The organism is Nosocomiicoccus sp. HMSC067E10, from assembly GCF_001810835.1.
Classification (GTDB): domain Bacteria; phylum Bacillota; class Bacilli; order Staphylococcales; family Salinicoccaceae; genus Nosocomiicoccus; species Nosocomiicoccus ampullae_A.
Map to the genome: position 1 here is coordinate 52,666 of NZ_KV802776.1, position 57,671 is coordinate 110,336.

Sequence of the window (57,671 nt, forward strand, 5' to 3'; positions counted from 1 at the left end):
AACAAGAATATCAAATTGAACAAGATGAATTAAATATTGAAAGGCAAAATATTTAATCGTTTTTAAAAGGTTGGTTTTTAACACCCTTTTTAAAAATTACAAATAAATTTCTTTTGAAATTTTATAAAAAGGCTCAAAGAGAGAATTGTTTGAAGTGTTATAATTAAATTAAATAATTCCACAATCGGGCGCGATTGTGGAAGATTAAATAGTCATTTAAGTTACAACCGAAGAGTTTAACTGCTCCTCGGTTGTTTTTATTTACTCATATTTCACAAACACATCTTTAAATCCAGCTTTCATTACTTTTAATTGTTGCTTACCCACATTTTTAACACTTCAACCTTTTACTTTTCCACCCTTGACAACAGCGCCACCAACTCCACATGCACTGTATGCGGAAATAGATCTACAGGTTGTACGATTTTTAGTTCATAGCCAAAATCTCTGAGCCATGTGATGTCTTTTGCGAATGTTTCTGGGTTACATGAAACGTATACTACTCTATCTGTTTGAAGGCGTCCGATTCTACGCATTACTTTTCCACCTGCACCTGATCTTGGTGGATCGAGCATAATGACATCTGGTCTACCCCAGTTTTCTAGCACTTCGTCGATACCGCGTCTAGCGTCTTTTGCGAGGAAGTATGTATTCGCTATATCATTTTCTTCAGCGTTTTGTTTTGCTGATTCTATAGAACTCTCGACAATTTCAATTCCAGCGAGTCTTTTAACACGCGTTGCAAATGGTAATGAGAACGTTCCTACTCCGCAAAATAAGTCAATCATCGACTGATCTTTCGTCGGTTTCACGAAGTCTATCGCGAGGTCTACTAATTTTTCTGCTTGTCTTGGATTTGTTTGGAAAAACGTATCAAACCATAGACGGTAATTAAACCCGTACATTTCGTCATGAATATAATCTCTACCATGAAGAACAACTGTACGTTCTGATTGCGTCATATCTGCTAAATCCGTATTTTTTGACCACGTAATACTCTCGATATTTTCTATTTCAGATACTAACGTTTTTAATAGTTTATTAATTTCTTCTTCATATGGTTCTGGATCATCTGCAGCAAATATCGCACACATGACTTCACCTGTATGTTGAGATTCACGCACCATTAAGTAACGTAAAATTCCTTCTTTTGTATCTTTGTTGTACGTTTTAATACCACTTTGCTTCGTCCACTCTGAGACTAAATTCATCACTTTTTCAGTCTCACTACCAGCAATTAAACATGAATCAAGGTCTATAATATTTCTAAAGTTATCCATTTCATGGAGACCTAGTTCACCGTTACTACCGAACGTAAACTCCATTTTGTTACGATAACGCCACATATTTTCTGCACCGATAATTGGACGAATCACTGAAGGATCGAAACCATTGTTTTCGATGTGCATTTTAACCGCATTTTCTTTTACTTTTAGTTGCGCATTATAATCAAAATGTTGCCACTGACATCCACCACAAATATCAAAATATTTACACGGTGCGTCGATACGGTTGTCATCTTTTTTTAAAATTTCAATTGGATGCGTAAACGCACTTTTACGGTTCATAGCATTTGGTACTTCAACACGGACTACTTCTCCAGGAATAGTGAGAGGGATTGTTAAACGTAAATTCTTACCTTTACCCTCCCAATCATCTCTTCGATACTTAGTAACTCCTTGACCTTTTTTATTAAAACTTTTTATTGTCACATCATATGTACGTGACTTTGACATAATCTTCACCTTCTACATTTCTTCTTTAGTTTCTAGACTAATTAAAGTAATAGACATTACCGTCTCCATCATAATTATCTGAATTAATTGTTTACATTACCTCTTCAATTAAATTATAAATTGTACCAATAACCTGAGCAAAATCTATTCCTTTAGCATATGGGTTTTTATTCTGATATCTACTCCATCTATCCCTAATTGATTCATTATTTTTTATAAGATTTATAATTTCAATAGCTCTATCTTTGGAAATATTTGTTTTTCTATATTTAAAAGTAAGTGATACAGCTCTTTTCAAATCTTCAAAATTTATTTTTTCTATTTGTGTGCTAAAAATTGTATAAACATCATAATAGTCCTTACTCCTACTATTATTTTCAGCTCTAGTTAATATCGTATGGAGTTTTTCCGACAAAACAGACTCAATTGGATAACATTTAAGGTCATATCTATCTCCTAAGATTGTCTGATATTCCTCATCAACTGGACTAGGATAAACTGAATCTCCTGTTGCAATATCTACAGCAAAAGGAATCCTTATGTTTGATAGATGGCCAATTAATTTAAATCTATGTCCACCATATTCATCATCAGAGCGTATTCTTTCACCATGCCCGTCAATTTCAAACCAAACGTCTGATTGATTAATTTCTGAAATTATTGATATTAAAATAGATTTAATATTGTCAGAGTCGATGTTAATTCCCTTTGCTAAAAAGTCTATATCTTGAGTAGCTCTATTTTGAACTCCTAACTTATATGTCAGTAGAATACCTCCCTTAAGCATGAAATTATCTTTATACTTACTTTGTGACAAAAGTTTTAGGAATTCATCAAAGAAAAATTGATTTAGCGCTAAATTATAGTTAATCTTTAATTCCATAGCTTTATTTCTAATTTTTGCAGTTATACTATCTTTATTCATATACAATAACCTCTAAAATATTTTCAATCTGTTCGGATATTCCAAATATATTCGCATATTTTCTTAATTTCCATATATCTTTACTATCTCTCTTCAGATAAAAATTCCAAGCTTTTGAAAATATTTCAGGATCTTGATTTTTTCGATCTCTAACAATATCACAAAGTGTTCTTTCCATATCATATACCGAAACTATATTACCTATCTCCGTTTTAACCTCAGTAATTCCCACTTCGTACCATTCTTTTTTTACATGATGAGGTATAACCATATCTTTTACTCTCCAAGTATTATATCCCTGATATACCGTAACCTCGTTAGTAAAAGGTAGTCTTTCCGTCAGACCATGTAAATAAAGCGCGGTTTGATAAGAATAAATGCATACCTTATGTTGAAGTTGGAAAATATATAGTTCATCATAATTATCATAGGAAGGATGAAGATAAACACCTCTTGCTACTCTTTCAAGTTCACCATTTCGAACCATATCTGTAAGATACCAAGAATCTATACTTTTTTCTGTAGCTTCTGATGCTGTAATTATTCCATTATTTTTTTTAATAATATTATTTATTTTTTTCTTGTTCATAAAAAAACTTCCTTTTGTGCTTTATTATATATAAAACAAAGCACAAAAGGAAGTAATAAATAGAAATCATATCAATTCAAATTTAATCATTTTTCCTTGTCAGTGGCACTAGAGCCTCCACATGATACGTCTTTGAAAACATATTGTACGGTGTGACTGGTCCTATTGTATATTTTTCACTTAATATTTTTAAATCACGTCCGAGTGTTGCTGGATTACATGAGATATACACGATTCTCTCTGGTTCCACTTGTAAAACCGTATCTAAAAATGCACGGTCGCACCCTTTTCTCGGAGGATCGATAAATAATGCATCGATATGTTTTTCGTTTACAATCTCTTTAATTTTCTCTTCAGCTTTACCTAATACATACGTCGCATTTTTTATGTCGTTTAACTTTGCATTGTCTCTTGCGTCCTCGACTGCACTTTCGACGACTTCTACACCAATTACTTCATCCACTTTGTCTGCTAATAATTGACCGATCGTACCAATACCTGAATACGCATCGATGACGACGTCTGTTTTTGTTAGTGCAGCCCGTTCGATTGCTTCACTATACATCTTTTCTGTAATTTCATGATTTACTTGATAAAACGATAAGTCTTTCACTTTAAATTGTTTATTTAATAACTCATCCACTATATATGACTTACCGTATCGTACGACTGAGTTGTAACTCGTGACGAGATTTGTTCTTTCAGTGTGAATGTTTTGAATGACACTTGTAATTCTAGCGTCTTGAACGAGTTCATCGACTAATGGTTTAAATGTATATGATTTACCATTCGTAACAAACACGATTTGTATTTCACTGTCATCGTGATTAGAACGGATGATTAAGTGCCTTAAAAACCCAGTATGTTTCTCTTCATTGTAAATTGAAATGTCGTATTTTACTATCAGTTTTCTTAACACTTCGATGATCTCGTTATGACTTCTTTTTTGAATCATACAATGATCGATATCGACGACGTCTTTACCATTTTTTTGAAATTGACCGATGACCACTTTACCACGCTGTTCTCTCACTGCAAACACTGTTTTATTTCGGTAATAATATAGTTCGTCAAGTTCAACTGTATCGTTCACTTCTATATCTTTAATATGACGTCTTAACGTATTTAAAACCGCTTCTTTTTTAAAGTCTCGTTCCTCGGTTTCATTCATATGTTGAACGTGGCATCCACCACAGATGTCATAATATTTACACGGTGGATTTACACGATTTTCACTTCTCGATAAAACATCTACTACTTTCCCCTGACTAAACTTATTACCAGTCTGAGTGAGTGTATATGTAATTGTTTCATTTCTTATAGCGCCATCTATAAACGCGAGGTGATTTTCTTTTACAACACCTCTACCGTCATGTGTATATCCTGACACTTTACTTTTATATGTATTGTCCATGTGATCCCCTGTTTTCTCTTTTAAAAATAGATGAAATTAATTATAATATTTATATTAAGATTTGGGAGGGTATGTTGTGAGAGCGAGTGGTTTGATGTTATGGGTTCTATTTGCATATATTCTTTTTACTGCATTTGAACTTGGCTTACCAGCAATCATTATGACTGGTGTCTCATTTTTTATTGCGTTAAATTTTACCCTCGTAAGAAATACGCATATTGAAGCATTTAACGAAAAACATAAAACGACGTTCGATGAAGAAATCGAGTCGATTAAAAATGAACAAAAAAACGAAGAATAACCAAAGCGGTTATTCTTTTTTAATTCTTACTTTAATGGCTTGTTGTAAATTTTTAAAATGTGCAGGTAACACACCACCGAGTTCTCCGTCTAAATTTAACTGTACTTCTTCGAAACTCGAGACATATAACTCTCTTGATTTAAAGTATTTTACTTTATCGTGCTTTAAATGCTCCCCACGCATCGCAAGCGTTAAAACGTGTGCAAGCTCTGCTAAATTGACCTCTTCTAATATTAAAACCGAAAAATATCCGTCGTCTAACTCAGCATCTGGTACGAGTTGTTCAAATCCGCCAATCGAGTTTGTTAAACCGATTAAAAACAACATAACACGTCCTGTGTAAACATCATCATCGTGTTCAATTCGTATTGGGAATGATGTAATTTGCGGGATAAGTTCAATTCCTTTTACGTAATATGCAAGAGATCCGATAACTGCCTTTAAGCGACTCGGTGCTTCGTAAGACACCTCTGTAATCTTACCGCCCCCACCGATATTCATAAAGTATTTACCGTTCATTAGACCGAGGTCTATCGCAAATGGTTCACCTTCAATAATATAGTCGAGCGCTTCAAAAATATCACTCGGTATACCTAGCGCTCGTGTAAAATCATTTACTGTCCCCATTGGGATAATCCCAAACTCAGGTGGTGTATCATGCTGAAGTAGGCCGTTAATGACTTCATTTACCGTACCGTCTCCACCAACCGCAATGACTAAATCAAACTCGAGTTCACATGCACGTTTCGCAGCAACAATCGCATCACCAATACCAGTCGTTCTATGTGCACTCGCAATGTACCCTGCACGCTCTAAACGTTCGAGAATTTGAGGAAGTTGTTGCTCAAACACTTCTCGCCCTGCCGTCGGATTATATATAATACGTGCTGTTTTCATAAGCTATCACCTACGCATATTTGATCGTACTAACAATATTTGCTCATGTTAATGAAAAATATTTTTAAATATGGTATTATCTAATCTAGATAATTGTATCATATATAATATAGACATTAAAAAATTACGAGGAGATTTGATGAAAAAACTAATTATTGTCCTACTTTCACTAGTATTTTTATTTTTATTATACTTAAATTTTTTACACGAAAATAAGAGTAACGTAGATAATAATAACAATACTAGTCAAGTAGAAAATTCCAGTAACAGCGATAACCAAAAAGATAAAAACGATCACACGAACAAAGAAGATGATGGAAAAGAAGAAGCTTCTACATCAGAAAATAATGTTTCAAGTGAACCACTTATATTTAATGAAGATGTCATCCAAGAAAAGTATGATGCAAACATTCAAAACAACGAACCGTTAACGGTCGATGTTGTATTACCGACGTATTATAGCGATGCATTCATGAACGATTTAAAAGAAGCATTTAACAATACGACGATTGAATTTAATCGTATCGATATTGATGTAAATTCTGGTCAACTTGCACAGTTAAACATTAATGACAGTGCTGATGTCGTTCTATTAAGCGCACTCCAAATTCAAGACTATAACGAAGAGGTCCTTCCAAGTCACGACTTACCGAACGTATTACGTATGTATATGTCGCTACTTGAAGCAAATAAGACAGCTGTCATTTTAAGTGAACCAAACGCACATGCACATGTTAACTTACAAAATGTATTAGAAGATGATCAAACATTTATGAGAGAGAACGATTACTTCTACGTTGATAATAGTAGAATAGAGCTCGATGACATGTTTGATTACGATCAAAACGTATTAACTCGTGAAGCAGAAAAAGAAGTTGCTAAAAACATTAGAGACTTCTTCTTACAATAATAAAAGACTTTGCACCTTAATTATAGGTGCAAAGTCTTTTTTAATATTATCTCTTATTAATTTCTTCTAAAAGAATCTTATTAACCATTTGTGGGTTTGCTTGTCCACGTGATTTTTTCATAATTTGTCCAACTAAGAATCCAATCGCACGGTCTTTACCATCTTTAAAGTCAGCGATTGATTGTGGGTTCTCATTAAGAACTTCTTCAACCATTTCACCAAGTACTGCTGGGTCTGAAATTTGCTCCATACCGAGCTTTTTAGCTGTTGCTTTAGCTTCTCCACCGTTTTTAATTAGTTCAGAGAATAATTTTTTCGCTTGTTTACCTGAAATTGTGCCGTCTTCAATAAGTCCGATCATTTCAGCTAAGTTTTTCGGTGTGATTTCTGTGTCGTGAAGTTCTACTTGTTGTTTGTTTAAGTACTCGTTCACACTAGTCATGATCCAATTTGATGCAAGTTTTGGATCAGCTTTATGAGTTTCGACCATCTCGTTAAAGAAGTCTGAGTGTTCTTTTGTGAGTGTTAAAATATCTGCATCATATTCTGGTAAACCGTACTCTTCTAAGTAACGTGTTTTTAACGCGTCTGGGAGTACTGGAATACTTGCTTTAACAGATTCTCTCCATTCGTCACTAATTCTGACCGGACCTAAGTCTGGATCTCTAAAGTAACGATAGTCATCTGCAGTTTCTTTAACACGCATTAAAATAGTTTCGCCAGTTTTTTCGTCAAAACGTCTCGTTTCTTGTTTGATTTCTCCACCTGACATTAGGACTTGTTGTTGGCGTTTTTCTTCGAATTCTAAACCTTTACGTACGTGGTTAAATGAGTTTAAGTTCTTTAACTCTGTTTTCGTACCGAATTCATCTTGTCCGTATGGACGAATTGAGATGTTCGCATCCGCACGTAATGATCCTTCTTCCATTTTAACGTCAGAAACACCTGTATATTGGATGATCGATTTTAGTTTTTCTAAATATTTGTATGCCTCTTCAGGTGTACGAATATCTGGTTCAGATACGATTTCTACAAGTGCTGAACCATGACGGTTTAAGTCGACGAGTGAATGGTCGTCTTTATGGACTGATTTACCAGCATCCGCTTCTAAGTGTAGACGCGTGATACCGATTTTTTTCTTTTTACCATCCACTTCAATTTCGATATGTCCGTGCTGACCGATTGGTTCTTTATCCTGCGTAATTTGGTACGCACTCGGGTTATCTGGATAGAAGTAATGCTTTCTGTCAAATCGAGTAACAGATGGAATTTCCATATTTAAAGCAAGAGCTGCTTTCATTGCGTACTCGATTGCTGTTTTGTTAACGACTGGTAACGCACCAGGATGTGCAAGTTCCATAACAGAAAGGTTTGTATTTGGTTCTGCACCAAAGTGTGAAGGTGCACCTGAGAATACTTTTGATTTTGTATTTAACTCGACGTGTACTTCGAGTCCGATTACTGTTTCAAAATGCATTTATTTAACCTCCAATGTGAGATTTTTTAATTCATCGTGAAGATTAAATTGTTGTTCGAATTTATACGCTGCATTGTAAATCTTACTTTCTTCGTAGTGATTTCCAATGATTTGTAATCCGATTGGACGATTATCTTCAGTTAAGCCACACGGTACTGATAATGCTGGTAATCCTGTTAAGTTTGCAGGGATTGTTAAGATGTCTGTCATCCATACATTCTCGTCTGGTTTACCAAATTCATGTGCTGGTGCAGCTGTTGTTGGTGTTAATATGAGATCGAATTTCGATAAAACTTCCGCAAATTCTTCCATTACTAATCGGCGTACTTTTTGCGCTTGTTCGAAGTAATCTTCAAAATGACCTGCTTGTAACATATACGTACCTAAAATGATACGGCGTTTTACTTCGTCACCGAAACCTTCTCCACGTGTTTTCTTATATAAGTCTTCTAAGTTTTCTGCTTCAGCACGGTAACCGTAACGAATTCCGTCAAAGCGTGCTAAGTTAGAAAATGCTTCACTTGAACTTACGATTTCATAAATTGAAATGACTTTGTCTAAATGATCGATACTGACTTCTTCAACTTCAGCACCGAGTGATTTAAACGTTTCAACTGCTTTTTCAATGCTTTCACGTACTTCAGCGTTAACATCTTCTGTCATTAATTCTTTAACGACTGCGATTTTCATACCCTTAATATCGTTATCGATGTTTGTTAAGAAATCCGCTTCTTTGTCCGCAGTTGTACCGTCAAACTCATCGAGTCCACTTAAAACGTTTAAAAGTATCGCATTATCTTTTACCGTCTTTGTAATTGGGCCAATTGTGTCAAATGATGAACCGAATGCAATGCCACCAAAACGTGATACTCTTCCATACGTTGGTTTCATACCAACGACACCGTTAAAGCTTGCAGGTTGACGAATTGATCCACCAGTATCAGTTCCGAGCGCTGCTGGCACAAATCCTGCCGCAACTGCAGCTGCAGAGCCACCTGAAGATCCACCTGGAACGAGTGTTGTGCTCCAAGCATTTGTCGTCTTTTTATAATAGGACGTTTCAGTTGTTGATCCCATCGCAAACTCGTCTAAGTTAATTTTACCGAGACTAATTGTTTCTGCGTCTTTTAACTTTTTAACGACCGTCGCGTCGTTAATTGGTGTAAAGTTTTCAAGCATTTTAGATGCTGCTGTTGTCGTGATCCCTTTTGTTAAAATGTTATCTTTAATACCGACCGGTAATCCAAATAGTTCACCTGTCATTTCATCTTTTGCTTGCAATTCATCAAGATGCTTTGCTTCTTTTAATGCGTCTTCTTTCGTTAATTTGATGAATGACTGAACGCTATTATCATGCGCTTCAATATGTTTATATAATCCTTCAACGACTTCTGAAGGTGTGAGTTCTTTTTGCTTAATTTTTGATACGATTTCTTCAACCGTTAAATGATGAATGTTAGTCACCAATGTCCCTCCTAGGAAATCATTTTTGGTACTTTAAATTGTCCGTCTTCTGTTGATTCTGAGTTTAATAACGCGTCTTCAATCGACACTTGATTGTTTGGATCGTCTTCACGTACGACGTCATAAATCTCTAACGCATGTGTTGCTGGTTCAACGTCAGATAAGTCCATGTTTTTTAAATCCTCTGCACGTTGTACGATGTCTGTAATAGACTCGGCATAACGCGTTGCTTCATCTTCAGTTAATGCAACTTTCGCAACGTCTGCCATCTTTAGTACTTCTTCTTTTGATACTGTTGGCATAAATATCCTCCTTTTTAAAACACGTATTATTTTATCAAAATATACGTTTCAATTCTATTGTTTGTTATTCTGTAATATAAAGTTCCGTATTCTCTTCACCGTCAGACGTAATAATCGAATACACTTTTGACTTATCTTGAATCTTTGCTTGAACTTTTGTGCCTTTAAAATGTTTTTCGACAAGTTCATACACGAATTGGCTTAAGCCGACCATTTCACCACGTGACTCGTATTCAAATGGTATTTCAATCGATAACTCGTCGAGTTTACCGTCACGAATCACACCACGTCCGACACTTGTAGAAAATGATTTAAAGTAACTTTCGAGTTCACGGTTAAATGCGCGGTATTCGCTGTTCACGTCTTCTGGTACTGATTCATTATTTGACGGTAGTAAAACGTTCTGTTCATCGATTGTTTCAAACTTAGGAATTTCTTTTGCACCTGGTTCAACAACCGCGTAGGATACGAAGTTACCAGGTATAATATCCGTTCCTTTTGATTGGATAAAGATCGCAAATACGACTTTTTTATCGACATAATCACTGTTTTCTCGAAGTCTCTCTAAAATTTCACGCGCCATATCTTCGCCCTCTTTTTGAACGACTTCTAAATCTAAATCTTTTTGATATGTCGTACCATACTGCTCTTTTTGATATAAGTACTCACTGTTCATTGCAAGACCGAACGTAATCCCTTCGAACGTCTGATTACCTTCTTCGTCAATTTTTAAGTAGTCTTGCTCAAGTATATGAGATAAGTAAAGTGGCGCGTTCTCTGCAAGTTTTTCTGGATCTTCTTCTCCGTTGTTTGATGGGTTTAACCCTAAGTTACTAAACGCACCTGTCCTTTTAAGTGTTGCCTCATCCATCTCATCGATTTGTTCTTTCGTATATTGACGTTTTAAATACTCTCGAGTCATTTTCTCAGACATAATTTGTCCTTCGCGAAACACGTATTCATCTGTTGGAAAGAATCTTTTCGACTGCTCAAAAAGGCCTTTTTCAAATGCTTCCATGTTATACGTTGAAACCATGTTAGAACTTGTTAACCCGCGTGCTGGAGAGAGTTCGTATGGTAAGACAGATTGGTAATAATCGCTTGAAATACTCTGTGTGACACTATCTTGTACATCTTCATTTCGTACAGTTTGAACGTTATTGTTATTTTCATCGTTATTTTCTGACGCATTCTCAACGTCGACAGACGTATTCGAACATGCCGTTAATATCGCTGTACCAAACAACGTACTCATTACAAGTTTTTTCATTTGCTATTCGCCCAACCTTTCGAGTAAATCCGCTTCACTCCATACAGTAATTTCTAACTCTCTCGCACGGTCTAATTTAGACCCCGCATCACTTCCAGCGACGACGACATCTGTGTTTTTAGACACACTACCTGTCACTTTCCCGCCATTTAACTCAATTTTTTCTTTCGCTTCCTTACGTGTTAACTCTTCGAGTTTACCTGTTAACACAAACGTCATCCCGTCAAACTGTGTACTCTCTTGCTCTTCAACCTCTTCAGTCATATTTAAACCTGCTGATTTTAGTTTTTCTATAAGATGAATAAAATCTTCGTTTGACGTATACGTTACAACAGAATCTGCGATCACTTCACCGATTTCAGGAACTTCCATCAACTCGTCTTTTTCAGCAGATAAAATATTATCCATCGTTATAAATCTCTCAGCAATTAAACGTGATGCTTTTTGGCCGAGAAAACGAATACCAAGACCAAATAATAACTTTTGAAGTGGTGCTTCTTTACTCGCTTCGATTGCGTTTAAGAGGTTCTCAGCTTTTTTATCTCCCACACGGTCTAACTCTATAAGTTCCTCTTTTTTAAGTGTGTATAGATCTGCAACGTCTGAAATGAGTTTCGCATCGTATAACTGATGAACAAATTTCTCACCGAGTCCGTCGATATTCATTGCCCCTCGAGAAGCAAAGTGAATAATATCTTCTACGATTTGAGCCGGACATTTCGGGTTAATACAACGAATCGCAACTTCTTCGTCTAACTTAACCGCTTCATGACCACATGACGGGCACTGTGTCGGTGCTTTATACACTTCTTGGTTTGTACGTTCTTCGTACACGACACGCACAACTTCCGGGATAATATCTCCGGCTTTATGGATAATTACCGTGTCGTTAATACGAATATCTTTTTCCTCGATTAGCTCATGATTATGAAGTGACGCACGTGCAACAGTCGTCCCAGCGACACGAACCGGTTCTAAAATTGCCGTCGGTGTAATGACACCTGTACGACCGACTGTCAGTTCAATGTCTATAATTTTCGTTTTTGCTTCTTCAGCTGGAAACTTATACGCAATTGCCCATTTTGGCGAGCGGACAGTATAACCAATTTCTTCTTGTAGGTCTATGTTGTTCACTTTAATAACAATTCCGTCGATTTCATACGGTAACTCATTACGGTGCTCTTGCCAGTAGTTGACGTATTCAATCACCCCGTCGATATCTTCTTTCACTGCGCGTTCTTTGTTTGTTTTAAATCCTAACTTATCGAGCTGATCGAGCGCCTCACTTTGAGACGTTACCCCTAATATGTCCGCGCGTGGTGTCCCGTATAAAAATATAGATAAATTACGTTCACTCGTCAGTTTCGTATTGAGTTGACGTAAACTACCTGCTGCAGCGTTTCTCGGATTTTGGAATACTTGTTCATTATTTTCTTCGCGACGTTTATTTAACGTTTCAAATGCTTTTTTTGGCATATACGCTTCACCGCGTACTTCAAATTGTGCATTTAAATCTGTTGACAGTGGAATCGCTCGAATCGTTCTTAAGTTATCAGTAATATTTTCACCAACAGTACCGTCGCCACGTGTGGCACCTTGAGAGAATTTACCGTCTTGATATAAAAGCGATACTGCAAGACCGTCGATTTTTAATTCACACATATACTCTACTTTTCCGACTGCGCGTTCTACTCTATCGTTAAATGCACGTAAATCTGCTTCGTTAAACGCATTAGATAAAGATAACATCGGCGTCTCATGCGTGACTTTTTCAAACTTATCAAGCACCACTCCTCCGACTCTAGAAGTTGGAGACGTGTCACTTTTTAACTCAGGATATTGTTCTTCAAGATGAAGTAACTCATGGAATAATTTGTCATACGTTTCGTCTGGAACCGAAGGGTGATCTAAAACATGATATTCATAATTGTACTGCGTCAGAAGTTTTTCTAATTCTCGCATGCGTTTTTCCATTTGTTATCACTCTTTCTTTTCAATTGGTGCGAATTTCGCAAGTAAACGTTTCGGACCAACTTTTGAAAATACGATATCGAGCTCCTCACTGTCACCTGACCCGTTAATTGCTGTAATCATACCGTCACCAAACGTTTTGTGTGTCACTTTATCGCCAACGTTAAATGTTACACCACTATTATCTGTAAACACTTGGCTTTTACTACGTGGACGTTTTTTACTGCTACTACTACGTCCGTCGTAAACAGAAATGAGTGATTCACCTTCAACTAAATCTGCTGGTATTTCTGACCAGAATTGGCTTTCCATTGCGTTATTTGTGCGACCAAATATTGTACGTGACGTCGCACGTGAAATGATTAAGCGCTCCATCGCACGTGTGATCGCAACGTACATGAGTCTGCGCTCTTCTTCGAGTTCTTCTTCAGTATCCATCGATCTATATGAAGGAAATAGCCCTTCCTCAAGACCAACAATGAAAATCACTTTAAACTCGAGTCCTTTAGAGGCGTGGATTGTCATAAGTGTGACAGCATCTGTATCGTCAACACTATCTTGATCACTAACGAGTGCCATATCACTTAAAAAGTCAAAGAGCAGTTCGTCTCCAATCGTATGTGTTTCGTCAAATTCTTTCGTTACTGTTTTAAACTCTTCTAAGTTTTCTATTCGTGAATTACTTTCAAGTGTGTTTTCACGGATAAGCATATTTAAATATCCAGTGTCGTGGAGTATTTCATCGACTAAGTCTGTAATCGACATAAACTTAGACTTTTCTTTTAAGTTTTCAAGTACACTTAATAATTGTGCTAAGTTTTCAGCGTTTTTCTTTGATAGACCGATGAAATCCGCGTCTTTAATTGCGTCGTATATGCTCGAATTTAACGCGTTCGCGTGTTGCTTTAACGTGTCGATCGTCTTCGGTCCGATTCCACGCTTTGGTGTATTAATAATACGTTCCATTGCGATATCATCGTGGATATTTAAAACGACTTTCATATAACTCATTAAGTCTTTAATTTCTTTACGTTGATAGAACTTCATACCACCAACCATATTATATGGTAGGGATGATTTTACGAGTGCATCTTCGATTGCACGTGACTGTGAGTTTGCGCGGTATAATACAGCCATGTCGTTAAATCTGTATCCTTCATTTTTGAGTTTTTGAATCTGTTTAACGACACGCTGGCCTTCTTCTCGTTCGTTTTGAGAGACGATTGATGTAATTTTTTCACCTTTACCACGACTTGTCACTAAATTTTTCGGTACGCGGCTCGTATTGTTTTCGATGACGTTATTCGCTGCGTCTAATATACGCTGATGCGAGCGGTAGTTTTCTTCGAGTAAAATCGTCTTTACGTTATCGTAGTCTTTTTCGAAGTTTAAAATATTCATAATATCTGCACCGCGGAATTTGTAAATTGACTGATCGCTATCCCCAACGACGCAAATATTTTCATATTTTTGACTAAGCATATAGACGAGCTGATATTGTGCATGGTTCGTATCTTGATATTCATCGACATGAATATATTGAAATTTTGTTTGGTAATAATTTAAGATTGCTTCATCTTTTTGAAACAGTTGTATCGTCAGCATAATTAAATCGTCAAAATCTAGCGCACTGTTACGATATAAAATTTCTTGGTATGACGTATATATATCCGCATTTAGTTTTTCTCTAAAATCATATGCGTTTTCTTTCGCTTCTTTTTCAGTAATTAATGCGTTTTTAAAGTTTGAAATAGCATTTAAAAACTGGCGGGGTGGATATTGTTTTTGGTCTATATTCATCGATTTTAAAACATCTTTTACGACATTGAGCTGATCTGTCGTGTCTAAGATTGAAAAACTTCTATCGTAGCCGAGTTTATCGATATCTCGTCTTAAAATTCTAACGCACATCGCGTGGAACGTTGAAATCCACATTTTAGATGTGTCGTCGTCGATTAGTTTGTCGACACGCTCTTTCATTTCTTTCGCTGCTTTATTTGTAAATGTGATCGCTAAAATGTTATAGCTTGGCACATCTTTTTCTTCAATTAAATATGCGATACGATGCGTTAACACACGTGTTTTTCCACTTCCAGCTCCAGCCATAACGAGGACAGGGCCTTCTGTTGTCGTAATTGCTTCATATTGCGCTCGGTTCATTAAAGATAAATCCATTACTCTACCTCATTTGTCGTTTTTAATGCTTGAGTAAAGTCATCGTAAATTGAATTTCCGACGACTAACGTATTTGCGAAAGGTTTTCTTTCTTTAAACTCTTCACGATTTTTAATTCCACCACCGTAAATAAGATGGCTATAGTTAAGTTGTGAATGTATATGTTTTAAAATGTCTACATCGATGAGTGTCCCACTGCATTCGATGTATAAATACTTTGACTCATATAGCTTATCAATCATATTTACAAGGCTTGTAAGTGTTTCTTCATCGGGTAAATAGCACTCCGCCTTGTTAAACGCTTTACACTCTTCATTTAAAATTATATATGGCAATATCGAGACTTCGTCGTAATCGATAATATCGTGAAACTCATGTAACGCTTCGACGAGTAGTCCGTTATGATATTTAATGTTCGTCGTATTAAACACAACGGGGATGAAATAATGATCGAATCCACCGATGACAGATTCAGTGTTTGATATTTCAAGTGCGAGTGGAATACTATAACGTCTCACGCGTGCGAGTAAATCTAAAACGTTGTCTTCAGTGACATTATCTGTTCCTCCGACGACGATTAAATCTGTTTTACTTTCAGCTAACCGTTCTAAATGCTCATCGCTAATCTCTTTCGCTGGATCTAATTTAAATATATGTTTTACGTCGCTTAACATTCGTTTCCTCCATAAAATCAATATTATAATTATAGCATTTTTTTACTATGCATTCTAAACGTACGATAGTCATCCACGAAAAAAACCTAGACAATGTCTAGGTTTATTCTTCTAATCCGACACGTTCAAATATACGGTCTACTGATTGTAAATAATGTCTGTTATCAAACGCATCATCAATATCTTCTTGTGATAAATATTTCGTGATTTCTGCGTCGTTCTCTATTAACGGTTGTAGAGCTTGTTTACCTTCCCATGCTTCCATCGCACGTGGTTGAACGAGATCATATGCTGCTTCACGTGATAGTCCTTTATCGATTAAACCGAGCATGACACGCTGAGAGTTCACAAGTCCATATGACGCGTTAATATTTGCTTTCATATTGTCTTCAAAAACGACTAAGTTTTGAATAATATTTTTAAATCGATTTAACATATAATTTGTTAAAATCGTAACGTCCGGTAGCATAATACGCTCTGCACTTGAGTGTGAGATATCTCTTTCATGCCATAACGGTACGTTTTCAAATGCTGGCGTCATATACCCACGAATGATTCTCGCAATTCCAGTAACGTTTTCTGAGCCGATTGGGTTACGTTTATGTGGCATCGCACTCGAACCTTTTTGTCCTTTTCTAAACGCTTCTTCGACTTCACGCACTTCACTACGTTGTAAATGACGAACTTCTACTGCCATTTTTTCAACAGATGTTGCGATTAACGCAAGTGTCGAAATATAAAATGCATGGCGATCGCGCTGTAACGTTTGCGTCGATACACGTGCATAGTCTAAACCGAGATGTTTACAGACGTACTCTTCGATTTCAGGTGGGATATTTGCAAAGTTACCGACTGCTCCACTCATCTTACCGACTTCAATATCTTTTCTAGCATACTTAAAACGCTCTAAGTTACGTTTCATTTCTTCATACCATAATGCAAGCTTAATACCAAACGATGTCGGTTCAGCATGAATACCATGTGTTCTACCCATCATTAACGTGTATTTATGTGCTTGTGCTTTATCTTTTAAGACGTCTAAAAATGCATTTAAATCTTTCTCGATAATTTCGTTTGCTTGTTTGATTAAGTACCCTTGTGCCGTATCGACGACGTCTGTTGACGTGAGGCCGTAGTGGACCCACTTTTTCTCTGGACCTAACGTTTCAGAAATTTGACGTGTAAATGCGACGACGTCGTGGCGTGTTTCTGCTTCAATCTCTTTAATTCGGTCGATGTCAATTTTGGCATTTGGACGGAGTTGTTTTACTTCATCCATTGGAATTTCTCCAAGCTCTGCCCACGCTTCTGCTGCTAAAATTTCAACTTCTAACCATGCACGAAATTTGTTTTCTTCTGTCCAAATATTGGCCATTTCTTCTCTAGTATAACGAGGAATCATATTTATACGTCTCCTTTTATCGTTAGTCGATTAATTTGCCTTCAAATACTATTTCTTGGTGACTCACTTCAATCCCGTTTTCTGTTTCCTTAAAGACAGGTTTTTCTATACGTCTCACGGGCGTATAACCTTCACTTCTCATTTGTTGTAACACGGATTCAATCGTATCGTTCTCTGTAACTTCAAACTTCTTCTTTTTTAGTTGTTTTTTATTTTTCATTAGTACTGACTTCTTCTAAAATTTCTTCTACATCTTCAACGTCATATGACGCAACTTCACGATTTCGTACACCTTTTGTCCAGAATCCACCGTGAATAGATTTTGGCTCATATGACACGATAAATGCATTCGGATCAAGCTCAATAATCGTATTTATAAGTTTTTTCTCGTGGCGTCTCGGCGTTAAAATTTGCATCGTCGTACGTTCACCGTCACGTCCATAACTGTACCCGTGCGTAACACCGTAGCCAAGTTCTCTTAACTGCATCGGCAAATCTTTATCTTTTTCTGCAGTTATTGCATTGACGACTTGATATCCTAAAGCAAGCTTTTCTTCGATGCGGATACCAACGAGTATCCCTGTACCAAAACCAAACGCATACGCAAGTATGTTAATCGGCTTATCTAAGTTATCTAACACTAGACCAAGTCCGATAATATAAATGAGCGTTTCAAAAATACTCACTAACGCAGCGACGTACTTATATCCTTTTAACGTCGAAATCGTACGCATCGTTAAAAACGAGACGTAACATATGTTGATTAAAAAGATTGTAAGTACCATCAGCCATGCGTTTTCACTAATTAATTGTAACAATAATTACTCCTCCATGTATTTCGGTTTAAGGTATCGATGATACGGTTTATCTCTTTTATGTTGACTCGTCTTATACAAATGAATAATACGATTAAACGCCGCTTCAGGTACTGTTTTACCTTCTAAAAAGTCATCGATATCTTTATAACTCACTTGAAGTGCATCTTCATCGCTTAACAGTGGGCGGTCGGATTCTAAATCTGCTGTAGGAACTTTTAAATATAAATGTTCTGGACAATTTAAGTATTTTAAAATTTGTTGTCCTTGACGTTTGTTTAAACCAGTTAAAGGCATGACGTCTGCTGCACCGTCACCAAACTTCGTGTAAAATCCAGTCAGTGCTTCTGCAGCGTGATCTGACCCGAGTACTACACCTTTACGGTCTGCAGCAATCGCATATTGCGCCTTCATGCGTTCACGTGCTTTTTCATTACCGATTACGAAGTCACTAATATGAAACGATGCATCATTTAGTGCTTCTACACTCGCATCGACGGCATTTTTTATATTAATAGTAACGTCAAAATCTGGATTTATATAAGTAATAGCGTCGTCGACGTCATTCATATCGAGCTGTGTACCGTACGGTAAACGTACTCCGTAAAAATGAATCGTATGACCCTCTTCACGTAACTCTTCGACCGCCATTTGCGCGAGTTTTCCGAGTAATGTTGAGTCTTGACCACCGCTTATCCCTAAGACGAAACTTTCAATAAAGTCGTGGTGGTATTTATAGTTTTTAAGAAAATCGATGATTTCACGCACTTCTCTGTCAGGGTTGATGTTTTCTTTAACGTGTAACGCATCTATAATTTCTCGCTGAATATCATGCATTAATATCACGCTCAGCAATCGATTCGATTAATGACTTTTTATCTTCCCATAATTGTAAGCTTAAATCGACTGGATAAATTTGTGGGTTTAATAGGCGTCTATTTTCTTCCCATAATTCATCTAACGCTGCTTCACGTAATTGACTCATTTCATCAATAGATGATGACTCATATACGAGTTGTCCGTTGACAAAAATATCATGTAACTTTTTCACTGCTGTAAAGTTCTTAACGTATTTACGTTTAACTGTATGCACAGGGTCGAACATAAATAACGGTTCACTATAATCGATTTCCTCACCGACACGTGTAATATAATCACCCTCAGATTTTTTCGTCTCATTATTAATAATACGATACACTTCTTTTTTACCCGGTGTCGTTAACTTTTCGACGTTTCCTGAAATTTTCATACGGTCGACTAACTCGCCATTTTCGTCTTCAATTGCAGATAGTTTATATACTGCACCAAGCGCAGGTTGATCGTATGCAGTAATTAGTTTTGTACCAATACCGTAACTATCTACTTTAGCACCTTGCGTGAGTAACGACTGAATTGTGTATTCGTCGAGGTCATTAGATACGATGATTTTTGCATCTTTAAATCCAGCATCATCTAACATCTTTCTCGCTTTTTTAGATAAATACGCAATATCTCCAGAGTCTAAACGAATACCGATAAAGTTAATTTTGTCACCGTACTCTTTTGCGACACGAATCGCTGTTGGAACACCTGACTTTAACGTATCGAACGTATCGACTAAAAAGACACAATCTTTATGCGTATCTGCATATGCTTTAAATGCTGAATAATCATCACCAAACGTTTGAACGAGCGCATGGGCATGTGTACCTGTCGGCTTAATACCAAACTTTTTAGCCGCACGAACGTTTGATGTACCGTCAAATCCACCAATGACTGCAGCGCGTGCGCCCCAAATTGCCGCATCAAACTCTTGTGCACGTCGCGTTCCAAATTCCATCAGTTGGTCATCCGGAACGAGTTCACGAATACGGCTTGCTTTTGTTGCGATTAGTGTTTGGAAGTTAATGATATTTAAAATAGCCGTTTCGATCAGTTGACACTCTGCAAGTGGTGCGTCTACTTGGAGTATCGGCTCGTTATTAAAACAAACGTCTCCTTCTTTAAACGCACGAATTGTACCTGTGAAACGAAACTCTTTTAAGTAGTCAATGAATGCTTCATCATAACCAAGTGTTTCTAAATACTCGATATCTGTTTTTGAGAATCTAAGATTTTTTATATAGTCGATAATACGCTCAAGTCCAGCAAATACAGCGTATCCATTTTTAAACGGCATCGTTCTAAAATATGCTTCAAACACTGCACGTTTATTATGAATATCTTTATCAAAATATGTCTTTGCCATATTGATTTGATACAAATCTGTGTGTAACATATAACTGTCGTCTTTAAACATCGTTTAACCCCTTACTTGAAGATGAATTTTTATTTTTTAATATTTTTAGATTACATACATTATATATGAATTGGCGGGTGAATTAAATGAGATTTACTAGTTTCAGAGCACGCTTCATCGTTTTATCTATCATCGTTTGTATTAGCGGGTTCTCTCAAGGTATGTTGCTCCCTTTAATATCGTTTATTTTTGAGTCGCGTGGCATTAGTGCGACGTTAAGTGGCTTCCATACTGCTGGGTTATATCTCGGTGTGTTTATATCTAGTTTCTTAATAGAAGCACCGATGAGAAAATACGGATATCAAAAACTCATTGTATTCGGTGGACTATTTGTCGGTGTATCGTTGTTTTTATTCCCCATTTTAGATTCAATTATGTTTTGGTTTATATTACGCGTAATTATCGGAATTGCAGATAACGTATTACATATGTCAACACAAACGTGGCTAACGTCCACAACACCGCAACATAAAATCGGAAAAGTTATCGCTGTGTATGGTCTGTTTTTCTCATTAGGATTTATGATTGGACCAAAAGTTGCCGACTTAGTCGTTTATGGGACTCATGTTCCGTTTGTTTTATCGAGTGTGATTACAATGCTTGCATGGCCGCTAATTTTCACATTAAAAGGTGCGAGTGAAGCAAAACCAGATAGTGATAACGTACCAATTACGTTATTATCGACGTTAACGAACTTTAAAACAGTTATCGTATACGGATGGGCAGCACTGATGTTCCCGATGTTATACGGATTTTATGAGAGTTCTTTAAACTCAAACTTCCCAGTATTTGCAATGCGAAATGGCTTTGAAATTAGCCAAGTGACTTGGATTTTACCGATGTTTAACTTAGGTGCTATTTTATTCCAACTTCCAATCGGTGCACTCGGAGATCGAATGGGGCGTGGCAAACTACTCACGTGGCTAGTTTCAATCGGAAGTATCGGATTTTTACTAATGGAACTCAATAAAGAATCATTTTTCATGCTGACAGCACTATTTTTAATGACCGGAGTTGCGTGTGGATCGATGTATAGTCTTGGACTTGGCTATTTAACAGATGTCATTCCACGTACACATATCGCTGCAGGGAACTTACTTATCAGTATTATATTTTCTATCGGAAGTATACTCGGACCAGTATTTGGTGGATCGTTAATCAGCCTATCAAATGGCACGTTATACTTCTCATTCTTTACAGCTGTAATGGTTCTCGTATTAATCGGAAACTTAATTTTCCGTTATCAACTCAAAAATAGAACGAATTTCTAATTCGTGATAAAATAAAATTAATTAGACAATAAATAAGGAGTTTATTCAATGACAGTAAAAGTTTTTGGACATAAAAACCCAGATACAGACACAATCACATCTGCGATCGTAGCAGCAATTATTGAACGTGAACTCGGTAAAGAAGCGACAGCTTACCGACTTGGAGATTTAAACAAAGAAACAGAATACGCGTTAAACTATTTTAATGTGGAAACACCTGAATTATTAGATTCAGTTCAAGAAAACGACGAAGTCATGCTCGTTGACCATAACGAGTTTCAACAATCTGCAGACGGTATCGACAAAGCGACGATTTTAAGCGTCATCGATCACCACCGTGTAGCAAATTTTGAAACGAATGCTCCACTCTACTTTAGAGCAGAGCCTGTCGGTTGTACTGCGACGATTTTAAATAAGATTTGTAAAGAAAACAATGTCACAGTAACAAAAGAAATGGCTGGTTTAATGATGTCAGCAATCATTTCTGATACGTTACTATTAAAATCACCAACGACGACTACTGAAGACGAAGAAGCACTTCACGAACTCGCAACAATCGCAGACGTGAACTATGATCATTACGGTTTAGAAATGTTAAAAGCAGGTGCTTCAACGAAAGATAAAAGTGCACAAGCACTTATCACTGGAGACGCGAAAACTTTTGAAATGGGCGATAACAGCGTCAGAATCGCTCAAGTAAACGTCGTTGATTTAGATGAACTTTTCGAAAGAAAAGAAGAAATCGTCGATGAAATCAAAAAAGAAAGCGACAGAGAAAAGTACGACCTATTCATTTTAGTCGTAACAGACATCTTAGCGTCAGACTCTAGAGTCATCGCAATCGGAGAAAACAACAAAGTCATCGAGCGTGCATTTGACGTTGCACTAGATGACAACGAAGCGTTACTCACAGGTGTTGTTTCTCGTAAAAAACAAGTCGTTCCAAACATCGAAAAAGCATTCCAATCATTATATGAGTAAAAATAATATCATAACCTTCTAGTATTATAAAAATACTGGAAGGTTTTTATTTTGATTTCACTTTATATATTTAATAGTAATTTTTCAATTAGTGTTTTATAATAAAAATAATTAAAAAACGGAGATGTTGCCTATGGAACACATTCATGTTGAAGTAGATGAAATTCTGTTTTATAGATACGAAATAACAGTAGAAGAAGGAAGCTATCCTATGACGACAACTATTCATTACAAACACCATAGAAAGTTATTTGAAGCGACATTTAGAACTTATCGCGGGATGCAACATGTATCTTCAATCATACAAAAAGGAAATTCATATAAACCATCTAATGTTATAGAAGGCATTAAGTATATCGAGCCAAAAGTCCAGTGCTATGTCTATGATTCATCTGACGAAAAAGTAACCGTGTATAGTAACGTTGACCCTACTGTAAAGGAGTTGGACTAAGATAGATATTAAATTCGAATATAAATATATCGAAAATACGCTCGTTAATATGTATATGACAATTGATGGAGTAAATTATTATACGAGTTTTTCTGAAAACACTGTTTCTAAAAATAAAATTGAAATCGTATATGACTTAGCTTTTAGAGATATTCCGCAATATGAAGACGAAGAGTTTCAAAGTGTAGGTACATTTACGATTACGTTCGATATAAAAGAACACGATTTTATTATTGAATCGCACACTGAAATTGAGGAGGCGTCTGTCACGACGAATCGAAATTTAGAGAATGTATATTTTACGGCAGATGGAGACGTCGTTATATTCGTTCAAACAGAGGCGAAACCTGAGATGAAATTGAATTTATACTAAAAAATGTCTGACTCTTAATTGAGCCAGACATTTTTGTTTTAATCTTTCTTTAAAAACATCCGATTAAATATAGACGTCTTTCCAATCGGTAATTTTTCTTTTGAACATGCGTCTCTAACCAAATATTCTTTGTTGTTTAACGCATTATTAAATGTAACTTCATCGATCCAATTCGAATGTTTTTTTTCATCAAAACAATCTGGATGAATAATTTCTCTCGTTGAATTATCTATAATCACTCGCTCGGACTTGCTCGTCTTATCGACCACTGGGATAAATAAAATAATAACTGCAATTATTAATAAAACTATTGTACGTTTTTTCATCGGTTTAGAATTTATCCTCGATAAATAATATTGCTTGTTTCTGATGTTCGATTGCTTTAATTAAATGCTCAGCGAGTTTTGTCGTCGTAATTGCACCCACTCCACCTGGTACTGGCGTAATGTAACCTGCAACTTCTTTAACCTCGTCGTACGCAACATCTCCGACAAGTTTTCCTTCTTCGTTAAAGTTAATACCAACGTCGATAACGACAGCACCTGGTTTAACATGCTCTTTACGAATTAAATCTACTGCTCCAGCAGCACTCACAATAACATCTGCATTTTTACATTTGTCGACTAAGTCGTCTGTATATAAGTTACACGTCGTTACTGTTGCATCTCTATTCATCATGAGTAACGATAACGGCTTACCAACGACTGCACTTGCTCCGACTACTGTTACGTTTTTACCTTTTAAATCGAGGTTGTAGTAATCAAAGAACTCCATCACCGCTGCTGGCGTACATGGTTCTAAACGGTCATCTGCGTTCGTTAACACTTTACCTAAGTTCATAACTGTTAACCCATCGATATCTTTAAATGAACGCATTAACTGCGCAGCTCTCGTAATATTAATATGTTTTGGAAGTGGTTGTAATAAAAGAATACCGTGGATTGAAAAATCCCAGTTAATCTCTTTAAATTTATCTAAAAATTCCTGTTCAGAAATGTCTTCAGGAAAATGGAATTGTTTCGTTTCGATACCTAATTTTTGGAATTTTTTTACCGCTGCATTTTCGTAAGAAATTGAATCTTCAAGATCACCAACACGGACAAAAGCGACTGTCGGTGTAATCCCGTGATTGATAGATTCTTCAACTGCGTTTTTAATTTCTTCAGATAAATGTGCGGCTACTTTTTTGCCATCTAAAATTTCTGCCATTGTGTAACCCTCCATATTTTATGTTGAGATTATTATACCATAATGGAGTTTCGATAATAAAAAATAACCATATCAAATAGATATGGTTATTGAAAACAATTACTTATTTAGTTTCACGGTGAAGTGTAACTTTGTTTAATCTTGGGCTGTATTTTTTAAGCTCGATACGCTCAGGATTGTTTTTCTTGTTTTTCACTGTGTGGTAGTTACGGTCACCTGTTTCAGTACATTCTAAAATAACTTGTACGCGCATTATTGTCACCTCTTCAAATAAATTATCGTGTGATTTCTCTTCAACTGGCCAGTTGATCATCAACGGATGATTACGGTTTTTAATCACTTTATTAATATTACAGTAGACGCCCTAATAATTCAAGTAAATTTCACAAATTTATATTTGCTAAATCGTAGGCGTTACGATATACTAATTTAGAACAAAAACATTGGAGGGAATTATTTTGAAATTAAGAGCATTACTAATTTCATTCGTCGCTATACTTGTTCTCGCTGCTTGTAGTAATGACGCAGCTGACAACAAAGAAAGTGATAACACAGATAGCGACAACAAAAATCTTAAAGTGTATACTACAGTTTTTCCACTATATAGTATGACTAAAGAAATCGCAGGAGACACGATGGAAGTCGAATCGATTTACCCTAAAAACGTCAACATGCATAACTATGAACCGTCCCAAAAAGACATTCTAAACTATGCAAAAGGCGATCTTTTCATCTATACAAATCATGAATTAGACCCTGTAGCTAAAAAGATACATGAGACAATCGAAAACGACACTGAAGTGTTAGAAGCATTTAACAATGAAGAAGCATTCATCGAAGACGAACATCATCATGACCACGACCATGATCACGATCACGATGCAACTAAAGAAGAAGACGAACACGATCACGACCACGGACACGTTGCAACTGAAGAAGAAGATGAACATGATCACGACCACGGACACGATGCAACTAAAGAAGAAGATGAACATGATCATGACCACGACCACGATGCAACTGAAGAAGAAGATGAACATGATCACGACCACGGACACGATCATCACCACCACGGTGAGTTCGACCCACACGTTTGGTTAGATCCAGAACTAGCTACACAAATGGCAGAAAACATTAAAGACAAATTAGTTGAAATGAACCCAGACGAAAAAGAAACTTACGAGAAAAACTTTGAATCTTTAAAAGCTGACTTAGAAGAATTATCTAATTCTCTAGACGAAGCAATGAAAGATAAAAAACGTGATACAGTATATATTTCACATGAGTCTATCGGTTACTTAGCACACAAATACGACTTTAAACAAGTTGGTATTCACGGATTAAACGACGATGAACCATCACAAAAAGAACTTACTCATATGATTGAAGACATTAAAGAAACTAAAACTCCATACATTTTAAGAGAACAAAACGTTTCTTCACGTCTAACTGACATGATCGGAAAAGAGACAGATGTAGAATTCTTACCGTTCCACAACTTAGAAGCTTTAACTGATAACGATCCAGAAGACTCAACATATCAAAGTCTGATGAAAGAAAATATCGAAACACTTAAAAAAGCATTACAAGATTAAAAAAACACCCTTTGTTGACTTTTTAAAATCAACAAAGGGTATTTTTATGTGTGTAAAACGTATTATTGTTCCATTTCTAGGCGGATACGTTCTGTAAATTCTTGGATTTCTTTTACATCTTTTTTAACGACAAAGTATGCGACGACTAGTCCAATTCCAGTAAATAATGTCAGTACGAGTAATGTTTTAAATAAAAAACCGATTAATCCTTTAATTAAATCCACTTGTTATCCCTCCTGAATGATTCGAATCGCAGGTAAGTCTGCGGGTGCTAGTTCTATATTCCCGAGTTCACTACGTTTTAACCATCTTTTTTCAATATGTTCGTTTAATGTTAAATTTCCACGTACTACTTTTGAATAGTACGTCGTTAAATTAACGATTCCAAAATCATATTCATAACGCGTCGTTGTAATTTTATCGAGCACTTCGATTTCAGTATCCATTTCTTCTAACAACTCGCGTTTTAACGCTTCGATTTCATCCTCACCCGCTTCAACTTTTCCTCCTGGGAACTCCCAAAGGTTCGCGAGTGTTTTACCAGGAGGTCTTTTTGCGACGAGTATACGATCTAAATCGTCGACAATCACCGCTGCAACGACGTTAATTTCCTTTTTCATTTGACTTATCCTTTATATTGTAATGTATTTCTTCGAACCTGACTGTAAGTGGTACGAAGATAAACGTATAAACAAAAAACAGAAATAACACAATAATGATTCGTGTCGAATTTAATATCGGTAAATTCGGAACGATAAAAACGATTGAAATAATAAGTAAAGCGAGCGCAATATACTCAAATACGACAGATTTTGTCGATGGTTCTATATATTCTTTACAATTTGGACAGCGCGTTCTAGATCTCGGCTTAATCATATAGCCGAGCAACTTCTCTTTATATGTCCATTTATGATGGCAATTCGGACATACGGCCGTATGAAACTCTTTTTTTGCCACTTGAATCCCCCATTTTTTTACACTGTTTATGCTAATATAATAAGTATCATAGTTAAGGAGTGCTTATATTGAAAATCGAGTTACGCAAATCACTAAATACGATTCTTATCATTATTGCATTGGCTGTTATTTATAGATTCAGTTTGCCTTATTTACCTGGAGTTTTTAAATTCTCAGTACTCGTTTTATTCGTACTCATCGCTTTAATGTCGATTATGAGTGTGTTTAAACGAGAATACGATGAAAACCCGTTCGAACGAAAAAACAATGACGAGTAATTATTCGACTCTATCGCCTTGTTTAAGACTCTCAAAGTCTTTAAAACGAATGCGTATAGAGTCTTTATTTAATTCTTTGTCACTCATCACTTGAAAATGTAAGTGTGGCAATGTCGTCGCACCACTATTACCAACTTGCCCAACAAGTTCTCCAGTAACGACACTATCTCCAACGTCAACTTGTACACTATCCTTTTTTAAATGTGCAAGTAAACTATATTCTCCGTTTTCGTGCTCTATGATTACATAGTTTCCTGACGGCTCATCTTGATTCACGATACCAATTTGGTTATCTTTAACATCACGCTTAACATCGACGACTACTCCGTCTAGCGGTGCAAGTACATCACTTCCAAAGACGAAGTACGAATTTAAATCACCGGGATCACCGTTATGGTGATATAACTCAACCATATTCGTTAAATCATACGCATAGCGTTGATTCTCTGTTCTGTAATGATAGTTGTGAAACACGTCTGTACCACCTGCAGACACAACTGCTTCTTCTAGTGGTAGTGCATACTCATTTTTTGTCCAAACGTCATCCGTATCGTACTTTTCATTTAAGTAAAGTTCAATACCGATGATCTCGTTATCATCTGTAAACGCTGCAGTAAGACTATGTGTTTCATCATCATTGACATAAAAATATCGATTAAAATTCATCGTTAACTTATTGTGATATTTTTGATGAAGATCTCCCGCTTCACGATGAAAGATTTGTAACGATTCGACAAATCTTGATTCTTCAGTATTTTGTTTAAACGGTTCAAATGCTGTGTCATAGATTTCTTTAAACTTCTCACTATTAAAATATTCTACAAATGTATCTGGTGTTACCATGAAGTCACGTCCCTTTTTAATGATTTAATTTGTTTAACGTTTGTATTAACTCTTTAGACTGAAACTCGATAGATTGTAAATCGTTCGGTCTAAAATTATCGATATCCATAAATATCACTTGTTCGACATTTATGTCAAACGCTTTCGCAAGAGCCTCTTTTTTATTATCATTATTTAAGTCATCTGTCGCGACAAATAAATAATCGAGTTTCGCAGCACTGTAATCTTCAGTCTCGTATATTTTATAGTCATCACTTTCTAGTATACGTTTAATATACTTTGGTTGACTAAATCCTAGTACATCATATACTGCTTCAGTTCCAAAGCTTGAAAACTTCGGCCTTAAATAATACGTATCATCTTCATCGACAATTACTGCAGCATTCATATCGAGCACTTGTTGATTTAACTGACTACGAAGTGTAGACATTTTTTCTAAAAACTCATCCGCAATAAGTTTGGCTTCTTCTTCTTTATTTAACATGACACCTAAATAATAAAAATGCGTTAAATAAATTCGCTTTTTATATGGATTAAATGCGCTCGTAATATATCGCATTTCAATTGTTGGTGCGTAATCTCTATATGTCGCAGAATACTCATCCGGTGCATATGTGACGATTAAATCTGGATCTAATGACTCTACTGTTTCAAAATCACCAGGTTCAATAAAAGTCGCATCTAACTTCTCTTCTACTAACTCTGAACCTTTAAGCTGAGAGTTAACACCTACTGGCTCTACACCGAGCAGTTCAGCATTTAATGGGTCTGCTGCACGAAATAATACAGGTCGCTTAATTTCTTTATTTAGTTCTAAGTGTCCTGCTTGTTCAGTTGTAATGACACGTGTATTTTCGTCACTACTCACTTCCTGATATGTACTACAACCAGCTAATAGTATGGTTGCAGATAACGTCAATAATCTTTTTTTCATGATTTATCCCTACTAATATAATTGAATATAAAGTACTCGAGCTTTCTAAAAAAGTATGCGAGTATGATTCCGACTAACGTTCCCGTGACGTTTAAAATAACGTCGTCGATGTTCGTCGTACGTCCGATCGGTAATATATATTGAATCGTTTCAATAGATATTGAAAATAAGCATCCAAACATACTCGTCAACCATTCCTTTTTCGTCATTAAATAGACGAAAAATCCAAACGGCACAAATAATACGATATTCATAACTAAATTATTAAAAATCGCCTCATCTGTACCATAATCATACAGCTCTCTCATCGACTGAAACGGTACGACATTACTCGTATGTCCCTGTAAACTCGTCGGCATCATCGTAATTAATAGTATACCAATAACACTCATCATTATGCCGACAAACACCGTAAAATCTTTAAATTTATTATAATCATTTAACCGGTGATTGAACTTTCTATTGAAATAACTTGCAAATAAAAGCAATATGACAATACAAATGAAAAAAACCGGAATGACAGTCCAAAACGCTTTAATTAAAATCAATGTAACAAATCTCCAATTTTATTTATGGACTGACTATACCATATTATTTTGACATGAGTATATCAATTTAAAAAGAAAAGACATTGAGATAAATCTCAATGTCATTGTGTGTAAGTCATAGTTTATTTGCATATCATAGCACTTCACTCCTTTTTTGTATCATGTTTGTGATACTTTCTAACTTTCTAATTGATGTATTAAATATCCAATACATCGCTACTAATACAAAAAGCATAGAGAAGGTAGCCATTGCTATTTTAACTCCAAAATAATTTCCAATAATTCCACCAGTAAGAGCTCCTAAAGGAGCGAGTGTCGTAGAAATACCGATCATAGAACCCATAGCTACCCCTACTTTTTCTGGTGCTACAATTAATTGAACGATGGTTTGTGAAAACACATTTAATACTCCTACAATTAACCATCCAATAAAGAATAGAATCAATGAAGTAATTATATTTATTTGAGAATTACCACTGATGAATGTCATAGCGAACCATAATATTCCGATGCTCATAATTCCAATAATATAAAAATGACCTAACAAAACACTTTGTGATTTCTTTTTTCCGGCAATAATTGCACCAATTAACACCCCAAACCCCATAGTAGATAGTAAAAAACTATAGTGAATTTCATTTATAGCAAATACAGGAAGATTTGCAAAAATACCTGTTGATGCAAAGTTAATAAATATTACACCTACTAACAATGGAAATAAAGTTTCTTCTTTCCAGAGTGACAACCCATTCTTTAATTGTTTAAAATGGTTCACTAATTTAAATCGATTGCTTTTAGAACTAGTTTTTATATTTTGATTTAATTTTGAAATCAAGCTGCTTAACAATATAAACACGATCGTGTTAATTAAGAATGTCGCACTGTTGATGTAATACATAGTGAAAATTCCAAATATAGTAATTAAAAGCCCTGCAATCGCATTAAATAATGCATCACTACCCTGATACGCTGCTGTAAATAAAGAGTTTGCCTTAACCAATTCTTCTTCATTCAATAATTTAGGTAAAATCGAAACTTGCGCCGGATAAATAATTTGATTTATCAAACTTATAACAAACATAATAATAAATATATAAGACACTTTTAGAAGTTCTAGATGATTTAGTAATGGTATAAGTATTAATAATATCGCTTGAATAAATTGTGATCCAATTAAGTATCTTTTTAAGTTAATTTGATCGAGTAAAGGACTAAATAATACTTGTATAATAGCTGCTGATGAAGTAATAAATAATGCAAGACCAGTGTAAAGTGCTGATCCTGTCATCGAATAGACTAATAACATAGTTGCGATGCTATATAGACTGTCTCCAAAATTTGCTATAAGACGACCAACGAGTAAAATGTTAAAATCTTTATTTTTAATCATAACAAACTCTCCTTTAAGATTTTGAACGTTTAAATTTATTTGAATGTTAGGCTATAAAATTAACCCATGTATTGGGTTAACTTTCTAATACGATAAATTGGTGCACTCCATCATTACTACCGTACTTTTCTATCAATTGTTTAAATTCTTTAATGAACATGTCGTATTCATCTGCTTTAACTGAGAAATTCTCATGTGTTGTATCAGTAAATTGGCTAAATATATTAATATCTGGAATAAATGCTTTAGCAACTGGCAAATAAAATTTTTGAACAATCCCATTTACAACTTCCGTTTTTTCTACTTTAATAAACCCTCTCTTTTCCAACTCATTAAGATGGTAGTAGATCTTCGATCCCTTTTCATTCAATATTTTAGAAAGTTCTTGTCCTGATTTAGCCACGTTTCCAAGGGTTAGCAAAATATTAACTCTAAAAGGATCACTTAAAACTTTTAAATCCTCAATATTTTTAATACGATGTACTTCATCCATGTTTTCACCTAACATTCTATTTAATTTGAACGTTAAAATTATAATACACGACAAATTATAAATTGTCAACTCAATAATCCTTTCTTAACAAAAAAACTGTAGATCAAGTCGATATCCGACTTAATCTACAGTCTAAAATTCTGAGAATAACCTCAATCTCATTCTTTCCTCATTACTTGTTTATGGTACATTTCTTGGTATTTACCGCCGAGTTTTAGTAATTCCTCGTGATTACCCGATTCTACGATATTCCCTTTGTCTAATAATAGAATGTTGTTCGCATGTTGAATCGTTGATAATCGGTGTGCGATTATTACAGTCGTTCGATTTGAAGATACGACTTTCATTGCATTTTGTACGAGCTGCTCTGTTTCACTATCAACGTTAGACGTTGCTTCGTCTAGTATTAATAGTGTCGGTTTAAATGCTAATGCTCTCGCAAATGAAATGAGCTGACGTTCTCCAAGTGATAATGTCGAACCACTTTCAATAAGTTCTTCATGAATCCCGTTTTCAAAGCGTTCTAAAATCATTTCTCCACCGACAGAGATTAAAGCATCGATCGCTTCTTCTTCTGTAATATCTTCACTACCAAGACGAATATTATAAAGAAGTGTTCCGTTATAGATGTACGGATCTTGTAAAACGATTGCCATGTGGCTTCTCATCGATTGTTTGTTCAATGTTTTTGTGTCGACACCGTCAAACAGTATTTCTCCACTATCCGGATCATAAAACCTCATCAGTAAGTTGATAATTGAACTTTTACCGGATCCCGTATGCCCAACGAGTGCGAGCGTTTCATTTTCTTTTACTTTAAAGTTAATGTTGTTTAACACTCGGTGTCCTTTATCGTATGAGAAATTGACGTCGTTAAATTCAATATTCCCTTTAAACGTTTGAAGCTCTTGATGGTCTTCTTGTTCTTCTTCCTCATCGATTAATTCGAACACTTTATTTGTCGCGACACGCGCTTGTTCGATAATATCAAACACACCGATAATTGCATATAAAGGCATCATAATTTTCCCAGCGTAGTCGATCATTAAGTACATCGAACCGACAGACCATGCTGTGTTTTGAAATACAAACATATAACTGAATACGAAAACTAAAATCATGAGTACAACACTACGTAAAGACTCGATTAAATTCGTATTCGTCAGTGCGTTTAACCTTGAAAGTCGTACTGAACTTTTGTAGTAATCTTCGTTTAGTTTAGAAAACTCGTTAAACACTTTTTCTTCTTTGTTAAATGCTTGAATGACACTCATACCGCTAATAGATTCATTAATAGACGCGTTCATTTCACTATTTCGTTCACGTTTTGTCATGTTAAATTTGTTAGACGCTTTTCGGTATAAGTATAACCATAAAAATAGAAACGGTAATACGAGTATCATTAACAATCCTGCATACACGTTTACAAAGAACGATGCAATAACGACCCCTAAAATCGTAAATACACTCGTAATGACTTGAGTGAGAACTGACGTAAATACATTTAGTATCGTTTCTGTGTCGTTTGTGATTCTCGCAACTACTTTACCTGCTGGTAAGTTATCAAAGTAACGTACCGGTAATTTTTGAACATGTCTAAAGACTTTAAGTCGAATCGATTGGATGACTTTACTTCCTGCTTTTAACGTAATTATACGCGAGAAATACCCAATCAGTCCGTTAGTCACTTGGACTATTAAGTATATGAAAAGCATAATGACTAAGCCTTTAACAACGACATTCTCTTTTACTAAGTAATTATCTAAAATAATTTTTAATAAAAATGGCCCGAGTAAGTTTAACCCAACCGCGATTAAGTTAAGGACGATTCCAAAGAGAAGGAGTGAACGGTGACCAGCTGTAAATTCATATAATCTTTTAAGTTGGTTCAACGTTTTCACCTCCATGTTTAAAGTACTCGTGTTGTGTTTTGTACCATCCGTCCGTTTCTATTAACTCTTTATGTGTACCAGACTGAACGATTGCTCCGTCATCGATAACGATAATTTGATCTGCATGTTCCACTGCAGATAATCTATGCGTAATGATAATCGTTGTTTTATCTTTACGTGTTTTCTTTAACGCATCGATAATATGTTGTTCAGTATTTGCGTCTACTGCACTTAAAGCATCATCTAAAATGAGTATCTCAGGATTTTTAATTAAGCTTCTCGCAATCGATATACGCTGCTTTTGACCGCCAGATAATGCGATACCCTTTTCTCCGACTTTCGTTTCTAAGCCGTGCTTCATATTGTTTAAGTCATTGACTAGCGCACTATTTTGAATTGCGCGCTGCAGTTCTTCTTCTGTTGCATTTTCTTTACCAAATAAAATGTTTTCTCGAACTGTTTTACTAAATAAGAAGTTTTCTTGCGGAACATAGCCAATTAAATCTCTCAGTTCTTTTTTATTAATATTTTGAATCGGTTTTCCATCGATAATAAATTGACCATTACCTTCAGAATAGTACTTTAAGAACTGTTTAATAAACGTCGTTTTACCGCTTCCCGTTTTACCGACGATACCGAGTGTCTCTCCTTTTTTAAGTTCGAGAACAATACCTTTTAAATTCTCACGACTCGATGTCGGATATGTGAATGAGTAGTCGTCAAATGAGATGTTGTTGTTTTGAACACTTTCACCTGAGACTAACACATCATCTTCTTCGTTCAGTAAGTCTTCAATTCGGTTGAGTGATGCACGACCTCTTTCTGTAGTGTCTAACATAATTCCGAATGCGAACATCGGCCAAATCATCATATTTAAATAAATATTAAACGTTATAAACTCACCGAGTGTGATCGTTCCGTTATTGATAAAAAACGCACCGGCAATAAATGAGATGATAAATGACGTTGCAACGACTAACGTCGTAATTGGCTCAAAAAGTGCTTCTAATTTCGCAACTTTCATAATGCGATCAATATAATTAGAAGTCATTGATTTAAAACGATTATACTCCGGATTTTCTTGTACATAACTTCTCGTTACTCTAACACCTTCAACAACCTCTAATACGTTGTTGTTCATTTTTCCGAATGATTCTTGTGCTTTCATATGGTGTTCCATAATCTTTTTACCGATTTTTACTTCCGTCACAATTAGTAGTGGTAACGGAAGTAAAGCAATAATTGTTAACACCGGATTAACGACAATCATCATTGTAACTAATATTATTGTCCCATAAATTAACGTATCGATAATCGTGATAATACCGAATGTCGTTCCCATCGTCACACTGCGTAAATCATTCGTAATGCGCGCCATTAAGTCTCCCGTACTATTTCTTTCATAGAATGATGGGGACATCGCTAAATACTTACGGACTAAACGCTTACGTAAAATCGCATCAATATCATAACCAGACTGCATGATATAATACGTACTTATGTATGTCAGTATATAAATCAATAGAATCGCAGAGAAGAATATACCGATAATAACTTTCATCGATTCTAACGTCATTGACCCCGCTGTAATAAGGTCGATTGTTTTACCGATAAGTAGCGGAGGTAAAATTTCTAAAATGTTTAAAATTAATGCAGATGCTAATATAATGAGTAATTTGAGCTTATGTTTTCGAAAATACCATCTGATTTTCTTTAAAAATGTAAGCATCTTGTGTTCCTTTCTTTTTGATCTTTATATACAAAAATCGGAGGGTAATTACCCTCCGTTAAATGATTAATTATATATTACGATTTTTAAAATAATTATTCAATAATTATTATTCGCCACGTGCTGCACTATCTGTAATTAAAATAACGTTGTCGTGGTTGTGAAGAACTGATACCGGGATGTCTTCTGTAATTTCTCCACTGATGAATAAATCACGTGCATTTTTCTTATTGTCACCAGAAATTAAAAGAATGATTGTTTTTGCTTTCATAATCGTTTGAAGCCCCATCGATACCGCTTCAGTTGGAACGTCTTCAATCGATTCAAAGAATCTTGAATTATCTTCGATCGTTTCATCTGTTAACTGTACTTTATGTGTGAGTGAATTAAAATCTGTTCCTGGTTCGTTAAACGCAATATGACCATTTCTTCCGATACCGAGTACTTGAATATCGATACCTACTTCGTCAATAAGCGCTTCATAGTCTTCCACTTCTTTTTGTAAATCTTCTGCAACACCATCTAAAATATGAATGTTTTCTTGTGGGATATCTAACTTACTAAAGAAATGTTGTTCCATGAAATAATGATAACTTTGGTCGTTTGACTCATCTAATCCGACATATTCATCTAAGTTAAATGTCGTTAGTTCTGACAGATCTAAATTTGCTTCGTTAATTTTTTTTGCTAACGCATCATACATACCCTCAGGCGTTGACCCTGTCGCAAGGCCTAATGAAAATTGTTTCGATTCTTTTAATGCGTCGAAAATAATTGTTGCCGCTTCGTTACTCATGTCTTCATAAGTATTTGCTTTAATTTCTTTAAAATTTGTCATTGTGTGCCTCCAATTGAAACTCGATGTATGCAAGCTAATTGCATACGATACTTAAGTGTCTTTAAGACTTTTAAGTATTTTAATATTATATTCTTTTTTAATTTCTCTGTAAAACAATAACTATAGAAGTTCGTAAATTAAAATAAACACGAGTATAAATGATACTGCTAGTGATAAGACTCCATATATAGACAACCATAGTGGATGACGATAATGTCCAACGATATCAGAGCGTCTTGAAGCATGTAATATCCCACCGAGAATAACTGGTAATATTAATCCATTTAAAATTGTTGTAATCTGAAGTAACACAACCTCTTCGCCCTTTAGTAAAAAGATGAACCAACTCGTTAAAACGAGCATGAGTAATACGACATCGATATATTTTTTAATAATATCATTAACTGATTTAATAAATGTTCCTGTCGTATACGCGACACTCACAATAGACGTTAATGATGCACATATAAATAATATCCCTAAAGCGTAGCTACCAAGACCACCAAACACTTCTGAAAAAGCACTTTCTAATAAGTTATCTTTAAATAAAATGATGTTACTTCTAGATAACCCGAGTATTGTAAAGAATAATAGTAAGCGTGTCACTGTAACGATAATCACACTATAAACAGCAGATCGAGTGACTGCTGTTTTATACTTTTCACCGGTAATTTCTACATCAATTAAACGATGTGCACCAGCAAAACTAATATATCCACCAATCGATAGGGCAACCATCATCGCAATTGTCGTCACAATATCGTAATCAATCATCGGTAGGACCGTTTTTGCAAGTGTGACATCATACGGTACATCTGTTGCTGTAAATGCGTACGCAAGTAGAATTATTGCGATAATAAAACTTAACATCACTCCGATAAACGTTTCTAACGTAATACGATTTCTATTTAATAAATAAAATAAAATCGCAATCATAAGCCCAATGGATGCGCCGAGTTTTATATCGACATTAAATAATAAACTAATTCCAATTCCTAAACCCGAAATATTAATGATATTAAACGCGATTCCTCCAAGTAAGACAACGACAGACATAAACGTCCCAAAATTCGGGATAATTTTATTGATGACTAAATGTGCCGGCGTTTTTGCGACAGTGAGTATTCGCCATATGTTCATTTGTATGCCAAGTTCAATAATTCCAGTGATTATAATGACGAACGCAAGTCGCTCAAAAAATTGAACAGTTAAGTCTGCTGTTGATATTAAAAACAAAGGGCCAATTGAAGCACTGGCCATTAAAAATACCGCACTAAAGATTTTATTTCTCTCTAATCTTCTTTCGTTCATGACCTTCACCTCAATTCGCCCATTTAATTAGTACATTGGTTTTATTACGTCATTCAATTGTTTTGTAATAGAAAATTTACGTGCGCCGAATTTTAAAAGTGTTGAAACAGAATGTGTTTCTAACACTGATGAAATAACGACTTCTGAACGCGACTCCACTGGAACGATATTAATCATCGTTTTGATAATATAATCGTAACCAAAGATCGTAAATTCTAATCTTCTATTTTCGACATATTTATCAATCTTTCCTTTATAGTCAGTTCCATTATATGTGAGTACAAACGGAGTTCCTTCATCTCTCACATTTTCACTATTTGTCTCATAGAAAATACGTGATAGACCATTAATATTATTTTTAAACCACTGATCAGAATTTAAAAACTCAAACACTGTTTCTGGTAATAACTCTACTTCCTTATTATGAAAATATAATTGTAGTTCCATCGTTCTCTCCTTAAATTATAAAGTTACCGAGCACGTCGTTTACATCGTGGACAACGACAAACGCTGATTCATCATACTTTTTAATGACACGTTTTAAACGTCCGAGCTGGTTCTTGTTAATAACAACGTATAATACATCTTTGTTTTCTTGTGTATAGTATCCGCGACCATGCATAATTGTTACACCACGTTTAATATCATTCGCCACGTGTTCAGCGAGCAACTCTGGTTTTGTTGAAATAATCGTCACTGCTTTTTTCGGATTCATACCTTCAATGATAAAGTCCATTACTTTTGTTGCGATGTATAAAGCAATGACTGTCAGTAACACACGTTCTAATGGAACGACTGTTAAACCGATCGTCACAATGATTAAATCAAAGAATAGTAATGCATATGACACGTTAACATCTAAGTATTTGTTTGCAATACGCGCTAAAATTGTCGTTCCAGCAGTCGTCGAACCGACTCTAAATATTAAACCTATTCCCATACCGATTAAAATACCACCAAACACCATGTTTACGATGATATTCTCAAAATTGATTTGCCAATCTTCAGTTATCCATAACATGATTGACGTCATCGGTATTGTAAATATTGTATAATACATTGCTCTACGAGATAAAAACTTAAAGCCGATAGCTAATATCACAACGTTAATGAGTAAGTTCGTAAGGGCAGTAGACCAACCAAATGCATAGTAAAGTATGATTGATATACCGATAACCCCACCCTCAGCAAGGTGACCACCGATCATGAATGTGTTAATCCCAATCGCAAAGACAAAAGAGCCGACGATGATAACAAACGCATTGATTAGCGTTTGAACAGTCCAATTTTTATTAAACGAAAGTTTTCGCTTATTAAAGTTTTCAACTTTTTTTCTGTTTTTTGCTATCATTTAATCGACTCCTTTTATTTTATATAACACTTTAATTTTATAAGATTTAATACGTTAATTCAATGACAGAACAGGATTAGATTCAATCAATCAACAATAGAAAGGATGAAATGAATGAAATCAATGACTCCGTTTTTAATGTTTGAAGGTCGAGCAGAAGAAGCAATTCAGTTTTACCAATCAGTTTTTAAAGATGTAGAGGTCGTTTTCATTAATTATTTTGAAAGTGGAGAAATGAAAGGCAAAGTGATGCAAAGCTTGATTACAATAAATGGTAATCCAGTCATTTTAAACGATGCTGATGTATCCGAAGCATCAAAATTTACACCGAGTATGAGTTTCTTTATTGAGTGTGATTCTATGGACGAATTAATTACGATTTATGAAAAAATAAAATCTAAAGGATCTATATTAATGCCATTAGAGGACTATGGTTTCAGCAGACAGTTTGCATGGGTGACAGATCCATTTGGTGTATCTTGGCAATTAAACTTAATATAAAAATAAAAAACCGAAGTCTATTGACTTCGGTTTTAATCTATTTGTGTTCATAAAAATACGAATTAACCAAGTAATTTTGAGAAAATATTTGTAGATTTACGACTATTTCTTCTTTGTTTAATTGTTTTGTTGTTCAGAGCTTCTGCTTTAAACTCCTTGATACGTTGTTCAACTGGAATAATTTGAGTGCTATACAATGTTTTTTCCTCCTGTAATTTTTAATTTATTTCATGTGCTTGTTTTCTTTACTATGTACAGTATAGGCTTTATATCAACGTTTATCAAGGATTTAGCACGCTATTTTTTAAAGTTTATATATTGATAATTTTCAGTTATTTTAAATTAAACAATTAATATATGAAATATATTTTCTAAATATTTAAATTCCGAACCCATTTATACATATGAATGAATAAAAATACTAATGGTAACGGTTTACAGTCGTTTTTATAAGTTTTTAGATAATTAACACACATAAAAATTACAAATTACACTGAAATTTTGGTGTAATTTGTATTCGTTTTCCTAAATTTTGCATAAAAAATGAATGTGCTTTCACACATTCATTTCTTTTAGTTTTTATTCTTATTTTTAAATATCGCTGTACTGACGACGTGTGGAACCTCGTAAATATCTCCTTCAACGGACTTTTTTAACGTATCATTAATTTCTTTTAGTACAGACTCTTTACGGTGATCACTAAATCTTGAAAGCCATGATGACGTTCCAATACGTTTCAACCATTCTTCGTCCGTGAATTTTATTTTATAATCCTTTTTGAAAAGATTTGTTAAGTCGAATTTATGGTAATTAAAGTCACTGAACCATTCTACTGGGAAACTGTTGATCATTTGTATTGAATATTTTTTTGATCCTGCAGGTTCTAATTGGTTGTATTTTGCATTTGCACGAATGATTTTCATCGTTTCTTTCATCATTGAGTTATTTACTCTAAACCCTAAATCTGAAATTATCATCATACCGTTTGGTTTTAATAGACGTTTCACTTCTTTTACCGCTTCATTTGAATCAAAATACTGCCATGCACGTAATGCAAAAATAATGTCATAATCGTTTTCTCTTAAATGCGTGTTTTCTGCAAATCCGTCATGGAATTTAACGTTGTCACCACGCGTATAATCGATTCCCATTTTTCTAAATATTTCACTCGGCTCTAATGCGTCTACTGTCGCACCTTCGTCAGACAACATTTTAGATAAAAATCCAGGCCCTGCACCGAGGTCTAATATTTTCTTACCTTTAAATTCTATACCGAGTTGTTTTATGCCATCTAATAATTCTTTTGGTATGTCGTTACGACTTTTAAAGTATTCTTCTTCAAATGTTTTTAGTTTATAATCCATGTCCTATCCGTCCTTTTCTATCAAACTATTTAATTGTATTCTATACGTAAATAACGGTATGATAAATAAATAATTGTTTTTTAATTAATATGGAGTGAATATTTTATGTCTAAACCATTACTCGCAATTACACTCATAGCGTTGATGATTTTATTATTTTACTGGGGAGTGACGTTTGTCGTACCGAGTTTCGGTTTCCCAAGAATCGTTGCATTATCTATTATATTAGGAAGTGTGGCAGGTTTCTACATATATACTATTATTGATAATAATTATCTCGATTAAAAATATATGGAGGGGAAATTATGACACAAACGAACGAAAAGCCAGATTATCGTTTAATTATCATTTTAATTAGTGGTGCGTTTATCGCATTTTTATCAAATACATTTTTAAACGTCGCATTACCATCGATTAAAAATGACTTTGGCATTTCAACGAGTAGCGTTCAGTGGGTATCGACGTCTTATATGCTCGTTGCTGGAATCATCATTCCGATGACCGCCTATTTTATGAACCGCTTTAGCGCGAAGAAAATATTTTTAAGTTCAATGGGATTATTTTTAATCGGGACTTCACTTGCAGGATTTTCAGTGACATTTCCGATGCTCATCGCAGGACGTATGATCCAAGCGACAGGTTCTTCAATACTTATGCCACTTCTAATGAATACTTTAATTAGAAGTTACCCACCTGAAAAACGTGGAACAGCTATGGGGATGTTCAGTTTAGTCATGTTCTTCGCCCCTGCAATTGGTCCGACGCTATCAGGTGTCATCATTCAACGTTATGACTGGCATGTTTTATTTTTAATGATGATACCGATCTTAATCATACTTTTAATTTCTGGTTTTGTTTTACTACCTAACGTTTTACTAAACAAAAATGCTGTTATGGACGTTCCATCTGTTATAATGTCAACGATTGGATTCGGTGCATTATTATATGGACTTGTATCAGCTGGAGATCATAAATTACTTTCTATACAAACATTTGGTCCAATTATCATTGGTGTTGTTGTCATTTACTTTTACGTGATGCGACAAATGAAATTAGACGTTCCGATGTTAAACTTTAGAGTATATAAATATCGTATGTATTTACTCGGAACGATCATTAGTGCTGCAACGAATATGGGACTATTTGCAGGTATGATTTTAGTCCCAATCTTTTTACAAGATATACAACATCGTTCGCCACTTGAAACAGGATTGCTCATGTTACCGGGTGCGTTAATTTTAGGTTTACTCTCTCCGGTATCTGGTAAGCTATTTGATATGTACGGTCCTAAAGGAATGGCAATTATCGGTTTAACCCTTGCGACTGTAACGACAGCATTTTTAGGTCGACTTACTGTGGATACGAGTTTCTCATACATTTTAACGATTTACGTCATTCGTGCATTCGGTATGACACTCGTTAACACGCCGGTTATGACAAACGGGATGAACGACCTGCCCCGTGATTTAACACCGGACGGCTCTTCACTCAACTCTATGCAAAACCAAGTGTCTGGAGCTGTTGGTATCGCCTTACTAATTTCTGTTATGCAAGGATATATTAATTTTAATTTAAATAAACTGGACGTTGTGACACCTGAAATTGAAAATCAGGTTACAATTGAAGGTATTAACTTAGCATTTAACGTCGGTGCTGTATTTATGGGAATAGGGCTCATCACTGCGTTTTTCTTAAAACGTGTGACGAGTGAAGATATGATGAAAAACGCAACGTACGCTGCACGTCCTGTTGACGAAGGACGAAAAAAAATCCGTAAAGAAGATTAATCTTCTTTACGGATTTTTTATTTTTGGGCGATACGTTTAACAATTTCTATAATCGTTTCTGTCGCTTTTTCTAAATCATTGACTGACGTAAACTCGTATCTACCGTGCATGTTTTCAGTTCCTGTAAATATGTTTGGCGTTGGAAGTCCCATAAAGGATAGCTGAGAACCATCTGTTCCTCCGCGTACTGGTTGAATGACAGGCGTGATACCGAGTGATTTCATTGCTTCTTGAGCAATTTCTACGATATAAAACTTAGGCTCAATTTTCTCTTTCATATTATAATATTGATCTTCAAGTTCTAATCTTACGTTTTGTGGACCATACGTATCTTGATATTTCTCTACAATTTTCTTCATCGTTTCTTTGCGATTTTCAAAATTATCTCTATCAAAGTCACGAATAATATACTCTAATTCAGTTTCGTCTGTTGAACCGTTAATTGTGAGTAAATGGAAAAATCCTTCATACCCTTCACTACATTCTGGAGTATCTTCAGGGTCGAACTCTAAAGCAAATTTAGAAGCGATTGTTAAACTATTGATCATTTTATCTTTCGCAGTACCTGGGTGAATGTTTTTACCTTTAATAATTACTTTCGCACCGGCAGCGTTAAAGCTTTCGTATTGAAGTTCACCAACTGGCCCACCGTCAATTGTATATGCAAAGTCTGCATTAAATTTCTCGACGTCAAACTTATGAGGTCCACGACCTATTTCTTCATCTGGCGTAAATGCAATACGGATATCACCGTGCTCGATATCGCTATTTAAAATCGCTTCAGCGGCAGTGACGATTGCAGTAATACCTGCTTTGTCGTCTCCACCTAAAAGCGTTGTGCCGTCTGTTGTAATCAGTGTATGTCCAATATAATTGTTTAAGTTCGGGAACTCTTTTACAGTCATAACGATATCTTGTGATTTGTTTAAAATGATGTCGCCACCTTTATACTGAACGACTTGTGGGTTAACATTTGTTCCTGTAAAGTCTGTCGCTGTATCAACGTGTGCTAAAAAACCAACTGTTTCAGCATCGACATTACCAGGTATTGTTGCAAATAAATACCCATTATCGTCGAGAGTAATATCAGATAAACCAATTTCTTCTAACTCTTCTTTTAACATATGTAAAAGATCCCACTGCTTACTTGTAGAAGGCGTCGTTTTACTTGAAGCGTCGGACTGAGTGTCTACTTTTGCATATCTAATGAGTCTTTCTGTAAGTTGTTCTTTCATAGTAATCTCCCTTATCCATGTAATTTATCGAAAATTAAAATCCAGAATCACGTGTTAACTTATTTTTTTCGTTATACCTTTCAATACTTAAATCGATTAATCGGTCGAGTAATTCACTATACGGTATACCGCTTTGTTCCATTAGTTTTGGATACATTGAAATCGATGTAAATCCAGGTAACGTGTTGACTTCGTTTACAATCACTTCTCCATCTTCAGTTAAAAATACGTCTACACGTGCATATCCTAAAGAGTCTAAAGTGCGGTAAGTATTTTCTGCGACTTCTTGAATTTTTTTCGTTTCGTCCTCTGTCAGTTTAGCAGGAATGATTAGCGTCGCACCGTCATCTGTTAAGTATTTTGATTCGTAATCGTAAAAGTCAACGTTTGAAACAATTTCACCTGGAATCGATACTATTAACTCGTCATTGCCAAGGACAGACACTTCGATTTCACGACCGACAATCGCCGTTTCTATGAGTACTTTATCGTCAAATTTAAATGCGTCGTTTAAAGCATGATTAAACTCGTCTTCATTCTCTACTTTACTCACACCGACTGAAGAACCTTGGTTCGCAGGTTTTATAAACATCGGTAAACCGAGTGCTTCCTCAATTAAGTTAAAATCGACGACATCCTTTTCATAAGAATGAACGACGATTCCGTTTGCCACTTGAATATGATGGTAATCGAGTAACCTTTTTGTCACGTCTTTGTCCATAGCGACTGCGCTACCTTTCGTATCACAGCCGACATAAGCGACGTTCGCACATTCAAGTAATCCTTGAACGTTGCCATCTTCACCATATGTACCATGCAGTACTGAGAAGATTGAATCGAGTTGAATTTCGCGAGACTCCGTCTCAAATTGATTACCCGGAATCACTTTCATCGTTTCTTTTTCGTCGACTAATGTTAAGTCGATTTCTGTTAAATCTGTTGTAGTGACCCACTCGCCGGTTTTTAGTACGTGAATTAAACGTACGTTATATTTTTCTTTATCGAGCGCATCTAACACACTTTTCGCTGAACGAAGTGATACTTCATACTCCGTTGATTTTCCACCGTATATTAACCCAATATTTAATTTATTCATATGATTCGTCCTTTTTCATAAATTCGTTTTTATTTTATCATATTCATTATTTATAAATCATTCTTTTTAAGTGTCGTAATTTTATTATGTTATAATTTTGATAATCTTATTTAAGGGCTGGTGCTATATGAAGCGATTCTTTTCATATTATAAACCGTACAAGACGCTGTTTATGATTGATTTTTCATCAGCAGTGTTTGTCGGATTATTAGAGTTACTTTTCCCACTCATCGTCAGTGGTTTTATAGATAATTTACTGCCGACAGGTAACTTTAAAATTATATTACTCGCAACAGTTGGATTACTCGCTGTATACATACTCAATACGTTTTTACAGTATGTCGTGACGTATTACGGACATCTACTCGGTACAAATATTGAACGAGATATCCGTAACGACTTATATAGTCACATTCAATATTTATCGTACAGATATTTTGACAATACAAAAACAGGTAAGTTGTTAACACGTTTAACAAACGATCTCATGAATATCGGTGAGATAGCACACCACGGGCCAGAAGACTTATTTATTGCCGTGATGACACTACTCGGTGCATTTGGAATTATGTTCTGGATTAACCCTGAACTTGCTGTCATTTCATTTGTGATCGTACCGCTGATTTTAATCATCGCTATTTATTTCAACAAAAAGATGACAGTTGCGTTTAGAGAATTATTCGGACGTGTCTCTGAATTCAACCATTTAATTGAAGATAAAATCGGTGGAATTCGCCTCGTTCAAGCATTCGCTCGTGAGGAAGATGAAATTAAAGCATTTAAAGCAATTAACTCACGCTTTAGAGCGACAAAACTTAAAGCATATAAAATCATGGCGTTAAACAACTCAATTTCATATATGCTCATGCGTTTTGTGACAGTATTCATCTTAATTGCGGGTGCGTACTTCGTATTAAACGATAAAATCTCTTACGGGGATTTCGCTGCGTTTATTTTAATTTCAAATATATTATTTAAACCACTCGAAAAAATTAACGCCGTCATCGAATTATATCCAAATGGTATTGCTGGATTTAAACACTTTACTGAAACGATGGCCGTCGAATCAGAAATTAAAGAAGTTGAAAATCCAATAGCGCTTGAAAATCCTAAAGGCGAAATCGTCTACCAAAACGTCTCATTCTCATATGAGGATAAAAAAATCTTAAACGACTTATCGTTTAACGTAACTCCTGGAGAAACTGTCGCACTTGTCGGGCCAAGTGGTGCAGGTAAAACGACAATTACGAGTTTACTTCCGAGATTTTATGAAGTGTCTGACGGTGCAATTACGATAGACGGCACGAACATTAAGGAATACTCATTAAAATCACTTAGAGAAAACATCGGTATCGTTCAACAAGATGTATTTCTATTCTCAGGAACGTTAAGAGAAAACGTCGCATATGGTAAACCTGATGCGACCGATGAAGAAATATACGATGCGCTTGAAAAAGCACAGTTAAAAGATCTTGTCGATAGTTATGCTAAAGGCTTAGACACAGTCGTCGGTGAACGCGGCGTGAAATTATCTGGTGGACAAAAACAAAGAATTTCGATTGCACGTATGTTCTTAAAAAATCCACCGATTCTAATACTAGACGAAGCGACAAGTGCATTAGATACTGAAACAGAGCGAGAAATACAATCCGCGTTAAACCGACTCGCAGTCGGTCGTACGACTTTAGTTATCGCTCATCGACTTGCGACAATTAAAAACGCAGATCGTATTTTAGTTGTGACACCAAACGGTATTGAAGAATCCGGATCACACGAAGAATTACTAGAAAATAGCGAAGGTCTTTACCGAGCGTTACACGATGCACAATTTGCAGCATTATAAACACAAAATAACCATCCTTTTTAATATAAAAGGATAGTTATTTTTATAGCCAAATTGTTTTTTCTTGTTTATCAGTACGTTTTCTAAGAAGTTCTTTTGCGTTGTCGTTTTCTCCAAAGAAAATTGCGCCTACAACTTCTTCGTCTTCCTCTATACCTAGTGCTGACTTTACTTCTGTAGCATTATAAACTGGCCCAGTCTTCCAAATAGAATCGATGCCCATACTCGTCGCTTGAATAAGCATATTTTGAATTGCTGCACCGACCGCTAAAATGTCTTCTTCGTATTTACCGCGTGTCTTATTTTTATTTTTACTATAGACCGCTAAAATAACAGTTGGAGCAACCATCGTTTTACTGACCATTTTAACTTTCATACGCTCAAATTCTTCTTCACTAATGTCACGGTTTTTTTGGAATTCCATTGCCGCATCATAAAACTGCTGCATGTTTTCTCCTTGCATGACAATAAACTTCCAAGGTTCAGTAATGTGATGGTTCGGCGCTTGGATTGCAGCCTCTATAATCGTTTCAACCGCTTCTTTAGAAATCGGTTCTGTTTTCTTAAATATCTTCGTACTTTTTCTATTTAAAATTGGTTCAATTACGCTCATTGGTCATTCTCCTTATTGAAATTCGTGTAGTAATTTAAACTGTATATGAATGTCATCGTGAACAGTTACGTTCTCGTCTCTCGCTAGTAATACCATCGGTTGACTCAGATATGTAAATGAAACAAATGCATCCCCTCCGACGATTTCAACATCATCGACGGTTACTGGAATTCCATCGTCAACGATTTTTATATCTTCTCGTCTTATAGCGAATAATTTACCGTTGTCTTTAAAGACGTTCATCGGATACGTCCCGAAAAACTGTGCAACGAACGGATTATTTGGATAACGATACACTTTAGACGCGTCACTAAATTGCTCGACTTCTCCGTCTTTAAGAACGAGTATTTTATCTCCTAATTTCATCGCCTCATTATGATCATGCGTAACATATATAATCGTCTTCTCTTCTTCAGTTTTAATGCGTAAAATTAAGTCAGTAATTTCTCGTTTTAAACTCGTGTCAAGACTAGCGAGTGGTTCATCCATTAATATAATATCCGCATTTGTCGCTAGACTTCTAGCTAGAGCGACACGCTGACGCTCACCGCCTGACAATTCGTTCGGAAGTTTTTCTAAATGTCGTTTAATACCAAGTTCAGTCGCAATCGTTTCAACGTGAGTTCTGAGCACCTCTTTACTCATACTTTTCTTTATACTAAACTCGATATTTTGTTTCACTGTTAAATGCGGGTACAGTGCAAGGTTTTGAAACACAAATGTTAAATTACGGTCCTTCGGTTTAGCATCGGTCATTCTTTGACCATCGATATACACTTCACCATGTGACGGTTCAAGGAGTCCAGCAATTATGCGTAAAATTGTACTTTTGCCTGATCCTGACGGACCGACAATTGCCAAACATTCTCCTTCTTTTATATTTATATTTACGTTTCGTAATGCACTCATATCTCCGAAATGCTTACTCACTTGAGTTAGTTGTACTTTATCCATAATTATATTATACATAAATTGCTTACATATTGAACTAAATCGAGAAATCTAGCATAATATAGATGATGAGCGATTATGCTTAATATTATTTTAGGAGTGGGAATTCATACATGTCACATTTAGACAAAGTTAAAAACGGTAATGGATTTATTGCAGCGTTAGACCAAAGTGGAGGTTCAACACCTAAAGCTTTACGTTTATACGGTATCGCTGAAGATAGCTACGATACTGAAGAGGAAATGTTCGATCTTGTACACCAAATGCGTACACGTATCGTTACGTCACCAGCATTTACTAGCGACAAAATCTTAGGTGCAATTCTTTTCGAACAAACGATGGAAAGTAAAGTTGACGGTAAATACACTGCGGAATACTTAAGAGACAAAGGTATCGCGCCATTCTTAAAAGTAGATAAAGGACTTGCTGATGAAGAAAACGGCGTTCAATTAATGAAACCAATGCCTGAACTTGATGAGTTATTAGACCGTGCAAATGAACACGGCATCTTCGGTACAAAAATGCGTTCAGTAATCCACGAAGCAAACGAAGGTCCGATTAAAGAAGTTGTAGAACAACAATTCGAAATCGGTAAGAAAATCTTAGCTAAAGGGTTAGTACCGATCATCGAGCCTGAAGTTGACATCAACTCTAAAGACAAAGAAAAAATCGAGGACATTTTAAAAGTAGCGATTTTAGAAGAGCTAGATAAGTTAGAAGAAGGACAAGACGTCATGCTTAAACTGACAATTCCTTCAGTAAGAAATAACTTCAAAGAATTAGTCGACCACAAACGCGTCATTCGTGTCGTTGCATTATCAGGTGGATACAGCCGTGCAACAGCAAACGAACTATTAAAAGAAAACGAAGGAATCATCGCGAGTTTCTCACGCGGTTTAACAGAAGGATTATCAGTCGATCAAACTGATGAAGAATTCAACAACCTACTCGCTGATTCAGTAGAAAAAATCTACGACGCTTCAGTTAACAAGAAATAATTAAAGATGATAAAACCGAAATTCTAATCGAATTTCGGTTTTTTCTATTTTTCAGGGTGTTTCATCGGTTCGATTGGTTAGATTTAGCTGCGTGGTGAGTTGGTATGGTGGAATCGTCGGTGATAGTTGAATCTCGCCGATGATTCTGGCGAATCGTCGGTGAATTCGATTCCCCACCGACGCTAACAGGACTTTCGTCGGCGAAATTTCTATTCGCCGACGGGAATCATCGAATCGTCGGTGAAATTCGCGATTTCTCATTTTTCGCCGACGATACTGGATTTTGCGTCGGTGTACCAAAAACTCGCCGACGATAACCCTCACAGCGACGGTGAGTTATTCATCTCGCCGACGATTCAAGATAAAATAGCAAAAGAACTCCTACAGCTCTCCTAAAAATCATTTGAAAAGTTTATAAAATCAAAAATATGTGTTTTTAGAAAATATTTTTAACAAATTTTATTTATTAAACTTATTATAATTTAATTTTATATTTCATAATACCTTTATATTTCTTAATCATATTCAAAATTAAATATTATGTTTAAAATTAAAATTTAAGGGTATTTAAGTAATATTGAATGGAGGTGATAATAATGTTTACTAAAAAATTTGTTCATCATTTGCAATTGTTATTATGTTAACTACATCGTTTATACTTAACAATTCTTTTGTATCCGCTTCCTCTAATTATGAAAAAAATTATGATGAAATGCATTATAATACCAACAGTGAAGTGGAGCAAAATTCTGCATCTGCTATAGCTATTTTTGTCGGTGGTGTGTTAGTAGGTTATTTAGTTGATGGTGTTATAGAATATACTACTGGACACAATGCATCATATTGGGTTGCAAATGGATTAGAGTGGGTAGAAAAAGCTCTTGTTGGTACCACTTATCCACCTGGCTACTATATCATCGTTACAAAAGAAGGTAATATGAGCGTCTGTGATTCATCAGGTAACTGTCAAATTAATGCAAATAATTTAAGTAAATTATGAGGAGTTGATTTATAATGAAAAACTCGAAGTACCTCGGTATATTCTTACTCGGTTTTCTCGTTGCATTTATTTTAATTTACTTGTTTGGAAACCCTTTAACTTAGAATAGGAGTTTATGATTGAATTCACGAAAGTTTTTTATCAAACTAAAAGTCCTTCGCACTACATAACTATTTAGAGATAGTCTCAAAATATTATGACTTGTGAAGGACTTTTTATATTTCATTCGTCTTATACTAATTATTGTGATACCGTTGAATTGAATTACTATTACAAAGAAGGTTAAACTATGACTTTAGAAATATTATACGAAGACAATCATGTCATTGTTGTGACGAAGCCGAATAATATACCGGTTCAGGCGGATGATTCGAATGATAAAGACATGCTGACGATCGTAAAAGAATATATTAAAGAAAAATACAATAAACCGGGCAATGTCTTTTTAGGTCTCGTCCATCGTCTCGACCGTCCAGTTGGTGGTGCGATTGTGTTTGCGAAAACGTCTAAAGGTGCGAGTCGCCTTTCAAATGAAATTCGTAAACAGACGTTCGAGCGCAAATACTTAACGGTCATTGAAGGTTATCTAAAACAAAGTGGCACGCTTGAAGACTATTTAGTTAAAAACCGTAAGACGAACACGTCTTATGTTACGAGTAAAAATACAAAGGACGCAAAGCGCGCAGTGCTTGATTATAAAACAATCGGTGTAGATGAAGCACTTAGCCTACTCGAGGTTAAACTTCATACCGGTCGTTCACATCAAATCCGCGTACAACTATCAAATCAAAATACTCCAATTTTCGGGGATCAACGATATAACAAAAATAGTACAGTCGGCGAACAAATCGCTTTATGGAGTTCTGAAATCAAATTTAAACATCCAACTAAAGATGAAATCATCACTGTAACTAGCCAACCGCCAAACCGCTATCCTTGGAATAGATTCACGAATTAAGTCTATTTGACTTAATTCGTGTCTATCATTAACGTACCGTAACTGACGACGAGCTTCACTTTATACTCCCCGTCTCCGAGGACCTCTCCATCTAGCGTATCGTCGTAACCTTCAATATCGAGTAATCCAAATTGCTCTTTTAACGTTAACTCGTTATTTTTAAACATCTCTTTTAACGTAACCATCGCGTTACCTGTCGCAACTTTCCCGTCGATATGTTGATCCGGATTGACATTATTTAAAACGAGCTTCCCAGTACTGACGTTAAATTTTAAATGGTTCGTATCGACGTCATCAATTCGCATCTCTCCCGTTTGGAGATAACACGTGAGCGTATCCGCTTCTACTCTCTTCACTAATACTTGCCCGACGTCATTTTTAAATTGTATATCTTTCGCTTTTATACTGTCCGCATGAATTGAACTGTAATGCTGCGTCATTTCAAGTCGCTCGATTTCTTTATCTGGTAAATAGATGTCTAATCGCGTGTTTTTATTTGCATGAGACAGCTTTAAATTCAGATGAAAAACCCCGTCTTTAATTTCATATTGAACGTTTTCCAAGTCAATATCTTTCGTTACGTTAAAATGCAAATCTTCATCGTCTGATTCATACACATAAACTGGGACAAACGTCGTCTCAAAACTAAAGTGCGTAATATCTTCATCAATCGTTAAATCTTTTTTACTATATAAATACTTTTCAGCAAGTGCTTCCGGGGCACCTAATTCTTTTATTAGTGCGTCATCATCCTCACTGTCTCGAAAGCGATTCATCAATTTATCGATTATTTTATCTTGTCGTTTAGTTGGGAGGGATTGTAAATGATACTTCACAGTCCCTAAATACTCATAACGGTCCATTTCGTGGCACCTTCCTTTTTAAAACTAATTTTCTTATATATACTAACTGTAAAGACGTAAAGGAGAATTCTCATGACATTATTTCATCACGATTCATTATACTATAGCGAAAAAGTAAAACAAAAAGAAGTCAGCGTCACAGATCTCGTCGAGCGTGCGTTACATAATATCGAGCATTACGACGACATGAACGCTGTCATTCATATAGAAAAAGATAAAGCACTCCGTACCGCACGAGAAATGGACAAAGCGTTGAGTACATTATCTTTAGAAGAAATAAAAACATTGCCTCCATTTTACGGGGTGCCAATTGTCGTTAAAGACCTCGGGCAAGAAGAAGAAGGTATTAAAGCGACAAATGGTTCCTATTTATTTAAAGACTACATCGCAAAAACTTCGAGCAACTTTGTAACTCGACTCATTGAAAACGGGTTTGTCATCGTCGGACGAACAAATGTCCCAGAATTCGGGTTTAAGATGGTCACTGATTCAGATCTTTTAGGAAATTCTTACGCACCATTTGGTCGACCACTCTCTTCAGGTGGTTCAAGTGGTGGCGCGGCAGCTGCGTTAAAAGCTGGACTCGTCCCTGCCGCTTCCGGAAGTGACGGAGGTGGTTCGATTCGTATACCGGCAAGTTTTAACGGTTTAATCGGCTTAAAACCGACAAGAGGACGCGTCACAAGCGGTCCGGGAAGTTATAGACAATGGCAAGGTGCGTCCATTGATTTCTTTTTAACAAAATCAGTGAGAGAAACGTACGAACTTCTAAAGATGATGGACGTCCAGCCACCTGCAGCGCCGTATATTGCACCGCCACTTACGATACGCGAACTTACACCGCCTAAGAAACGCTTAAAAATTGCGTATAGTGCGGAATCTCCCATTGGTTCAGAAGTAAACGATGAAGCTGTTAAAAGCTTAAAATATACAGTCGAAGTGCTTGAATCACTCGGTCACGAAGTTGTAGAAGACACTGTACCAGTCGACGGGCAAAAAGCAATTCATTCATACTTCACTATGAACATGGTAGAAACTGCTGCGATGTTTAAATCTATGGAGCAAAGTTTAGGCCGTGAGATTACAAAAGACGATGTCGAACTTATCTCATACGGTATGTACTATGCAGGCTTAAAAGTACCTGGATGGATGTACACACAGTCACTTAGCTACTGGGATACGTTAAGTGAACAGTATCACCGATTTTTAGACGATAACGGCTATGACTTTTACTTAACACCAACAATGAATGGTCCGACAAAAGACATCGATCAGTTCAAACCATCAGATGAGGCATTTAAAAAACTCGAAAATATAGAAAGTTTATCAGACGATGAAGTATCTCATATTTTTGAAGACGTCTTTAAAACGAGCAGCGCGTATAGTCCGTACACATGGACGATCAACTTAACCGGACAACCCGCAATTAGTCTTCCGCTATATAATACAGACGAAGGCTTACCTGTCGGAAGCATGTTTATCGCACGTAAAGGTGAAGAAGATAAATTACTACAACTCGCTTTAGAAATTGAGAACGCCGGACGATTAGACACGAAAGTTTTTCATCCGAAGAAGCGTTAACGATATTGTTATAAAGGGAAGAGTTTGATATTATTTATACACTAATAAATTGAATGGAGATTACTATGGACCTTTTAAAACAGCGCATATTAAATGACGGTGAAGCCTTAAACGAAAATGTACTGAAAGTTGATTCATTTTTAAATCACCAAATCGATCCTCTACTAATGAAAGAAGTTGGACAAGAGTTTATTCACCGATTTGAAGACGTCGAGTTCAATAAAGTGTTAACACTCGAATCTTCAGGGATCGCACCATCTGTGATGGTCGGTTTACTTTTAGATATCCCAGTTGTTTTCGGACGAAAAAGACAATCGTTAACGTTAAGCGATGACTTATACACGTCACAAGTGTTTTCATATACAAAGCAAGAGACGAACACGATCGCAGTAGCGAAAAAGTTTTTAAGTAAAGATGATAAAGTACTCATCATCGATGACTTCTTAGCAAACGGTGAAGCGGCGGGCGCTCTTATTGACGTCGTTGAACAATCCGGTGCAGAAATTGTCGGTGTTGGAATCGTCATAGAAAAGGCATTCCAAAGTGGCGGTAAAATTTTACGCGATAAAGGATACCGCGTAGAGTCACTTGCACGCATCGAGTCGATGTACGATAAACAAGTCAAATTCGTAGGTGACAATTAATGGAGCAAAGACAGCATCTTAAAGATGCTTCACTCGGACTGCAGCACGTACTTGCGATGTACGCAGGTGCCGTGATCGTGCCGTTAATCGTTGGTTCCTCGATTGGCCTAACGACTGCACAACTGACGTATTTAATCTCAATTGATATTATGATGTGCGGTGTCGCTACTATTTTACAAGTATGGAAAAACAAATTTATGGGAATTGGACTCCCAGTCGTACTAGGATGTGCATTTACCGCCGTCGGACCGATCATCAACATTGCAAATACATATAGTATCCAAAGTGTGTACGGGGCAATTTTATCCGCAGGGTTATTCGTCGTTATCGTCGCAAGATACTTTAGTAAACTGATAAAATTCTTCCCTCCAGTTGTAACAGGAACGGTCGTCACAATTATCGGTTTAACACTCATTCCAGTTGCTTTAAATAACTTCGCTGGAGGCCAAGGTGCAGAAGATTTCGCATCGATTGAAAATGTCTCGCTCGGATTTATAACGTTACTTATTATACTCGTCGTTTTAAAATTTGCACGCGGATTTTTCGCATCCATCGCGATATTAATTGGAATCATCGTCGGGACGATTATTGCAGCCTTTTTCGGACAAGTCGATTTATCTCCAGTAAAAGAGGCATCATGGTTACACTTACCGGTCGTCTTTTACTTCGGAACACCAGAATTCCACTTAGTACCGATACTGACGCTTATATTAGTTGCGATGGTGAGTTTAGTAGAATCTACAGGAGTCTATTTCGCGCTCGGAGATATTACTGATAAAGAAATTCGTGAAGCAGATTTAAAACGTGGATACCGTGCAGAAGGTTTTGCGATTATGCTCGGAGGACTATTTAACTCACTGCCTTATACGACATTCAGTCAAAACGTCGGACTCATTCAACTGTCTGGTGTACGTAAATTGAAAATTATTTACATCGCTGGAGTTATGCTTATGATTTTAGGGCTGATGCCAAAAATTGGAGCAGCAACACTCGCAATACCAGAATCCGTCTTAGGTGGCGCAATGATTGCGATGTTCGGAATGGTCAGTGCATACGGAATCAAAATGCTTAGCACAGTAAACTTTGAAAACCAAAATAACTTAATGGTCGTCGCGATCTCACTCGCACTCGGGCTTGGAGTCACTGCAGTACCAGACGTCTTCAGTAGTCTCCCGTCAAGTATTTCTGTTATCACAGAAAGTGGAATTGTAATGGGTAGTTTATCGGCAATCATTTTAAATATCGTATTAAACTTTAACTTAGAACCAAGCGATGAAATAAAAGATCAAATATATGAAGCGGCAGAAGATGACGCAAAATAATAGAGCGCACTCATGGGAGTGCGCTTATTTTTGTAGGTTTCGGATGTAGTTTGATGAGGGTTTCTTGGATTTTTGGGGAATCGTCGGTGAATCTCAAATCCCACCGACGCAGACAGCACTATCGTCGGCGAAATTTCTATTCGCCGACGGGAATCACCGAATCGTCGGTGAATTTCGAGATTTTCGGTTTTTCGCCGACGATTCGTCATTTTGCGTCGGTGTACCAAAAACTCGCCGACGATAGCCGCCATAGCGACGGGGAGTTTTTCATCTCGCCGACGATTCGTCCGAACCACCCCTAAAAAGATGAAAAACCACTCTAAAACTCTATTTTCTATAGTACTCCTTATGAAGTGCTTTTACTCTATCTTCAAATTCTTTAACTGGACCAATTACTTCGATATCTTCAGCAATATCTGTAATTCTTAAGGGTCTCACGCGTCCAGCTTCTACTCCGAATTCTTTCTGCCACTTTCTAAACTGTGCACTACTCGTTGCATAGACAATCTTACCTAGTCCGTTTATTGCATGTGCATTTGCGCACATCGGACAGTGTTCGCCTGAAGTGTACACGACCGCTTCTTTTCTTTCTTCCTCAGATAAGTTCACACTCGCCCACTGTGCGATATGAAGTTCAGGGTGCTTCGTATTATCTCCGGTAGAAATTCTATTATGGTCTTTAAATAGTATCTCCCCTTCCTTACTAACAAGCACTGAACCAAACGGTTGGTCTCCTTTATTTAACGCCTCTTCTGCAAGACTAACAGCGAGTTCAAGATATTCTTTTTCTTTATTTGTCAGCATAATTACACTCCTAATCCTTTCTATACTTACTTTCTATTCTAATCTGAAACAGATTATAAATCACTGAATTGAGTTAGGCATAAGTCCAACCTCGTCTATTATTTTATAATTTTGAGTTTAAAAATATCTCAATTAGGTAATTTTAAGAATAAGGAACACTGCCGTAACGGTTTTTGATTAAGTTCCTTAAATGAGACCTGTTAGTAATTTTGCTTTAATTACTACATATTTGATAGGAGAAATTTAAATGAAAAAGTTTTGGATGGTCCTGCTGGCCCTATCTTTTATAACGCTCGTTGCGTGTTCTTCTAATGAAGATAAAGACACGAATACTAGTAATGAGTCAGCGGATGAAAAGACAGAGGAAGTTGAGAAAGAAGAATCGACAGACACTGAGGGCGAAGAGAATAGTGAGTCATCTAAGAAACCTGAATATGATGAGGCGAAAGCTACGACTAACATCATGAAAAAAGAAGCAGACGGCTTACTTAGTACAATCGAAATGAAACATGCAGATGACGTATTACTGGAACAAAACCAGGTCACTGAGGGCGAATACAGCACACTTGGTGTGAAAGACAAAAAAGAGGCACAAGAAAAGGTTAAAGAATTCGGTGATGAAGAAAAATATAAAGACCAAGAAGGTGTCGAATACTCAGTAGAATTTAATGATGATACTTTCATCGAAACATTCAAAGTCGACTACACAGTCGCAGATTTCAGTGTAGTGTCATCACTACCTGACTCTGGTACAGAATCACAGTTTGTAAGCTATGAATTAAGTGTAGATAACTTTAAAAAACAAGGATATTATCTTGAAGGTGAAGAATCGAGTGAAGTATTCCTTCTTGAACAAGAAGGCTATATTTATGAAGTATCTGTTTTACAAGACGGAAACAACAAAATTTTAAAACAGACAACTTATAACGAACAGTCATATGAATCGCTTGGCTTAGCAGATAAAAAAGCTGCAGAAGAACAATTTAAAGATATCGCCAAAAATTATGAAGAGTTAAACAAACTTGACGGTGTGAATTTTGATATGAAATTCGAAGATGATAAATTCA

62 protein-coding genes (1 of these 62 running past the window's edge) are annotated in these 57,671 nt (G+C 35.9%); 20 read left to right on the forward strand and 42 right to left on the reverse strand.

Annotated elements, in window-relative coordinates:
* Positions 1-347: 347 nt before the first annotated feature.
* From rlmD (HMPREF2767_RS07540) to rlmD (HMPREF2767_RS07555), 4 genes are all read right to left on the reverse strand, one after another.
* Positions 348-1,736 carry a 23S rRNA (uracil(1939)-C(5))-methyltransferase RlmD gene (rlmD, locus tag HMPREF2767_RS07540; protein ID WP_070623617.1) on the reverse strand — a complete coding sequence of 463 codons (1,389 nt, stop codon included), beginning with the start codon at positions 1,734-1,736 and terminating at the stop codon, positions 348-350.
* Between the two features lie 91 nt (positions 1,737-1,827).
* Entirely contained in the window at positions 1,828-2,661 is an 834-nt protein-coding gene (locus tag HMPREF2767_RS07545; RefSeq protein WP_070458538.1) for a nucleotidyl transferase AbiEii/AbiGii toxin family protein, read from the reverse strand.
* Positions 2,654-3,250 (reverse strand): type IV toxin-antitoxin system AbiEi family antitoxin domain-containing protein, encoded by a 597-nt coding sequence (locus HMPREF2767_RS07550; protein WP_068131002.1) that lies wholly within the window; start codon positions 3,248-3,250, stop codon positions 2,654-2,656. The genes HMPREF2767_RS07545 and HMPREF2767_RS07550 overlap by 8 nt, the downstream gene beginning before the upstream one ends.
* Positions 3,251-3,332: 82 nt before the next feature.
* Entirely contained in the window at positions 3,333-4,664 is a 1,332-nt protein-coding gene (gene rlmD / locus HMPREF2767_RS07555; RefSeq protein ID WP_070623620.1) for a 23S rRNA (uracil(1939)-C(5))-methyltransferase RlmD, read from the reverse strand.
* Between the two features lie 76 nt (positions 4,665-4,740).
* On the opposite strand from rlmD (HMPREF2767_RS07555), the gene HMPREF2767_RS07560 reads away from it, so the two are divergent.
* Entirely contained in the window at positions 4,741-4,965 is a 225-nt protein-coding gene (locus tag HMPREF2767_RS07560; protein WP_068131008.1) for a hypothetical protein, read from the forward strand.
* 9 nt (positions 4,966-4,974) lie between these two features.
* Here HMPREF2767_RS07560 and HMPREF2767_RS07565 read toward each other — a convergent pair whose 3' ends face one another.
* Positions 4,975-5,862 carry a diacylglycerol kinase gene (locus HMPREF2767_RS07565; RefSeq protein ID WP_040928982.1) on the reverse strand — a complete coding sequence of 296 codons (888 nt, stop codon included), beginning with the start codon at positions 5,860-5,862 and terminating at the stop codon, positions 4,975-4,977.
* 139 nt (positions 5,863-6,001) lie between these two features.
* On the opposite strand from HMPREF2767_RS07565, the gene HMPREF2767_RS07570 reads away from it, so the two are divergent.
* On the forward strand, positions 6,002-6,772 hold the full coding sequence (locus HMPREF2767_RS07570; protein WP_070458530.1) for a hypothetical protein: 771 nt from the start codon (positions 6,002-6,004) through the stop codon (positions 6,770-6,772).
* Between the two features lie 46 nt (positions 6,773-6,818).
* Here the strand turns inward: HMPREF2767_RS07570 and gatB are convergent, their stop codons facing one another.
* From gatB to HMPREF2767_RS07630, 12 genes are all read right to left on the reverse strand, one after another.
* Entirely contained in the window at positions 6,819-8,249 is a 1,431-nt protein-coding gene (gene gatB / locus HMPREF2767_RS07575; protein ID WP_040928984.1) for an Asp-tRNA(Asn)/Glu-tRNA(Gln) amidotransferase subunit GatB, read from the reverse strand.
* Entirely contained in the window at positions 8,250-9,713 is a 1,464-nt protein-coding gene (gatA, locus tag HMPREF2767_RS07580; protein WP_070623622.1) for an Asp-tRNA(Asn)/Glu-tRNA(Gln) amidotransferase subunit GatA, read from the reverse strand.
* An 11-nt stretch (positions 9,714-9,724) separates the two neighbouring features.
* Complete coding sequence (gene gatC / locus HMPREF2767_RS07585; RefSeq protein ID WP_040928986.1) at positions 9,725-10,015, reverse strand: Asp-tRNA(Asn)/Glu-tRNA(Gln) amidotransferase subunit GatC; 291 nt, start codon at positions 10,013-10,015, stop codon at positions 9,725-9,727.
* A gap of 64 nt (positions 10,016-10,079) precedes the next feature.
* Entirely contained in the window at positions 10,080-11,285 is a 1,206-nt protein-coding gene (locus HMPREF2767_RS07590) for a CamS family sex pheromone protein (RefSeq protein WP_040928987.1), read from the reverse strand.
* Positions 11,286-11,288: 3 nt separating this feature from the next.
* Positions 11,289-13,259 (reverse strand): NAD-dependent DNA ligase LigA, encoded by a 1,971-nt coding sequence (ligA, locus tag HMPREF2767_RS07595; protein ID WP_070623625.1) that lies wholly within the window; start codon positions 13,257-13,259, stop codon positions 11,289-11,291.
* Positions 13,260-13,265: 6 nt separating this feature from the next.
* Positions 13,266-15,431 (reverse strand): DNA helicase PcrA, encoded by a 2,166-nt coding sequence (pcrA, locus tag HMPREF2767_RS07600; protein ID WP_070458518.1) that lies wholly within the window; start codon positions 15,429-15,431, stop codon positions 13,266-13,268.
* A complete protein-coding gene (locus HMPREF2767_RS07605) occupies positions 15,431-16,105 on the reverse strand; it encodes a heptaprenylglyceryl phosphate synthase (protein WP_070623628.1) in 675 nt (224 codons plus the stop codon). The genes pcrA and HMPREF2767_RS07605 overlap by 1 nt, the downstream gene beginning before the upstream one ends.
* A 103-nt stretch (positions 16,106-16,208) precedes the next feature.
* Positions 16,209-17,507, reverse strand: a complete 1,299-nt coding sequence (purB, locus tag HMPREF2767_RS07610; RefSeq protein ID WP_070623631.1) for an adenylosuccinate lyase — start codon at positions 17,505-17,507, stop codon at positions 16,209-16,211.
* 22 nt (positions 17,508-17,529) lie between these two features.
* On the reverse strand, positions 17,530-17,727 hold the full coding sequence (locus HMPREF2767_RS07615) for an NETI motif-containing protein (protein WP_070623634.1): 198 nt from the start codon (positions 17,725-17,727) through the stop codon (positions 17,530-17,532).
* On the reverse strand, positions 17,717-18,292 hold the full coding sequence (locus HMPREF2767_RS07620; protein WP_070623739.1) for a DUF2179 domain-containing protein: 576 nt from the start codon (positions 18,290-18,292) through the stop codon (positions 17,717-17,719). The genes HMPREF2767_RS07615 and HMPREF2767_RS07620 overlap by 11 nt, the downstream gene beginning before the upstream one ends.
* 36 nt (positions 18,293-18,328) lie before the next feature.
* On the reverse strand, positions 18,329-19,159 hold the full coding sequence (gene nadE / locus HMPREF2767_RS07625; protein WP_070623637.1) for an ammonia-dependent NAD(+) synthetase: 831 nt from the start codon (positions 19,157-19,159) through the stop codon (positions 18,329-18,331).
* A complete protein-coding gene (locus HMPREF2767_RS07630; RefSeq protein WP_070623640.1) occupies positions 19,152-20,600 on the reverse strand; it encodes a nicotinate phosphoribosyltransferase in 1,449 nt (482 codons plus the stop codon). The genes nadE and HMPREF2767_RS07630 overlap by 8 nt, the downstream gene beginning before the upstream one ends.
* Before the next feature lie 86 nt (positions 20,601-20,686).
* On the opposite strand from HMPREF2767_RS07630, the gene HMPREF2767_RS07635 reads away from it, so the two are divergent.
* From HMPREF2767_RS07635 to HMPREF2767_RS07650, 4 genes are all read left to right on the forward strand, one after another.
* Positions 20,687-21,871, forward strand: a complete 1,185-nt coding sequence (locus HMPREF2767_RS07635) for an MFS transporter (protein WP_070623643.1) — start codon at positions 20,687-20,689, stop codon at positions 21,869-21,871.
* A 48-nt stretch (positions 21,872-21,919) separates the two neighbouring features.
* A complete protein-coding gene (locus HMPREF2767_RS07640; RefSeq protein WP_070623645.1) occupies positions 21,920-22,852 on the forward strand; it encodes a manganese-dependent inorganic pyrophosphatase in 933 nt (310 codons plus the stop codon).
* Positions 22,853-22,985: 133 nt separating this feature from the next.
* Positions 22,986-23,303, forward strand: a complete 318-nt coding sequence (locus HMPREF2767_RS07645; RefSeq protein WP_070623648.1) for a hypothetical protein — start codon at positions 22,986-22,988, stop codon at positions 23,301-23,303.
* Positions 23,304-23,352: 49 nt separating this feature from the next.
* A complete protein-coding gene (locus tag HMPREF2767_RS07650) occupies positions 23,353-23,676 on the forward strand; it encodes a hypothetical protein (RefSeq protein WP_070623651.1) in 324 nt (107 codons plus the stop codon).
* A 38-nt stretch (positions 23,677-23,714) separates the two neighbouring features.
* Here HMPREF2767_RS07650 and HMPREF2767_RS07655 read toward each other — a convergent pair whose 3' ends face one another.
* From HMPREF2767_RS07655 to rpmG, 3 genes are all read right to left on the reverse strand, one after another.
* A complete protein-coding gene (locus HMPREF2767_RS07655) occupies positions 23,715-24,002 on the reverse strand; it encodes a hypothetical protein (protein ID WP_070623654.1) in 288 nt (95 codons plus the stop codon).
* A gap of 4 nt (positions 24,003-24,006) precedes the next feature.
* Positions 24,007-24,885, reverse strand: coding sequence for a bifunctional 5,10-methylenetetrahydrofolate dehydrogenase/5,10-methenyltetrahydrofolate cyclohydrolase (locus HMPREF2767_RS07660; RefSeq protein ID WP_070623655.1), 879 nt, complete (start codon positions 24,883-24,885; stop codon positions 24,007-24,009).
* Positions 24,886-24,988: 103 nt separating this feature from the next.
* A complete protein-coding gene (gene rpmG, locus HMPREF2767_RS07665; protein ID WP_040929001.1) occupies positions 24,989-25,138 on the reverse strand; it encodes a 50S ribosomal protein L33 in 150 nt (49 codons plus the stop codon).
* Positions 25,139-25,343: 205 nt separating this feature from the next.
* On the opposite strand from rpmG, the gene HMPREF2767_RS07670 reads away from it, so the two are divergent.
* On the forward strand, positions 25,344-26,480 hold the full coding sequence (locus tag HMPREF2767_RS07670) for a metal ABC transporter solute-binding protein, Zn/Mn family (protein ID WP_070623656.1): 1,137 nt from the start codon (positions 25,344-25,346) through the stop codon (positions 26,478-26,480).
* Positions 26,481-26,542: 62 nt separating this feature from the next.
* On the opposite strand, the gene HMPREF2767_RS08780 is transcribed toward HMPREF2767_RS07670, so the two are convergent.
* From HMPREF2767_RS08780 to HMPREF2767_RS07680, 3 genes are read right to left on the reverse strand one after another with little or no spacing between them, the layout of a single operon-like run.
* Complete coding sequence (locus tag HMPREF2767_RS08780) at positions 26,543-26,704, reverse strand: hypothetical protein (RefSeq protein ID WP_155974675.1); 162 nt, start codon at positions 26,702-26,704, stop codon at positions 26,543-26,545.
* Between the two features lie 3 nt (positions 26,705-26,707).
* Positions 26,708-27,100, reverse strand: a complete 393-nt coding sequence (locus HMPREF2767_RS07675) for a (deoxy)nucleoside triphosphate pyrophosphohydrolase (RefSeq protein WP_040929003.1) — start codon at positions 27,098-27,100, stop codon at positions 26,708-26,710.
* The gene (locus HMPREF2767_RS07680) at positions 27,084-27,437 is read right to left on the reverse strand and encodes a TIGR04104 family putative zinc finger protein (protein ID WP_168162129.1); all 354 of its coding nucleotides are present in this window, start codon (positions 27,435-27,437) and stop codon (positions 27,084-27,086) included. The genes HMPREF2767_RS07675 and HMPREF2767_RS07680 overlap by 17 nt, the downstream gene beginning before the upstream one ends.
* Before the next feature lie 68 nt (positions 27,438-27,505).
* Here HMPREF2767_RS07680 and HMPREF2767_RS07685 point away from each other — a divergent pair, with 68 nt between their 5' ends.
* Positions 27,506-27,715 (forward strand): hypothetical protein, encoded by a 210-nt coding sequence (locus HMPREF2767_RS07685; RefSeq protein WP_070458481.1) that lies wholly within the window; start codon positions 27,506-27,508, stop codon positions 27,713-27,715.
* On the opposite strand, the gene HMPREF2767_RS07690 is transcribed toward HMPREF2767_RS07685, so the two are convergent.
* From HMPREF2767_RS07690 to HMPREF2767_RS07740, 11 genes are all read right to left on the reverse strand, one after another.
* The gene (locus HMPREF2767_RS07690) at positions 27,716-28,558 is read right to left on the reverse strand and encodes a M23 family metallopeptidase (RefSeq protein WP_070623657.1); all 843 of its coding nucleotides are present in this window, start codon (positions 28,556-28,558) and stop codon (positions 27,716-27,718) included.
* Between the two features lie 16 nt (positions 28,559-28,574).
* Positions 28,575-29,492: an ABC transporter substrate-binding protein gene (locus HMPREF2767_RS07695; RefSeq protein WP_070623658.1), complete on the reverse strand. Its 918-nt coding sequence runs from the start codon at positions 29,490-29,492 to the stop codon at positions 28,575-28,577.
* Positions 29,489-30,040, reverse strand: coding sequence for a VanZ family protein (locus HMPREF2767_RS07700; protein WP_083302086.1), 552 nt, complete (start codon positions 30,038-30,040; stop codon positions 29,489-29,491). Before HMPREF2767_RS07700 ends, HMPREF2767_RS07695 begins: the two co-directional genes overlap by 4 nt.
* A gap of 133 nt (positions 30,041-30,173) precedes the next feature.
* Positions 30,174-31,430 carry an MFS transporter gene (locus HMPREF2767_RS07705; protein WP_068129559.1) on the reverse strand — a complete coding sequence of 419 codons (1,257 nt, stop codon included), beginning with the start codon at positions 31,428-31,430 and terminating at the stop codon, positions 30,174-30,176.
* Positions 31,431-31,506: 76 nt separating this feature from the next.
* Positions 31,507-31,923: a winged helix-turn-helix domain-containing protein gene (locus tag HMPREF2767_RS07710; RefSeq protein WP_068129561.1), complete on the reverse strand. Its 417-nt coding sequence runs from the start codon at positions 31,921-31,923 to the stop codon at positions 31,507-31,509.
* A 158-nt stretch (positions 31,924-32,081) separates the two neighbouring features.
* Positions 32,082-33,815 carry an ABC transporter ATP-binding protein gene (locus HMPREF2767_RS07715; protein WP_070623661.1) on the reverse strand — a complete coding sequence of 578 codons (1,734 nt, stop codon included), beginning with the start codon at positions 33,813-33,815 and terminating at the stop codon, positions 32,082-32,084.
* On the reverse strand, positions 33,802-35,544 hold the full coding sequence (locus HMPREF2767_RS07720) for an ABC transporter ATP-binding protein (protein WP_070623664.1): 1,743 nt from the start codon (positions 35,542-35,544) through the stop codon (positions 33,802-33,804). The genes HMPREF2767_RS07715 and HMPREF2767_RS07720 overlap by 14 nt, the downstream gene beginning before the upstream one ends.
* A gap of 109 nt (positions 35,545-35,653) precedes the next feature.
* A complete protein-coding gene (gene nagB / locus HMPREF2767_RS07725; protein ID WP_070623667.1) occupies positions 35,654-36,382 on the reverse strand; it encodes a glucosamine-6-phosphate deaminase in 729 nt (242 codons plus the stop codon).
* A gap of 120 nt (positions 36,383-36,502) precedes the next feature.
* Positions 36,503-37,693 (reverse strand): NRAMP family divalent metal transporter, encoded by a 1,191-nt coding sequence (locus HMPREF2767_RS07730; protein WP_070623670.1) that lies wholly within the window; start codon positions 37,691-37,693, stop codon positions 36,503-36,505.
* Between the two features lie 27 nt (positions 37,694-37,720).
* Entirely contained in the window at positions 37,721-38,140 is a 420-nt protein-coding gene (locus HMPREF2767_RS07735; protein WP_070623673.1) for a hypothetical protein, read from the reverse strand.
* A gap of 10 nt (positions 38,141-38,150) precedes the next feature.
* On the reverse strand, positions 38,151-39,044 hold the full coding sequence (locus HMPREF2767_RS07740) for a YitT family protein (RefSeq protein WP_083302088.1): 894 nt from the start codon (positions 39,042-39,044) through the stop codon (positions 38,151-38,153).
* Between the two features lie 114 nt (positions 39,045-39,158).
* Between HMPREF2767_RS07740 and HMPREF2767_RS07745 the strand changes: the two genes are divergently transcribed.
* A complete protein-coding gene (locus HMPREF2767_RS07745; protein ID WP_070623676.1) occupies positions 39,159-39,545 on the forward strand; it encodes a VOC family protein in 387 nt (128 codons plus the stop codon).
* 62 nt (positions 39,546-39,607) lie between these two features.
* Here the strand turns inward: HMPREF2767_RS07745 and HMPREF2767_RS08910 are convergent, their stop codons facing one another.
* Both HMPREF2767_RS08910 and HMPREF2767_RS07750 read right to left on the reverse strand, forming a co-directional pair.
* Positions 39,608-39,742, reverse strand: a complete 135-nt coding sequence (locus tag HMPREF2767_RS08910; RefSeq protein WP_256374324.1) for a hypothetical protein — start codon at positions 39,740-39,742, stop codon at positions 39,608-39,610.
* Between the two features lie 375 nt (positions 39,743-40,117).
* Entirely contained in the window at positions 40,118-40,909 is a 792-nt protein-coding gene (locus tag HMPREF2767_RS07750; protein ID WP_070623679.1) for a class I SAM-dependent methyltransferase, read from the reverse strand.
* A gap of 105 nt (positions 40,910-41,014) precedes the next feature.
* On the opposite strand from HMPREF2767_RS07750, the gene HMPREF2767_RS07755 reads away from it, so the two are divergent.
* Both HMPREF2767_RS07755 and HMPREF2767_RS07760 read left to right on the forward strand, forming a co-directional pair.
* On the forward strand, positions 41,015-41,194 hold the full coding sequence (locus HMPREF2767_RS07755; RefSeq protein WP_040929018.1) for a hypothetical protein: 180 nt from the start codon (positions 41,015-41,017) through the stop codon (positions 41,192-41,194).
* Between the two features lie 20 nt (positions 41,195-41,214).
* Positions 41,215-42,696 carry an MDR family MFS transporter gene (locus HMPREF2767_RS07760; protein WP_148129008.1) on the forward strand — a complete coding sequence of 494 codons (1,482 nt, stop codon included), beginning with the start codon at positions 41,215-41,217 and terminating at the stop codon, positions 42,694-42,696.
* A gap of 17 nt (positions 42,697-42,713) precedes the next feature.
* On the opposite strand, the gene pepT is transcribed toward HMPREF2767_RS07760, so the two are convergent.
* The gene (gene pepT / locus HMPREF2767_RS07765) at positions 42,714-43,931 is read right to left on the reverse strand and encodes a peptidase T (RefSeq protein WP_070623685.1); all 1,218 of its coding nucleotides are present in this window, start codon (positions 43,929-43,931) and stop codon (positions 42,714-42,716) included.
* Between the two features lie 34 nt (positions 43,932-43,965).
* Positions 43,966-45,027: a D-alanine--D-alanine ligase family protein gene (locus HMPREF2767_RS07770; protein ID WP_070623688.1), complete on the reverse strand. Its 1,062-nt coding sequence runs from the start codon at positions 45,025-45,027 to the stop codon at positions 43,966-43,968.
* A 127-nt stretch (positions 45,028-45,154) separates the two neighbouring features.
* On the opposite strand from HMPREF2767_RS07770, the gene HMPREF2767_RS07775 reads away from it, so the two are divergent.
* Positions 45,155-46,870, forward strand: a complete 1,716-nt coding sequence (locus HMPREF2767_RS07775; RefSeq protein ID WP_070623691.1) for an ABC transporter ATP-binding protein — start codon at positions 45,155-45,157, stop codon at positions 46,868-46,870.
* 43 nt (positions 46,871-46,913) lie between these two features.
* Here the strand turns inward: HMPREF2767_RS07775 and HMPREF2767_RS07780 are convergent, their stop codons facing one another.
* Together HMPREF2767_RS07780 and HMPREF2767_RS07785 are read right to left on the reverse strand one after the other, a co-directional pair.
* A complete protein-coding gene (locus HMPREF2767_RS07780) occupies positions 46,914-47,483 on the reverse strand; it encodes a nitroreductase family protein (RefSeq protein WP_068131115.1) in 570 nt (189 codons plus the stop codon).
* 12 nt (positions 47,484-47,495) lie between these two features.
* Entirely contained in the window at positions 47,496-48,437 is a 942-nt protein-coding gene (locus HMPREF2767_RS07785; RefSeq protein ID WP_168162130.1) for an ABC transporter ATP-binding protein, read from the reverse strand.
* Positions 48,438-48,547: 110 nt separating this feature from the next.
* Between HMPREF2767_RS07785 and HMPREF2767_RS07790 the strand changes: the two genes are divergently transcribed.
* The 3 genes from HMPREF2767_RS07790 (at position 48,548) to HMPREF2767_RS07800 (ending at position 51,390) form a co-directional block, all read left to right on the forward strand.
* Complete coding sequence (locus HMPREF2767_RS07790) at positions 48,548-49,432, forward strand: fructose bisphosphate aldolase (RefSeq protein WP_068131119.1); 885 nt, start codon at positions 48,548-48,550, stop codon at positions 49,430-49,432.
* 637 nt (positions 49,433-50,069) lie between these two features.
* A complete protein-coding gene (locus HMPREF2767_RS07795; RefSeq protein ID WP_070623694.1) occupies positions 50,070-50,432 on the forward strand; it encodes a hypothetical protein in 363 nt (120 codons plus the stop codon).
* A 289-nt stretch (positions 50,433-50,721) separates the two neighbouring features.
* Positions 50,722-51,390: an RluA family pseudouridine synthase gene (locus tag HMPREF2767_RS07800; protein WP_070623697.1), complete on the forward strand. Its 669-nt coding sequence runs from the start codon at positions 50,722-50,724 to the stop codon at positions 51,388-51,390.
* A gap of 11 nt (positions 51,391-51,401) precedes the next feature.
* On the opposite strand, the gene HMPREF2767_RS07805 is transcribed toward HMPREF2767_RS07800, so the two are convergent.
* Positions 51,402-52,253, reverse strand: a complete 852-nt coding sequence (locus HMPREF2767_RS07805) for a DUF4097 family beta strand repeat-containing protein (protein WP_070623700.1) — start codon at positions 52,251-52,253, stop codon at positions 51,402-51,404.
* A 72-nt stretch (positions 52,254-52,325) separates the two neighbouring features.
* Between HMPREF2767_RS07805 and HMPREF2767_RS07810 the strand changes: the two genes are divergently transcribed.
* The 4 genes from HMPREF2767_RS07810 (at position 52,326) to HMPREF2767_RS07825 (ending at position 56,102) form a co-directional block, all read left to right on the forward strand.
* On the forward strand, positions 52,326-53,834 hold the full coding sequence (locus tag HMPREF2767_RS07810) for an amidase family protein (protein WP_070623703.1): 1,509 nt from the start codon (positions 52,326-52,328) through the stop codon (positions 53,832-53,834).
* A 65-nt stretch (positions 53,835-53,899) separates the two neighbouring features.
* Positions 53,900-54,478, forward strand: coding sequence for a xanthine phosphoribosyltransferase (locus HMPREF2767_RS07815; RefSeq protein WP_070623706.1), 579 nt, complete (start codon positions 53,900-53,902; stop codon positions 54,476-54,478).
* Positions 54,478-55,800: a nucleobase:cation symporter-2 family protein gene (locus HMPREF2767_RS07820; protein WP_070623709.1), complete on the forward strand. Its 1,323-nt coding sequence runs from the start codon at positions 54,478-54,480 to the stop codon at positions 55,798-55,800. Before HMPREF2767_RS07815 ends, HMPREF2767_RS07820 begins: the two co-directional genes overlap by 1 nt.
* Positions 55,801-55,886: 86 nt before the next feature.
* A complete protein-coding gene (locus tag HMPREF2767_RS07825) occupies positions 55,887-56,102 on the forward strand; it encodes a hypothetical protein (protein WP_148129009.1) in 216 nt (71 codons plus the stop codon).
* Between the two features lie 25 nt (positions 56,103-56,127).
* Here the strand turns inward: HMPREF2767_RS07825 and HMPREF2767_RS07830 are convergent, their stop codons facing one another.
* The gene (locus HMPREF2767_RS07830) at positions 56,128-56,604 is read right to left on the reverse strand and encodes a nucleoside deaminase (protein WP_070623714.1); all 477 of its coding nucleotides are present in this window, start codon (positions 56,602-56,604) and stop codon (positions 56,128-56,130) included.
* Between the two features lie 247 nt (positions 56,605-56,851).
* On the opposite strand from HMPREF2767_RS07830, the gene HMPREF2767_RS07835 reads away from it, so the two are divergent.
* Positions 56,852-57,671 carry the 5' portion of a DUF1307 domain-containing protein gene (locus HMPREF2767_RS07835; RefSeq protein WP_070623717.1) on the forward strand. Its footprint extends 170 nt past the window's final position, so only the first 820 of its 990 coding nucleotides appear in the window; it begins with the start codon at positions 56,852-56,854; its stop codon lies beyond the right edge, outside the window.

Coding starts and splice junctions, on each gene's coding strand:
- rlmD (WP_070623617.1), bottom strand. CDS start 1,736: ATGTCAAAGTCACGTACATATGATGTGACAATAAAAAGTTTTAATAAA.
- HMPREF2767_RS07545 (WP_070458538.1), bottom strand. CDS start 2,661: ATGAATAAAGATAGTATAACTGCAAAAATTAGAAATAAAGCTATGGAA.
- HMPREF2767_RS07550 (WP_068131002.1), bottom strand. CDS start 3,250: ATGAACAAGAAAAAAATAAATAATATTATTAAAAAAAATAATGGAATA.
- rlmD (WP_070623620.1), bottom strand. CDS start 4,664: ATGGACAATACATATAAAAGTAAAGTGTCAGGATATACACATGACGGT.
- HMPREF2767_RS07565 (WP_040928982.1), bottom strand. CDS start 5,862: ATGAAAACAGCACGTATTATATATAATCCGACGGCAGGGCGAGAAGTG.
- HMPREF2767_RS07570 (WP_070458530.1), top strand. CDS start 6,002: ATGAAAAAACTAATTATTGTCCTACTTTCACTAGTATTTTTATTTTTA.
- gatB (WP_040928984.1), bottom strand. CDS start 8,249: ATGCATTTTGAAACAGTAATCGGACTCGAAGTACACGTCGAGTTAAAT.
- gatC (WP_040928986.1), bottom strand. CDS start 10,015: ATGCCAACAGTATCAAAAGAAGAAGTACTAAAGATGGCAGACGTTGCG.
- HMPREF2767_RS07590 (WP_040928987.1), bottom strand. CDS start 11,285: ATGAAAAAACTTGTAATGAGTACGTTGTTTGGTACAGCGATATTAACG.
- ligA (WP_070623625.1), bottom strand. CDS start 13,259: ATGGAAAAACGCATGCGAGAATTAGAAAAACTTCTGACGCAGTACAAT.
- pcrA (WP_070458518.1), bottom strand. CDS start 15,431: ATGGATTTATCTTTAATGAACCGAGCGCAATATGAAGCAATTACGACA.
- HMPREF2767_RS07605 (WP_070623628.1), bottom strand. CDS start 16,105: ATGTTAAGCGACGTAAAACATATATTTAAATTAGATCCAGCGAAAGAG.
- purB (WP_070623631.1), bottom strand. CDS start 17,507: ATGATTCCTCGTTATACTAGAGAAGAAATGGCCAATATTTGGACAGAA.
- HMPREF2767_RS07615 (WP_070623634.1), bottom strand. CDS start 17,727: ATGAAAAATAAAAAACAACTAAAAAAGAAGAAGTTTGAAGTTACAGAG.
- HMPREF2767_RS07620 (WP_070623739.1), bottom strand. CDS start 18,292: ATGGTACTTACAATCTTTTTAATCAACATATGTTACGTCTCGTTTTTA.
- nadE (WP_070623637.1), bottom strand. CDS start 19,159: ATGCATGATATTCAGCGAGAAATTATAGATGCGTTACACGTTAAAGAA.
- HMPREF2767_RS07630 (WP_070623640.1), bottom strand. CDS start 20,600: ATGTTTAAAGACGACAGTTATATGTTACACACAGATTTGTATCAAATC.
- HMPREF2767_RS07635 (WP_070623643.1), top strand. CDS start 20,687: ATGAGATTTACTAGTTTCAGAGCACGCTTCATCGTTTTATCTATCATC.
- HMPREF2767_RS07640 (WP_070623645.1), top strand. CDS start 21,920: ATGACAGTAAAAGTTTTTGGACATAAAAACCCAGATACAGACACAATC.
- HMPREF2767_RS07645 (WP_070623648.1), top strand. CDS start 22,986: ATGGAACACATTCATGTTGAAGTAGATGAAATTCTGTTTTATAGATAC.
- HMPREF2767_RS07650 (WP_070623651.1), top strand. CDS start 23,353: ATGTATATGACAATTGATGGAGTAAATTATTATACGAGTTTTTCTGAA.
- HMPREF2767_RS07655 (WP_070623654.1), bottom strand. CDS start 24,002: ATGAAAAAACGTACAATAGTTTTATTAATAATTGCAGTTATTATTTTA.
- HMPREF2767_RS07660 (WP_070623655.1), bottom strand. CDS start 24,885: ATGGCAGAAATTTTAGATGGCAAAAAAGTAGCCGCACATTTATCTGAA.
- rpmG (WP_040929001.1), bottom strand. CDS start 25,138: ATGCGCGTACAAGTTATTTTAGAATGTACTGAAACAGGTGACCGTAAC.
- HMPREF2767_RS07675 (WP_040929003.1), bottom strand. CDS start 27,100: ATGAAAAAGGAAATTAACGTCGTTGCAGCGGTGATTGTCGACGATTTA.
- HMPREF2767_RS07690 (WP_070623657.1), bottom strand. CDS start 28,558: ATGGTAACACCAGATACATTTGTAGAATATTTTAATAGTGAGAAGTTT.
- HMPREF2767_RS07695 (WP_070623658.1), bottom strand. CDS start 29,492: ATGAAAAAAAGATTATTGACGTTATCTGCAACCATACTATTAGCTGGT.
- HMPREF2767_RS07705 (WP_068129559.1), bottom strand. CDS start 31,430: ATGATTAAAAATAAAGATTTTAACATTTTACTCGTTGGTCGTCTTATA.
- HMPREF2767_RS07710 (WP_068129561.1), bottom strand. CDS start 31,923: ATGGATGAAGTACATCGTATTAAAAATATTGAGGATTTAAAAGTTTTA.
- HMPREF2767_RS07720 (WP_070623664.1), bottom strand. CDS start 35,544: ATGCTTACATTTTTAAAGAAAATCAGATGGTATTTTCGAAAACATAAG.
- nagB (WP_070623667.1), bottom strand. CDS start 36,382: ATGACAAATTTTAAAGAAATTAAAGCAAATACTTATGAAGACATGAGT.
- HMPREF2767_RS07730 (WP_070623670.1), bottom strand. CDS start 37,693: ATGAACGAAAGAAGATTAGAGAGAAATAAAATCTTTAGTGCGGTATTT.
- HMPREF2767_RS07735 (WP_070623673.1), bottom strand. CDS start 38,140: ATGGAACTACAATTATATTTTCATAATAAGGAAGTAGAGTTATTACCA.
- HMPREF2767_RS07740 (WP_083302088.1), bottom strand. CDS start 39,044: ATGATAGCAAAAAACAGAAAAAAAGTTGAAAACTTTAATAAGCGAAAA.
- HMPREF2767_RS07745 (WP_070623676.1), top strand. CDS start 39,159: ATGAAATCAATGACTCCGTTTTTAATGTTTGAAGGTCGAGCAGAAGAA.
- HMPREF2767_RS07750 (WP_070623679.1), bottom strand. CDS start 40,909: ATGGATTATAAACTAAAAACATTTGAAGAAGAATACTTTAAAAGTCGT.
- HMPREF2767_RS07755 (WP_040929018.1), top strand. CDS start 41,015: ATGTCTAAACCATTACTCGCAATTACACTCATAGCGTTGATGATTTTA.
- HMPREF2767_RS07760 (WP_148129008.1), top strand. CDS start 41,215: ATGACACAAACGAACGAAAAGCCAGATTATCGTTTAATTATCATTTTA.
- pepT (WP_070623685.1), bottom strand. CDS start 43,931: ATGAAAGAACAACTTACAGAAAGACTCATTAGATATGCAAAAGTAGAC.
- HMPREF2767_RS07770 (WP_070623688.1), bottom strand. CDS start 45,027: ATGAATAAATTAAATATTGGGTTAATATACGGTGGAAAATCAACGGAG.
- HMPREF2767_RS07775 (WP_070623691.1), top strand. CDS start 45,155: ATGAAGCGATTCTTTTCATATTATAAACCGTACAAGACGCTGTTTATG.
- HMPREF2767_RS07780 (WP_068131115.1), bottom strand. CDS start 47,483: ATGAGCGTAATTGAACCAATTTTAAATAGAAAAAGTACGAAGATATTT.
- HMPREF2767_RS07785 (WP_168162130.1), bottom strand. CDS start 48,437: ATGGATAAAGTACAACTAACTCAAGTGAGTAAGCATTTCGGAGATATG.
- HMPREF2767_RS07790 (WP_068131119.1), top strand. CDS start 48,548: ATGTCACATTTAGACAAAGTTAAAAACGGTAATGGATTTATTGCAGCG.
- HMPREF2767_RS07795 (WP_070623694.1), top strand. CDS start 50,070: ATGTTAACTACATCGTTTATACTTAACAATTCTTTTGTATCCGCTTCC.
- HMPREF2767_RS07800 (WP_070623697.1), top strand. CDS start 50,722: ATGACTTTAGAAATATTATACGAAGACAATCATGTCATTGTTGTGACG.
- HMPREF2767_RS07805 (WP_070623700.1), bottom strand. CDS start 52,253: ATGGACCGTTATGAGTATTTAGGGACTGTGAAGTATCATTTACAATCC.
- HMPREF2767_RS07810 (WP_070623703.1), top strand. CDS start 52,326: ATGACATTATTTCATCACGATTCATTATACTATAGCGAAAAAGTAAAA.
- HMPREF2767_RS07815 (WP_070623706.1), top strand. CDS start 53,900: ATGGACCTTTTAAAACAGCGCATATTAAATGACGGTGAAGCCTTAAAC.
- HMPREF2767_RS07820 (WP_070623709.1), top strand. CDS start 54,478: ATGGAGCAAAGACAGCATCTTAAAGATGCTTCACTCGGACTGCAGCAC.
- HMPREF2767_RS07830 (WP_070623714.1), bottom strand. CDS start 56,604: ATGCTGACAAATAAAGAAAAAGAATATCTTGAACTCGCTGTTAGTCTT.